At 43.1% G+C, this 57,671-nt stretch carries 53 protein-coding genes and 1 riboswitch (1 of these 54 only partly in view); of the genes, 4 read left to right on the top strand and 49 right to left on the bottom strand.

What is annotated here, in order from left to right; genetic code table 11:
• The 8 genes from dltD to LFUMFP_RS02875 form a co-directional block, all read right to left on the bottom strand.
• Positions 1–717 carry the 5' portion of a D-alanyl-lipoteichoic acid biosynthesis protein DltD gene (dltD, locus tag LFUMFP_RS02910; RefSeq protein WP_025083966.1) on the bottom strand. 552 nt of this gene lie to the left of the window's left edge, so the window shows 717 of its 1,269 coding nt (coding positions 1–717); the start codon lies at positions 715–717; its stop codon lies beyond the left edge, outside the window.
• A 1-nt stretch (position 718) separates the two neighbouring features.
• Entirely contained in the window at positions 719–955 is a 237-nt protein-coding gene (dltC, locus tag LFUMFP_RS02905) for a D-alanine--poly(phosphoribitol) ligase subunit DltC (RefSeq protein ID WP_035439317.1), read from the bottom strand.
• 30 nt (positions 956–985) lie between these two features.
• Positions 986–2,194, bottom strand: coding sequence for a D-alanyl-lipoteichoic acid biosynthesis protein DltB (gene dltB, locus LFUMFP_RS02900; protein WP_025083968.1), 1,209 nt, complete (start codon positions 2,192–2,194; stop codon positions 986–988).
• The gene (dltA, locus tag LFUMFP_RS02895; protein WP_025083969.1) at positions 2,187–3,713 is read right to left on the bottom strand and encodes a D-alanine--poly(phosphoribitol) ligase subunit DltA; all 1,527 of its coding nucleotides are present in this window, start codon (positions 3,711–3,713) and stop codon (positions 2,187–2,189) included. The genes dltB and dltA overlap by 8 nt, the downstream gene beginning before the upstream one ends.
• A gap of 23 nt (positions 3,714–3,736) precedes the next feature.
• Complete coding sequence (locus tag LFUMFP_RS02890) at positions 3,737–3,886, bottom strand: teichoic acid D-Ala incorporation-associated protein DltX (RefSeq protein WP_025083970.1); 150 nt, start codon at positions 3,884–3,886, stop codon at positions 3,737–3,739.
• A gap of 167 nt (positions 3,887–4,053) precedes the next feature.
• Positions 4,054–4,365: a thioredoxin gene (gene trxA / locus LFUMFP_RS02885; protein WP_025083425.1), complete on the bottom strand. Its 312-nt coding sequence runs from the start codon at positions 4,363–4,365 to the stop codon at positions 4,054–4,056.
• 101 nt (positions 4,366–4,466) lie between these two features.
• Positions 4,467–6,830, bottom strand: a complete 2,364-nt coding sequence (locus LFUMFP_RS02880; RefSeq protein ID WP_056950799.1) for an endonuclease MutS2 — start codon at positions 6,828–6,830, stop codon at positions 4,467–4,469.
• 52 nt (positions 6,831–6,882) lie between these two features.
• Entirely contained in the window at positions 6,883–7,422 is a 540-nt protein-coding gene (locus LFUMFP_RS02875) for a CvpA family protein (RefSeq protein ID WP_025083426.1), read from the bottom strand.
• Positions 7,423–7,572: 150 nt separating this feature from the next.
• Here LFUMFP_RS02875 and rnhC point away from each other — a divergent pair, with 150 nt between their 5' ends.
• Positions 7,573–8,496, top strand: a complete 924-nt coding sequence (gene rnhC / locus LFUMFP_RS02870; RefSeq protein ID WP_056950797.1) for a ribonuclease HIII — start codon at positions 7,573–7,575, stop codon at positions 8,494–8,496.
• An 875-nt stretch (positions 8,497–9,371) separates the two neighbouring features.
• On the opposite strand, the gene LFUMFP_RS02865 is transcribed toward rnhC, so the two are convergent.
• The 28 genes from LFUMFP_RS02865 to groES form a co-directional block, all read right to left on the bottom strand.
• Positions 9,372–9,683: a DUF1292 domain-containing protein gene (locus LFUMFP_RS02865; protein ID WP_025083427.1), complete on the bottom strand. Its 312-nt coding sequence runs from the start codon at positions 9,681–9,683 to the stop codon at positions 9,372–9,374.
• A gap of 55 nt (positions 9,684–9,738) precedes the next feature.
• Positions 9,739–10,176: a Holliday junction resolvase RuvX gene (gene ruvX / locus LFUMFP_RS02860; protein WP_025083428.1), complete on the bottom strand. Its 438-nt coding sequence runs from the start codon at positions 10,174–10,176 to the stop codon at positions 9,739–9,741.
• Positions 10,176–10,436, bottom strand: coding sequence for an IreB family regulatory phosphoprotein (locus LFUMFP_RS02855; RefSeq protein WP_025083429.1), 261 nt, complete (start codon positions 10,434–10,436; stop codon positions 10,176–10,178). Before LFUMFP_RS02855 ends, ruvX begins: the two co-directional genes overlap by 1 nt.
• A 279-nt stretch (positions 10,437–10,715) precedes the next feature.
• Positions 10,716–13,355, bottom strand: a complete 2,640-nt coding sequence (alaS, locus tag LFUMFP_RS02850) for an alanine--tRNA ligase (protein ID WP_106483021.1) — start codon at positions 13,353–13,355, stop codon at positions 10,716–10,718.
• Positions 13,356–13,602: 247 nt separating this feature from the next.
• Positions 13,603–14,586: a hypothetical protein gene (locus tag LFUMFP_RS02845; protein ID WP_106483020.1), complete on the bottom strand. Its 984-nt coding sequence runs from the start codon at positions 14,584–14,586 to the stop codon at positions 13,603–13,605.
• 25 nt (positions 14,587–14,611) lie between these two features.
• On the bottom strand, positions 14,612–15,970 hold the full coding sequence (locus LFUMFP_RS02840; protein ID WP_025083432.1) for a DEAD/DEAH box helicase: 1,359 nt from the start codon (positions 15,968–15,970) through the stop codon (positions 14,612–14,614).
• 27 nt (positions 15,971–15,997) lie between these two features.
• Entirely contained in the window at positions 15,998–16,954 is a 957-nt protein-coding gene (locus tag LFUMFP_RS02835) for a DHH family phosphoesterase (RefSeq protein WP_106483019.1), read from the bottom strand.
• Between the two features lie 2 nt (positions 16,955–16,956).
• The gene (locus LFUMFP_RS02830) at positions 16,957–18,279 is read right to left on the bottom strand and encodes a DRTGG domain-containing protein (protein ID WP_106483018.1); all 1,323 of its coding nucleotides are present in this window, start codon (positions 18,277–18,279) and stop codon (positions 16,957–16,959) included.
• A gap of 88 nt (positions 18,280–18,367) precedes the next feature.
• Entirely contained in the window at positions 18,368–19,498 is a 1,131-nt protein-coding gene (gene dinB / locus LFUMFP_RS02825) for a DNA polymerase IV (protein WP_106483017.1), read from the bottom strand.
• Between the two features lie 61 nt (positions 19,499–19,559).
• Positions 19,560–21,053: a glucose-6-phosphate dehydrogenase gene (gene zwf, locus LFUMFP_RS02820; RefSeq protein WP_025083434.1), complete on the bottom strand. Its 1,494-nt coding sequence runs from the start codon at positions 21,051–21,053 to the stop codon at positions 19,560–19,562.
• Between the two features lie 30 nt (positions 21,054–21,083).
• Entirely contained in the window at positions 21,084–21,731 is a 648-nt protein-coding gene (locus tag LFUMFP_RS02815) for a metal-dependent transcriptional regulator (protein WP_025083435.1), read from the bottom strand.
• A 531-nt stretch (positions 21,732–22,262) separates the two neighbouring features.
• The gene (gene adhE, locus LFUMFP_RS02810) at positions 22,263–24,857 is read right to left on the bottom strand and encodes a bifunctional acetaldehyde-CoA/alcohol dehydrogenase (RefSeq protein ID WP_056950785.1); all 2,595 of its coding nucleotides are present in this window, start codon (positions 24,855–24,857) and stop codon (positions 22,263–22,265) included.
• A 400-nt stretch (positions 24,858–25,257) separates the two neighbouring features.
• Positions 25,258–25,644, bottom strand: a complete 387-nt coding sequence (gene yajC / locus LFUMFP_RS02805; RefSeq protein ID WP_025083436.1) for a preprotein translocase subunit YajC — start codon at positions 25,642–25,644, stop codon at positions 25,258–25,260.
• A 72-nt stretch (positions 25,645–25,716) separates the two neighbouring features.
• A complete protein-coding gene (gene tgt, locus LFUMFP_RS02800; RefSeq protein WP_056950782.1) occupies positions 25,717–26,859 on the bottom strand; it encodes a tRNA guanosine(34) transglycosylase Tgt in 1,143 nt (380 codons plus the stop codon).
• A 460-nt stretch (positions 26,860–27,319) separates the two neighbouring features.
• Positions 27,320–27,835: a GNAT family N-acetyltransferase gene (locus tag LFUMFP_RS02795; RefSeq protein ID WP_106483016.1), complete on the bottom strand. Its 516-nt coding sequence runs from the start codon at positions 27,833–27,835 to the stop codon at positions 27,320–27,322.
• A 23-nt stretch (positions 27,836–27,858) separates the two neighbouring features.
• Entirely contained in the window at positions 27,859–28,890 is a 1,032-nt protein-coding gene (gene queA / locus LFUMFP_RS02790; protein ID WP_056950779.1) for a tRNA preQ1(34) S-adenosylmethionine ribosyltransferase-isomerase QueA, read from the bottom strand.
• A gap of 14 nt (positions 28,891–28,904) precedes the next feature.
• On the bottom strand, positions 28,905–29,912 hold the full coding sequence (gene ruvB / locus LFUMFP_RS02785) for a Holliday junction branch migration DNA helicase RuvB (protein ID WP_025083438.1): 1,008 nt from the start codon (positions 29,910–29,912) through the stop codon (positions 28,905–28,907).
• A 13-nt stretch (positions 29,913–29,925) separates the two neighbouring features.
• Positions 29,926–30,537, bottom strand: coding sequence for a Holliday junction branch migration protein RuvA (gene ruvA / locus LFUMFP_RS02780; protein WP_056950774.1), 612 nt, complete (start codon positions 30,535–30,537; stop codon positions 29,926–29,928).
• A gap of 83 nt (positions 30,538–30,620) precedes the next feature.
• Positions 30,621–31,184: an LOG family protein gene (locus tag LFUMFP_RS02775; RefSeq protein ID WP_025083439.1), complete on the bottom strand. Its 564-nt coding sequence runs from the start codon at positions 31,182–31,184 to the stop codon at positions 30,621–30,623.
• A gap of 12 nt (positions 31,185–31,196) precedes the next feature.
• Positions 31,197–31,736 carry a Maf family protein gene (locus tag LFUMFP_RS02770; RefSeq protein WP_025083440.1) on the bottom strand — a complete coding sequence of 180 codons (540 nt, stop codon included), beginning with the start codon at positions 31,734–31,736 and terminating at the stop codon, positions 31,197–31,199.
• Positions 31,736–33,667, bottom strand: coding sequence for a DNA mismatch repair endonuclease MutL (gene mutL / locus LFUMFP_RS02765; protein WP_025083441.1), 1,932 nt, complete (start codon positions 33,665–33,667; stop codon positions 31,736–31,738). Before mutL ends, LFUMFP_RS02770 begins: the two co-directional genes overlap by 1 nt.
• 458 nt (positions 33,668–34,125) lie before the next feature.
• On the bottom strand, positions 34,126–36,744 hold the full coding sequence (gene mutS, locus LFUMFP_RS02760; protein ID WP_025083442.1) for a DNA mismatch repair protein MutS: 2,619 nt from the start codon (positions 36,742–36,744) through the stop codon (positions 34,126–34,128).
• 15 nt (positions 36,745–36,759) lie between these two features.
• Positions 36,760–37,128: a YlbF family regulator gene (locus LFUMFP_RS02755; protein WP_082603736.1), complete on the bottom strand. Its 369-nt coding sequence runs from the start codon at positions 37,126–37,128 to the stop codon at positions 36,760–36,762.
• A gap of 11 nt (positions 37,129–37,139) precedes the next feature.
• Entirely contained in the window at positions 37,140–37,946 is an 807-nt protein-coding gene (locus tag LFUMFP_RS02750; RefSeq protein WP_025083443.1) for a TIGR00282 family metallophosphoesterase, read from the bottom strand.
• Between the two features lie 257 nt (positions 37,947–38,203).
• Positions 38,204–40,033 carry a potassium transporter KimA gene (locus tag LFUMFP_RS02745; RefSeq protein WP_025083444.1) on the bottom strand — a complete coding sequence of 610 codons (1,830 nt, stop codon included), beginning with the start codon at positions 40,031–40,033 and terminating at the stop codon, positions 38,204–38,206.
• Positions 40,034–40,245: 212 nt separating this feature from the next.
• The gene (locus tag LFUMFP_RS02740; RefSeq protein WP_025083445.1) at positions 40,246–41,271 is read right to left on the bottom strand and encodes a C40 family peptidase; all 1,026 of its coding nucleotides are present in this window, start codon (positions 41,269–41,271) and stop codon (positions 40,246–40,248) included.
• A 681-nt stretch (positions 41,272–41,952) separates the two neighbouring features.
• Positions 41,953–43,581 (bottom strand): chaperonin GroEL, encoded by a 1,629-nt coding sequence (gene groL / locus LFUMFP_RS02735; RefSeq protein WP_056950772.1) that lies wholly within the window; start codon positions 43,579–43,581, stop codon positions 41,953–41,955.
• A 46-nt stretch (positions 43,582–43,627) separates the two neighbouring features.
• Positions 43,628–43,912, bottom strand: coding sequence for a co-chaperone GroES (groES, locus tag LFUMFP_RS02730; protein ID WP_025083447.1), 285 nt, complete (start codon positions 43,910–43,912; stop codon positions 43,628–43,630).
• Between the two features lie 170 nt (positions 43,913–44,082).
• Here groES and LFUMFP_RS02725 point away from each other — a divergent pair, with 170 nt between their 5' ends.
• Positions 44,083–44,715: a CPBP family intramembrane glutamic endopeptidase gene (locus tag LFUMFP_RS02725; RefSeq protein ID WP_025083448.1), complete on the top strand. Its 633-nt coding sequence runs from the start codon at positions 44,083–44,085 to the stop codon at positions 44,713–44,715.
• Positions 44,716–44,780: 65 nt separating this feature from the next.
• On the opposite strand, the gene LFUMFP_RS02720 is transcribed toward LFUMFP_RS02725, so the two are convergent.
• Positions 44,781–45,431, bottom strand: coding sequence for a redox-sensing transcriptional repressor Rex (locus LFUMFP_RS02720; RefSeq protein ID WP_025083449.1), 651 nt, complete (start codon positions 45,429–45,431; stop codon positions 44,781–44,783).
• Positions 45,432–45,627: 196 nt separating this feature from the next.
• Between LFUMFP_RS02720 and LFUMFP_RS02715 the strand changes: the two genes are divergently transcribed.
• Positions 45,628–47,568 carry an ABC-F family ATP-binding cassette domain-containing protein gene (locus LFUMFP_RS02715; RefSeq protein WP_106483015.1) on the top strand — a complete coding sequence of 647 codons (1,941 nt, stop codon included), beginning with the start codon at positions 45,628–45,630 and terminating at the stop codon, positions 47,566–47,568.
• Between the two features lie 91 nt (positions 47,569–47,659).
• Here LFUMFP_RS02715 and LFUMFP_RS02710 read toward each other — a convergent pair whose 3' ends face one another.
• From LFUMFP_RS02710 to LFUMFP_RS02690, 5 genes are all read right to left on the bottom strand, one after another.
• Entirely contained in the window at positions 47,660–47,977 is a 318-nt protein-coding gene (locus LFUMFP_RS02710; protein ID WP_025083451.1) for a PTS sugar transporter subunit IIB, read from the bottom strand.
• A 230-nt stretch (positions 47,978–48,207) separates the two neighbouring features.
• Entirely contained in the window at positions 48,208–49,242 is a 1,035-nt protein-coding gene (tsaD, locus tag LFUMFP_RS02705) for a tRNA (adenosine(37)-N6)-threonylcarbamoyltransferase complex transferase subunit TsaD (RefSeq protein WP_106483014.1), read from the bottom strand.
• Positions 49,243–49,248: 6 nt separating this feature from the next.
• Entirely contained in the window at positions 49,249–49,800 is a 552-nt protein-coding gene (rimI, locus tag LFUMFP_RS02700) for a ribosomal protein S18-alanine N-acetyltransferase (RefSeq protein WP_025082737.1), read from the bottom strand.
• Positions 49,784–50,509: a tRNA (adenosine(37)-N6)-threonylcarbamoyltransferase complex dimerization subunit type 1 TsaB gene (tsaB, locus tag LFUMFP_RS02695; RefSeq protein ID WP_025082736.1), complete on the bottom strand. Its 726-nt coding sequence runs from the start codon at positions 50,507–50,509 to the stop codon at positions 49,784–49,786. Before tsaB ends, rimI begins: the two co-directional genes overlap by 17 nt.
• Positions 50,510–50,657: 148 nt before the next feature.
• Positions 50,658–51,188 (bottom strand): folate family ECF transporter S component, encoded by a 531-nt coding sequence (locus tag LFUMFP_RS02690; protein ID WP_025082735.1) that lies wholly within the window; start codon positions 51,186–51,188, stop codon positions 50,658–50,660.
• A gap of 40 nt (positions 51,189–51,228) precedes the next feature.
• A riboswitch (THF riboswitch) is annotated at positions 51,229–51,327 on the bottom strand.
• Between the two features lie 147 nt (positions 51,328–51,474).
• Between LFUMFP_RS02690 and LFUMFP_RS02685 the strand changes: the two genes are divergently transcribed.
• Positions 51,475–52,449 carry an asparaginase gene (locus tag LFUMFP_RS02685; protein WP_106483013.1) on the top strand — a complete coding sequence of 325 codons (975 nt, stop codon included), beginning with the start codon at positions 51,475–51,477 and terminating at the stop codon, positions 52,447–52,449.
• A gap of 48 nt (positions 52,450–52,497) precedes the next feature.
• Here LFUMFP_RS02685 and LFUMFP_RS02680 read toward each other — a convergent pair whose 3' ends face one another.
• From LFUMFP_RS02680 to tmk, 7 genes are all read right to left on the bottom strand, one after another.
• Positions 52,498–53,244, bottom strand: coding sequence for an acyl-[acyl-carrier-protein] thioesterase (locus tag LFUMFP_RS02680; RefSeq protein WP_025082733.1), 747 nt, complete (start codon positions 53,242–53,244; stop codon positions 52,498–52,500).
• 9 nt (positions 53,245–53,253) lie between these two features.
• Positions 53,254–54,132 (bottom strand): 16S rRNA (cytidine(1402)-2'-O)-methyltransferase, encoded by an 879-nt coding sequence (gene rsmI / locus LFUMFP_RS02675; protein WP_025082732.1) that lies wholly within the window; start codon positions 54,130–54,132, stop codon positions 53,254–53,256.
• 69 nt (positions 54,133–54,201) lie between these two features.
• Entirely contained in the window at positions 54,202–54,549 is a 348-nt protein-coding gene (locus LFUMFP_RS02670; protein ID WP_025082731.1) for a DNA replication initiation control protein YabA, read from the bottom strand.
• A 26-nt stretch (positions 54,550–54,575) separates the two neighbouring features.
• Positions 54,576–55,364 (bottom strand): PSP1 domain-containing protein, encoded by a 789-nt coding sequence (locus LFUMFP_RS02665; RefSeq protein WP_081779519.1) that lies wholly within the window; start codon positions 55,362–55,364, stop codon positions 54,576–54,578.
• Positions 55,365–55,381: 17 nt separating this feature from the next.
• Positions 55,382–56,368, bottom strand: coding sequence for a DNA polymerase III subunit delta' (holB, locus tag LFUMFP_RS02660; RefSeq protein WP_025082730.1), 987 nt, complete (start codon positions 56,366–56,368; stop codon positions 55,382–55,384).
• A gap of 3 nt (positions 56,369–56,371) precedes the next feature.
• Positions 56,372–56,701: a cyclic di-AMP receptor DarA gene (locus tag LFUMFP_RS02655; protein WP_025082729.1), complete on the bottom strand. Its 330-nt coding sequence runs from the start codon at positions 56,699–56,701 to the stop codon at positions 56,372–56,374.
• Positions 56,702–56,715: 14 nt separating this feature from the next.
• On the bottom strand, positions 56,716–57,360 hold the full coding sequence (tmk, locus tag LFUMFP_RS02650; protein WP_025082728.1) for a dTMP kinase: 645 nt from the start codon (positions 57,358–57,360) through the stop codon (positions 56,716–56,718).
• Positions 57,361–57,671: the final 311 nt, after the last annotated feature.

The raw sequence follows: 57,671 nt of genomic DNA, 5'->3' as shown, positions 1-57,671 counted from the left end.
TGCCGGTAATTTTTGAATGCCCTTTTGGACAAATTTTTCCCGACCGTGAATGAATAATTGACTAAATAATTGATCTTGATGTTGGAGTGCTGGTCGTTTAACGTTAGCGATGTAGACTTTTTGGGGTTGCGTTAATGGTAAACCCAACGCCTTATTCTTCAACGCATCCCGCACAACGCCACTCGTGGTGTCACTCGTTAATTGTAAGATTCGTGTCGCCGTATAACGTGTGGCCGCCGTGTTCTTGGCGTGCAACAAGAAATACGATGTTTGCAACGGTGAATAGAAGAAATCGAACATATTGGCTTTGACCCCTTTAGGGACAAACCATTGTGGCGAAACAATCACCACGGCTTTCTTACCATTCAAATGATTGCCGCTGGCTTGGAGTGATAAGAAATGCGTTAAGGATTGCGTACCCGGCGCGCCAATTAAAAAGGGCTTGTTCTGCCAATTATATTTAGTAGCCATGACTGACGGATGCAAAGGATCCATCCGCGATAATTCTGATGAACCAATCACCGGAATATAATTCGCATCAAAAGCGGCATCCTTAATCGCTTCACCTTTAATCACGTTGGCCGACATCGAAGTCGCCGCCGTTGATAACGTTTTGGCACTTGGACGGCCAAAACGCAATGGTGATAATAATAAAACCATTAAACCTAACGCAGCAACCAGTACTGGTCCAAATATGTGCCATAACTTTTTAAACATGTTATTGAAGTTCCTTTACTTTAGCGATAATTTTATTGGGTGTTGCCCATTCAGTCCGTTCAAATTCAGAAACTGGGACTTCGATGTCTAATTGACCTTGTAATTCCAACAACATTTGGACCGTTGCCATTGAATCGAGTATGCCAGTTTCAAATAAATCTAAATCCATCGTGTCTTTTAAATCGTCATTACCCGTTAAGTCCGTTAAAATGTCTAATACTGTGTTTTCGATATCCATGATGATTACCCCTTTTATATTAAATTAGTTTTAGTGGAACCAGAGTTTGTCTAAGAATCCTGAGAAAATCAAGAAACTAAAGCAAACGGTATTGAACGTTGCGAAAATCGCTAGGTAGTTGGTCCAACGATTGCTGATAATCTGATCTTTGTGCTTCTTCTTAAACCGTAACCAGACATCGGTTAAAATGATCCAGATGGCGTGGAATAGCCCGTAAGCGATGTAATACCACGTTAAGCCGTGCCAGAAGCCCATCAATAGGAATAGGGTTAAGTAACCGAGATTAGCGATTAACACGCGATTCTTGGTGACCTTATGTTTCATCAAGAAGAAGACTAAGCGCATGTAGATGTAATCGCGGAACCAGAATGATAACGTCATGTGCCAACGATTCCAGAATTCCTTAATGTTCGGTGATGCAAATGGTTTGTTAAAGTTAATTGGCGTTTCGACGCCCATGATGTAACTGGTCCCGATGGCGAATAAACTATAACCCGCAAAATCAAAGAAGAGATACAGACTGTAGACGTACATATAACCCACAACGCCCCACGAAAGATCTAAGAAGCCTCCGCGACTAGCCATTGCTAAATGCGCCAATCTTGGTAAAAGTAGTGTGCCAAAGAAATAGCCTAAGATAAACTTATACACAAACCCGAGCATTAAATTGTGGACGGCTTTACCGAGCATTTCAATATAGTGATCCCGATCTGGAATCTTCAGATAGTCTTTCTTAAAGCGCCGGTAACGATCAATCGGACCGGATGAAATCGTTGGAAAGAATAGCATGAATTGTAAGAACAACCAAGGTTCGAACTTTTTGATACTGCCATCCCGCGTTTCCATAATCATCCCAACCGCTTTAAAGGTCAGATAACTAATCCCCAAGAAGCCAATGATTGAATTACTGCCCGGATTGAGGAACGGCACAAACTTAACAATCACTAACGGCATAATCGCCAATACGACGGCTAAGTTAAAGAGTAACGTGCTGTTTTTCTTCTGGCGATAAACGGTGTATCCCCAGATCAATGCCCCTTCGAACAAGACATAACCAATCAGTGCATAACCTTGTTCAATCTTATCTCCGTCAAAAATTAAGATTAAAAAGATTAATGAAACAAGTGTTTCGTAGAAGTGCCACCGTTTACCATTCAAAAAACCAATGATCAACGGGATTAAAGCTGCTCCTAAAATTAAGAAATAAGTCGGATTCGCGTACGGTTGTAAATTAGGCATTGCCGTTAACCTCGGTGATCAAAGCTTTCCGATCAACCTTACCATTGACGGATAATGGTAATTGCGTTTGATAAACAAACCGTTGGGGAATCATGTAATCCATTGTGTTTTCAGCTAAGGCTGCTTTTAACGTCTTCGTTAAAGTCGCATCCCCAGTTTGATCCGCATTTGGCACGACATACGCAATCAATTGCGTGACTTGATGTGCTTTGTTGTAACGCGGCACTGTGCAAGCTTGTTTGACTTGTGGGAGTTGTCCCAGATGATGATCAATTTCTTCCAGTTCAATCCGGTATCCGTGCATTTTAACTTGGAAGTCGGTCCGGCCTTTGTAGAAGATTAGACCTGATTGATCTTGCGTGACCAAATCGCCGGAATGGTAGAAGCGTTGGCCGTCTTTTTCAAAGAAAGCCGCTGTCGTCTTGTCTGAGTTGTTTAAATACCCTTTCGAGACACTTGGCCCACTGATTAACAATTCACCAGGTTGGTCAGCTGCGACGACTTGGTTTTGTTCATCAACCACTAACGTCTTCGTATCAGACTTAGTGTAACCAATTGGTAACCGATCATATTGCGCCAAGAGGTCCGCCGTGATTTCGATGCTGGTCATTGCGACCGTCGCTTCTGTGGGGCCATAGGTATTAAAAATCTTCGTTTCTGGGAATCGTTCTAATAACTTCAGCGCGGTTTGGTGCGTCAACTCTTCACCACAGAAGACGAATTGCGTTAATTCTGGATAGTGTTGACTATCGAAAGTCGGTGCTAATAAACAAATCTCAACAAACGATGGTGTTGACACCCATTCGTTGACTTTCAAAGTCGGTAAGACTTCAAATAATTGCTTAAAGTTATTGGTGACTTCTTTTTCAAGAATGACTAAGGTTGCGCCTGAGCACAAACCGGGGTATAAATCCATGACCGATAAATCAAACGAATACGGCGCTTGAATTAACACTCGGCTATTATCAGCGACTCCGAAAGTCGGGTTCGCCCATTGAACGAAGCTCAAAAGGTTGTTTTCACTGATTTGAACCCCTTTTGGTAAGCCAGTTGTGCCCGATGTAAAGATGATGTAGAAATTGGCATCCCCGCTGACCTGTTGGCTCTGATCGTAATCAGTGGCACCAGTCGCGATGGTCTCGGCTAAGGTTGTTGCCGAATAAACCGGCCCCTTAACGGTCAATTGGGCTTCTGGGACCCAAGATAAAACGGCGGCTGGTTGCGCGACCGATTCAATCTGTTGAATCCGTTCGGCATCCGAATGCTGTTCAACAGGAATATAAGCGTGCCCGGCTTTAACGGCCCCTAAGAAAGTCGCGACCATCTCGAATTGTTGTCCGCCAAAGACAATCACGGGTGCCCCCGCTGGTAATGCTTGGGCTTGGATGAAATGCGCAATGCGATCAGATGCGGTTTTTAAATCCGCATACGTGTGTTGTTCTGCGCCATATTGATAAGCCACGGTTTGTGGTTGATTAATTGCAATTGTGTCGATTCGTTCAATAATATGTGCCCTCATCATTTAAGGCCTCCTTGATCAGACTAAAATTCGTTATAGATAAATTTAGGACTACCGATACCGCTATAGTCGTATAAATAGAGTAGGATTAAAAGAATCACAAAATAAATGATTGTCCTACCGATAAAATTGACAATTGGCTGCTGCCAAAAATTAAGAAGTTTTTGTCCCATTTTCACCATTTCCTTCTCTAATTGTGCTGTTTTCATTACTATTACTATGTAGATAAAGTTACCACAACCCATTATCAACAACCACTAACAGTTTTGTCACACGAATGTAATATAGCAAAAAAGCAGCCTTTTCAAAATGAATTCATTTCGAAAAGGCTGCTTTAAAATTAATCGATATATTGTGCTAAAGTTTGGTTCAATTGTTCTTTATTATGGAAGCCGGTAATTGTTTCAACGACTTTGCCATCTTTTTTAACAATCAACGTTGGAATGGCCATAATGCCAAACTTAGCGGGTGTTTCTGGATTAGCGTCAACATCCATCTTAACAAATTTTACTTTGTCGTTGGTTTGCGCTAATTCTTCGATGACTGGGGATTGCATCCGACAAGGACCACACCAAGTTGCCCAAAAGTCAGTTAAAACAACCCCTTCATTTGTTTCAGCTTCAAAATTCTTATCTGTTAATGCTTCAACCATACGATCACCTCATTTAGATTGTTCAAAACCTATTATCACATAATGCTAGTCTACACGTTGTAGTTCTGAATAACAACTAATGTGCTTACAAAAAATCAGCATTATTTGAAAGTGACAATCGTGGCCCCGTTGCCGCCCGCATTAGACGGTGCATATTCGTATTTTTTAACTTGACGGTTGCCCTGTAGATACTCTTGAACACCTTGACGAATCGCACCCGTCCCTTTACCATGAACAATCGTCACTTGTTGATAATTGGCTAACAAAGCGGCATCGATGTATTGATCAACTTCACCCATTGCTTCTTCATACCGTTTGCCTCGTAGGTCAAGTTGCGCTTTAATGTGGCGCATACCGCCACTATTGACGGTTGTGACTTGGCGTTGTGGCCGTTGATCTTCGACCACTTTTTGTTTCTCAATATCGGCACTGTCAATCTTCATCTTAATGATGCCCATTTGGACTTCCCAATTGTGCGCATCAATTTGACGCAATAGTGTCCCGCGTTGGCCGTATGACGTAACTAAGACTTCATCGCCTTCTTTGAGCGTCTGTTGGCGTTTAGCGCGTTGTAAGACCTTATTTTTCTTCAAGGCTGTTTCTTGATGCAACTCATTCAAGGTTGTTTTAGCATCAATCAATTGGTTTTCTTTGATTTGTGCGCCCTGATTCAACTGCATCTGGCGTAAATTAGTAATCACCTTATCGGCCTTTTCCTCAGCCTTTTCCACAATTTGGTTGGCTTTTTCTTTAGCCTTCGTCATTTCGGTTTCCCGATCTTCAAAGAACTGTTGATAAGCGGTGCTTAACTGTTGGTGTAAATCGGTCGCTTCAGTGACTTCATACCGCAATGCTTGGTACTCCGTTTCAGCGGCTTTACGTTGATTTTCCAAATCGGTAATCATGTTATTCAAATCTTGGCTGTCATCAGTCATCAACTGTTTGGCCTGATTGACGATACTTTCTGGCAACCCAAGACGCGTTGAAATATCAAACGCGTTACTGCGGCCTGGTACCCCGATTAACAACCGGTAAGTTGGTTGCAAGGTCGCCACGTCGAATTCCATACTCGCATTGATGGTTTGAGGCCGATTATACCCGTAAATTTTTAATTCTGGATAATGGGTTGAAGCGACCACATTGGCCCCGACAATCCCGATTTGATCCAAGATGGCAATCGCTAAAGCGGCCCCTTCTTGCGGATCAGTGCCGGCCCCCAATTCATCCAATAGGACTAAACTATGGTCATCAATTTGATCCAGAATCTGAATAATATTTTCCATGTGTGCCGAGAAGGTACTCAAGTTTTGTTCAATCGATTGTTCATCACCGATATCGGCAAAGATATCCGAGAAAACCCCGACTTGGCTTTCTTCTCGCGCCGGGATAAATAAGCCGGACTGCGCCATAATTTGGAGTAGGCCTAACGTTTTTAACGTGATGGTTTTCCCACCGGTATTCGGACCCGTTACCACAATCGCTTGATAATCCGCTCCAATGGTAATGTCATTAGCCACAATTTTCTCCGCAGCAATTAGTGGATGGCGTGCTTGTTTTAAATCAACGTGGTTCTCAAGATTAATCAACGGTTCAGTCGCTTTGAGCGTTTTGGCTAATTGCGCTTTGGCGTTGACGAAATCCAGTTCACCTAATAATTCAGCATTGGCCAAAATTTGGTGCCGTTCTGGCATAATCGCTTCGGATAATTCAGCTAAAATCCGTTCAATTTCTTGTTGTTCTTCAATCTGTACTTGACGTAGACGGTTATTTAAATCCATAATCGCTTGTGGTTCCATAAATAACGTCTGACCACTGGCACTTTGATCATGGACAACCCCACCAAATTGACCGCGGTATTCTTGTTTAACCGGGATCACGTAGCGGTCGTTACGAATCGTCACAATCGGATCACTCAAATACTTCGCCTTGCTGCCGTGCGTATAGCTATCCATCCGACTGCGAATTTGACCTTCCAATTGTTTCAAGCCAGACCGCAAGCCCCGTAACTTCGTCGAAGCGGTATCTAAGACCGCACCATCATCAGCGACTGAACTCCGGATGCGTTCCGTCAACTGCGGTAGTGTGACTAATTGATCGACCAATTCGGGCAGTGCCTGTAAGGGCATTTCACTTTTAGCGAGCTCTTCAAAAAAGCGGACCGTTGCGGAGGTTGCGCGCAAGACCCGACCCAGTTGGGCCAGTTCGCGACCATTTAACATCGCGCCAATTTCGATTCGTTTTAAATGGGGCCGCACGTTTTCCAGTTGAGGTAGCGGGATGCCACCCTTTAACCGTTCAATATCGACACCGTCTTTGGTTTGATTCAACATGACTTGAATCAATTCGGCATCATTGATTGGCGCGAGTTGCGCCACTTTTTCCTGACCAAAAGCGGTCAAAACGTGTTCCTGTAACATTTTTTTGATTTGCTGATATTCTAATGTTTTTAATATTTTTTGATTCATTCTAATCCAACTCCTTTAAAAAAAGTCTGACCTTAATCGTCAGACTCGTTTACTAACCAGCGACCCACCACTGCGTAATCTGTGAGGTTAAAATCGGGGTCTTTAAGACCATCGTTTTAGCCACCCACGAGTGGGCTAATGTATTTTGCAAGCCGTCGATTGGGACCAATGCTAACACGTATAAGAATAGAAAAATACCAATGTAAACGACCACTAAACTCAATAAACCACCCAACAATTTGTTAAACTGTTTTAATAGCGGTAAATAGGTCAACGAGTTGGCTAATAATCCGACTAAGCGAACCAATAAGCCACCGATAAACATCACGATTAAAAAGGCAACCCCGACGTAAAAAGCTTTATCCAACGATAATCCCGTGCTCTTTTGGAAAAAGGCAAAGTAACTATCTTCCGTTGCAGAAGGGTACGGCACTAACAAACTGAGCTGAGGACCCAGTGTATGACTAAGTGTTTGGGCAATCCAAAAGACGATAAAATACCCGACCGTGTAGACCATTTGTAATACAAAGCCCCGGCGAACCCCCGTATAAACGGCATATAACATCATTAAAATAATTATTAAACTTAACATATGATCCCCTTAAAGACATTCATCATTTTTAATTACCGACTATCTAGCACAATAAAAATTTGCTAGTTCAACTGAACTATTTTATCATGAAATAAGCAAAAGTGACAATCTTACCCATTTATCTGTCATTATTCAGACCTGGAGGCCATTATGCAAGCTGTGATTCAAGTGAGTCCCACCCAATTAAAAGCAATTCAAGCACAATATCCGACTAATCGTCAATTACCCCCTGGTGCAGTTTTTGCCCACAAGGCTGGCAGTCTCAGTGTGACCGGCTATCGTTCCGGCAAAGTCCTTTTTCAAGGGACTGGTGCCCAACAAGCCGCTCAACAGTGGGGCTCAGTTGCCCCGGCTAAATCAGGGACAACCACCCCAAAAACTAAAAAGGCCAAAGGCGATCAACTCCCACCCGATTTTGCCAGTTGGGCCGTGCTCGGTTCTGATGAAGTCGGCAACGGTAGTTATTTCGGTCCCCTAACAATTGCCGCGGTTTACGTCAGTCAAGCCAACCTCGATTTCGTCAGAGGTTTAGGCGTCGCCGATTCTAAAACATTAACCGATCAGCAAATTGATCGAATGGCCATCCAGATGATAGACCGCCTGCCCCACCACATCGTCAATATTATGCCGGCCAAATACAACGAAGTTCACGAGAAGATGAACATCGAAAAAATGAAGGCGATCAGCCATAATTTTGCCTTATTAAAAGTTTTAAAACAGATTCAACCAGACAAACCAGCCGGGATTTTGATTGATCAATTTGAACCACGCGATATTTATTATCGCTACTTGCAAAAAGAACCCCTAGTCGTCCGCGAAAATGTTTATTTCTCAACCAAAGCGGAACAATTCCATCTCGCGGTTGCGGCAGCATCAATCATCGCGCGCCACCGCGCCAACGTTGCGATGCAAGAACTCTCACAATTAGCTGGCCGGACAATCCCGGTCGGTAGCCATAAAGTCGTGGACCAAATCGCCGCCGATTTACTCGCCAAAGGTGGCCTCGACTATTTAGGCCAATTCGCCAAGTTGCATTTCAGCAACACACAAAAAGCACAAGGACTATTAAAATGAGTGCTAACTCAGCCGGTTAACTTCTGAGTATAGCCTAGAATTGTGAATTATGACTGATTTTAGTCATGATTTGCGATTCGTAGCTAAACGGAAGAAGTTGGCTGAGAAGCACGTTATGGCAGAAGTGCTGGAACCCACGGCTTGATTCCGAGCATTAGCCTAGTTTCGTGAATAAAGGCCGCCTTTTGGACTTTGTTTACGAAACGTAGCTAAGCACAAGAATCAGTGGGTGCAAGCACGTTATCGTATGAGTGCTGACTCGAGCGGTTAATCTTCGAGCATAACCTAGAAATGCCAATTATGGTCGAACTTAACCATGATTGGCATTTCGTAGTTAAGCGGAGAAGATTGCTCGAGAAGCACGTTATGATCTGAGTGCTGACTCGGCCGGGAACTTCTGAGTATAGCCTAGAATTGTGAATTATGACTGGTTTTAGTCATGATTTGCGATTCGTAGCTAAACGGAAGAAGTTGGCTGAGAAGCACGTTATGACAGAAGTGCTGGAACCCACGCTTTGATTCCGAGCATTAGCTTAGCGAATAATAAAAATAGCACTTTAACCAATTCTGGTTAAAGTGCTATTTTTATTAATGCTCAGTTGCTTACCGTAACTCACAGCACTCTATCCAAAACGTGTTCAATCCCCACAGCTCTCTGTGCTTAGCGACGTCTAGCAAACAAAGACCAAAAAACGATCTTTATTCACTAGACTAGGCTAATGCTCGAAAGCTCCCGTGGGGTTGAACACTCTATCCAAAATGTGCTTCTCAAGCAAGCCTCTCCGCCTAGCGACGAAAAAGAGTGAATGCCCAAAATTCAGGTCATTCACTCTTTTTCTAGGCTATACTCAGAAGCTACCCGGGTTGGCAGCACTCTATTGCATGTTGTCGTCTGCTAAGAATGTGTTTAAGACTTCTTCCACCATTTCCCATTCTTCATCGTCTTCGATTGGGAATAAGTCGCCTTGACTGGCATCGCCTTCAACGTCTGAAGTGAATGCAAAAGCTTGGATATCAACTTCTTCATCATCTTGTGCGCTTGCTGGGTATAGTAACACGTATGACTTACCGTAGTCTTCTGAATCAAACGTGAAGAGGACTTGGTATAATTCTTCGTTACCTTGATCATCAATTAATGTAATTTCTTGTTCTGCATCTTGGTGGATGTTCTTATTTTCGTCAGTCATTCATCAAAACTCCCTAGTGATTATATTTAAATGCGTCTCGTGGACCATTTAGTGTTTACAATTTCGTTAAGCGACCATGCGCATCCAAATAATTTTGTAAAATCATGACAGCTGCGAGCTTATCAATGACTTTTTTGCGCTTCTTGCGAGAGGTATCGGCTTGTTCAACTAACATGCGTTCGGCTTGAACCGTCGTCAATCGTTCATCAATAAAGTCAACCGGTATTTCTGGAAAAAGTTGTTGGAGCATTTCGCCGTACTCTTGGGCTTTAATCGCCCGCGGACCAATTGAATTATTCATGTTCTTGGGTAAACCCAAAACAAAGCCGGTGACTTGGTGTTCTTTGACCAGTTCTTTAACCCGGTCTAACCCAAACTCAGCTTCATCTTCGTTAATTCGAATAATTTCAACGCCCTGTGCTGTCCAACCGAACAAATCACTGACGGCAATTCCCACCGTACGTGAACCAACATCAAATCCCATTAACCGCATTATTTCGTGTTTCCTTTATCAAGATAATTTTTGACGAGTTCTTCAATAATCTCATCACGTTCATGTTTGCGAATCAAATTACGCGCATCGTTATAGCGTGGAATGTAAGCTGGATCCCCTGATAACAGGTATCCAACAATCTGGTTAATTGGATTGTAGCCCTTTTCTTCTAAAGTCTGATAAACCGTTTCTAATGTTTCATGAACATTTTTCGGGCTATTCTTACCGAAATCAAAATGGACTGTCTTATCTAGATTCATCTCTCAACACCTCAACTTTTCGCTACTTATACAACCATATTCTACTCGAAAATAGCCTAAAGTACAACCAACACGATTATCCTGTAACAACTTTGTAAAGAGTTACTATCACATAGCTGTGACAAAATGCGATTATCAAGTCAGAAAAATGGCCTATCCTGTTTTAGGAATAGACCATTTTTCGATTTGAACGGAAATTGATGCGTTATGGCGCGCGTTGAAGCACAACCGTCATTTAATTTAGATTCCTTTAAAATAATGCTGGCCTCAATTTTTGACCTATTTCATTAAAAATTCTTGCGCAGCTGTCAATGCGGCTGGAATCCCGACTGGGTTCTTACCACCGGCTTGGGCCATATCTGGCCGACCACCGCCACCGCCACCAACAAGGGGTGCAATGTGTTTGATTAAATCGCCCGCTTTGATGCCGGCTTTAATTGCAGCTGGTGCAACAGCGACGATTAAGCTGACCTTATCGCCAGCAACCGTTGCTAACACTAAGACGTCTGAGATAGCTTTTTGTTGCCATTGATCGGCCAATTGACGGAGTTCATTCATCCCCGCCACTTTAGCGTCAGCAGCCACTAAGCGCCATTGACCCGCTTCAACTACGTTTTCAAAGACGTTACCGGCTTGTTGTTGTGCAAACTTCGCTTTTAATTGTTCATTTTCTTTTTGTTCTGCTTTTAAATCACTTTGTAATTGTTGAATTTTCTTTGGTAAATCTTTGACTTGAGCGACCTTTAATTCGCCAGCTAATTGATTAAGTAACGCTTGTTTGTCGTTGAGATAAGCAAAAGCGGCTTTCGACGTCACAGCTTCAATCCGTCGGGTGCCAGCACCAATCCCAGATTCACTTGTAATCTTGAAGAGGCCTAAATCAGACGTATTGCGGGCATGCGTCCCACCACAAAGTTCCATTGAATAGTCACCGATTTTAACCACGCGCACGGTCTTACCATATTTTTCGGTAAAGAGGGCAATCGCCCCCATCGCTTCAGCGGATTCGATATCCGTTTCAACCGTATTAACGGGCAGTGCTGCCCAAATTTGGTTGTTGACGATTTGTTCGACTTCAGCCAATTGTTCAGTGGTTACTTGACCCAAGTTAGTAAAATCAAACCGTAAATAGTCAGGTTCCACTAATGAACCAGCTTGATGCGTGTGTTCGCCCAAGACGTCGCGTAAAGCTTGATCCAATAAATGAGTGGCCGTATGATTCTTGATGACCCCACCCCGAAAAGTTGGATCAACCACTAGCGTATAATGGACGCCACTTAACATTTCATCTAGGACTGTGACGGTATGCAATGGTTGGCCGTTTGGTGCGTATTGCACATCAGTCACTTTAGCGACCACTTGGCCTGCCAAGTTTTTAACAATCCCTTGGTCCGCGACTTGCCCACCCATTTCGGCATAAAATGGCGTTTGGTCAAAAATAAGTTGGGCTTGACCTTCACTAATCATCGTTTGTTTCGCGTTGTCTTGAATAATGACGGCCAATTTACTGTCGGTTGTCAATTCAGTGTAGCCCGTAAATTCACTAGCGACCTTAATGTCCAATAGCAATTCGTTTTGAGTCCCCATTGATTGTTCGTCACTACGGGCATTCCGCGCCCGGGCTTTTTGTTGCGCCATTTCGGCTTCAAAACCGGCTTGGTCAATCGTTAGACCTTCATCTTGCGCATATTCAGTCGTTAATTCGATTGGGAAACCAAACGTATCAAATAATTTAAACGCTGCGGCACCCGTAATTTCAGTTTGACCAGCGGCTTTAACGGCCACAATCGTTTCGTTCAATAACCGCAACCCATCATTTAACGTTTCGCGGAAACGATCTTCTTCTGAACGAATGACTTTTTCGATAAAGTCTTTTTGCGCTAAAACATCAGGATAATAGCTAACCATGATGTCACCCACGATTGGCACTAATTGATACATAAACGCATCGTTAATGCCTAACTTCTTCCCATTCAAAATCGCCCGCCGGATTAAGCGTCGTAACACATAACCGCGACCTTCGTTAGATGGCATCGCACCGTCACCAATCGCAAACGTCACTGCGCGTGCGTGATCGGCAATAATTTTGAACGCAATATCGTCAGCTGTGTTTTTGCCGTATTGTTTATGGTCACTCAATTTTGCCGTGGCTTCGATCAGTGGCATAAATAGATCTGTTTCAAAGTTCGTTGGGGCTTCTTGGATGACTGAAACCAGGCGTTCAAGACCCATCCCCGTATCAATATTTTTATGGGGTTGTTCAACATATTCACCATTTGGTAAATGATTGAATTCTGAGAAGACAATGTTCCAGACTTCCAAGTAACGTTCGTTCTCGCCGCCAGGATAGTTCTCTGGGTCGTCTTCAGCCACATTGTTGAATGATTGGCCACGATCGTAAAAGATTTCTGAGTCGGGACCACAGGGGCCTTCACCGATATCCCAGAAATTGTCTTCAACTTCGATGACGTGATCCGCCGACAACCCGACTTTTTCAATCCAAATTCGGTGCGCTTCTTGATCTTTAGGGTAAACCGTCACGTATAATTTAGCGGGCTCTAAACCAATCCACTTATCGCTCGTTAAGAATTCCCAAGCCCAAGGAATCGCGTCTTCTTTAAAGTAATCACCGACTGAGAAATTACCTAACATTTCAAAGAAAGTATGGTGACGCGCAGTCTTCCCAACATTTTCAATATCGTTAGTCCGGATACTCTTTTGGGCGTTAGTAATCCGTGGATTTTCGGGTACCACGCGGCCATCAAAATACTTTTTAAGCGTTGCGACCCCTGAATTAATCCACAATAACGTTGGATCATCGTCCGGAATTAATGGTGCACTCGGTTCAACATCATGGCCTTTTTCTTTAAAGAACTCTAAAAACATTTGACGCACTTGGGCGCTCGTTAATTTTTTCATCTAAATTCTCCTTCAAAATAATAAAACACCGCTGCAAATTCAAGGACGCATAAGCGCGGTACCACCTTGATTGCAACGATGTTAGTCGTTAACCTCTTTATGAGTTTATTGAATTGTTGACGGTTGGGGAGCACGCTCATCGACGCCGTTGCTTTCTCTCAATGAATCCAAAGCATCCCTGTCTACATTGCTGATGAGGTATATCCCAACACTTCCAAAGTATAAAAAATAATCGCGAAATTGTCAACTACTCGAGCACGATTGGAATCGTCCGTCGATATTGACGAGGCACTTGTACGTCTTCAATGACCTGCGTTGCCAGCCCCGATTCATAAAATGGCGACGTCGGCAACACCTGTTCCAGTTGGTACCGGCCACCGGTGACACACGGGCCACCCTTATAGACTAACGGATCATTGGTCAATTCGTAGCGTCGTTGCCCATCAAAATCAAGACCAAATGACTGGTGCATCAATTGATTGGCGGTTGGTAAATGATTCCCCGCAACCCACAGACTAGTTGTGCCCGCACCTTTGAGCCATTCATATTGATCCGGACTCACAAAATCGAATCCTTGTTGGTGTAACGTCTGTTTAAGCGCTAATTCTGACAAATTAATCTTTTCAAACACTTGATAGGCTTGGTGCTGCATTAATGGTTTAACAATTAAATGACGACTTTCAAAATAGGCCGACTGGCTTTCCCGTTGCCGGTAAAGCAGATTTTGCAGTTCGGCTTGATACTGCCGATAAAACAGTTGATTCCCGCTAAACTGGCCATTGACCAAGGTATAAACGCCTTGCGCTAACCAGTCAATCGGTTGGGCAGCTTGTGCGACCAATAACGCGGGCATGTTAACCGTCCGGTTGTCTGAAGTCAGTTCATTCACGTAATCAGAAACCGCGTCTTGGTTCGTTAACACAATCCCCTCATCGGCTTTAAGCGGTCGATTCGATTGCGCAAACCATTCGTTAGGCGTTAGTTTCGTCGCCCCGGCTGACCAACCCAATTGGACAGCGGGTTGCCCTGGAATAAACAAAAACTGTTCGCCCAACAACCAGACACTATAGGTCTTCAAAACCGTCTGTTGATAGTCAACTTTCACCGGTTCAATCCAATCGACCGCCACTAGCGGACTAACAAAATAGCGTAAAACTTGGCCAAAATTAGCCCGCCGATCGGCTTCTGATAATTGTTGCCATTGACTTAATTGCAAATCGAATTCATGCATTTATGCCACCCCAATCATAATTTGACTAGCGTTTATTACGAGCTTTGGTTTCCCGTTTTTTCTCACGGAGTTCAACCCGTTGTTCAACCCGCCGTTTTTGACGCGCGTCTTTTTGGATTGCTTCTTTAATCTTTTTCTTATAACCTGGTTTACGTTTTAGTTTGGCCTTTTTGACCATCCCTTTTAAACCAACGTCTAATTCATGGGTGCTAGCCGTCCGTTTCTTCCGACGATTACGATCGTAAGAAGTGACTAATTCGCCATCTTTTAATACTTTCGGTGTAAACTTGATGCCCATATTTTCAATCTGCGCAACGGCATTTTCATCTTCTGGACCGTATAATGTGATGGCTGTTCCGGCTAAACCGTTCCGGCCCGTCCGACCCACTCGATGAATAAAGAATTCTAAATCTTCGGTTGGAATTTCAGCATTAATGACCATGCTGACCCCTTCGATATCAATCCCACGGGCTGCTAAATCAGTCGCCACGACGTATTGATAATCTAAATTATGAACTTCTTTCATAACGCGCTTACGTTGACGTGGTGGTAAATCGCCATGAATCTTAGCAACTTTCAAGCCTTGTGATTGTAAGTAATGGTGAATATCATCAACACGACTCTTCGTATTAGCAAAGATCAACACTAAGAATGGATGGCCCATCGTAATCAACGTGTAGATTGTTTGATTAACGGCCTTGCCCTTAGTTGGCAATAACCAGTTTTCAATCGTGGGGCTAATCACAGATTCGTTCTTAACTTCTTCGATCACCGGATTGTGCATGTATTTTTGTAAAAATGGTTGTAGCTTGTCAGGAATCGTCGCTGAAAAGACCATCATTTGTAGGTCTTCTGGTAAACGACTAGCAATTTGATCGACGGGTTTCAAGAAGCCCATATCAAGCGTCATATCCGCTTCATCGACCACTAGAATCTTAGCCGTGTAAATCTTTAAGGCTTTACTTTCGATTAAATCTAAAATCCGACCAGGCGTCCCAATAATAATTTGGGGTTGGTGTTGTTTTAGTTTTTCGATTTGGCGGTGTTTATCGGTCCCACCGACATAGCGACCAATCCGAATTTCAACTGAACTATGTTTGGCAATTTGTTCAGCCGCCGTGTAAATTTGGTACGCTAATTCACGACTAGGCGCTGTGATGACGGCTTGTACTTCATCTTTTTCAGCGACAATTTTGTTGAAGATTGGTAATAAGAAGGCGTGGGTTTTACCACTCCCAGTTTGTGATTGACCAATCACACTTTTACCAGCATTGATGACGGGCATGACGCGCCGTTGAACCGCTGTTGGTTTGGTGAAATGAATTTCATCTAAAGCTTCAATAATTTCTGGCTTTAAATTAAATTGGATAAATTGATTTTCCATAAAATCCTACTTTCTATTTTAACCGCGCTACTGGGCTGCTTGGTACGCATCCGCAAGCGCTGATAATTCTGCAATAATCTGTTCAATTTCAGCTTGATCCGCTGCATTGGCGCCACTGGCCATTGGATGACCCCCGCCAGCATGTTGTTTCGCTAATTCGTTAATGACCGGTCCTTTTGACCGGAAATGAACGCGATAAGCGCCGTCGTCTTGTTCGACAAACGTCACCCAAGTTAAGACCCCCCGTAACCGGCCGGGTGTCCCGACAATCGAATGGACCTGTTGGGCTGACACGTGTAGCCGTGCTTGAGTCGCTTGGCTAACAACGAGATAGGCAACATGGTGTTGATTGACCTGTAATTGGTCAAACAAGTACCCTTGCAACTTGGCCTGTTCCAACGTGATTTCATTCATGCGTTGATTAATCTTAGCATGTTGGATATCAAACGTCATCATTTGAGCGGCACAATTCATCGTATGCGGACTGGTTGAATCAAACATAAACCGCCCCGTATCACCGACCATACCGGCGTACAGAACACGAGCGGCAGCATCGTTGAATTGCAAACGACCCTGACTATCATTGACGATGTCGATGATAATTTCGGAAGTACTTGAAGCGTCGGGTAAGACCCAATTCAAATCACCATACGGATCATCGTTTGGATGGTGGTCAATCTTAATCAGGTACGCGCCATCTTGATAATGATCGTCACTAATTCGTGGTGAATTGGCTGCATCGGTCGTAATCACTAAAGCCCCTTGATAGGTCGCTTCATCGATACTTTGAACGTTTGCCAGCCAAGCCAAATCGCCGGTATCACTACCCACTTGATAGACTTTTTTAGTTGGAAAACTATTCCGAATGACTTCCGCCAATCCAACTTGTGACCCAATCGCATCGGGATCCGGATGAACATGCCGATGAATAATAATCGTGTCATAGGCTTCAATTTTGGCAATAATTTGTTCTGGAATTGTCATGGTTAACCTCTTTCTAAAATCTGACAAGTCACAATCGCTTTAGCAACCATAACATGGTTCGCATAAATGTCCACATCTACTTTAGCTGAACGACGACCAATGTCTAATAATCGGGGCAAAATTTTGATTTGACTTTCAATTTGAATTAAACGTAAATAATGTAAATTAACCTGTTCAATCATCGAGTGGCGTTTATACTGAGTCTGCAACATCCGTTGACAGGCAGCCGAGACGGTTTCGCTCAAAACACCAAACGAAATCGTTCCTAAATTATTAGTCATTTGTGGACTGACTTCAAACTGGTACGCCGCCGAATAAAATTCGGAATCAAGATCATCTGGTTGGATTAATTCGACAATCTGATCGTAAAAGGTTTCAGCTACTTGCGGTTGGCGTTGCGCCGTCTGCATATTGGCCATCACGTCTTGACGGGTGATAATCCCTTCTAATTCAAGGTTATCAGCCACTACCGGCATCATTTCTAAACTATTCCAAGTCATTGAATGACCGACACTGGCGACGCTCATATACTTCTTAACACTCGACGGGTTCTTCGTCATAACCTTATCCAGCTGCATCGTCGTTGGTTTGTCCAAGATATCCTTAATCGTGACAATCCCAACCAATCGGCCGTGTTCGTTAACCACTGGAAAACGCGACATGTTGACGGCCGCACTTAACTGCTTATAATCACCCACGGTTTCGGTCGCCAGTAACGAATAAGTATCCGCCAAGGGATGGTAGATGTCAGCAACTGTCGTGATTTCCTTTTTAATTAATTGATCGGTCAAAGCCCGATTAATTAACGTGCCGACGGTATAAGTATCATACGTTGTCAGTAGAATCGGTAAGGCCAATTCATCGGCCAACGCGACGACCTCCGGCGATGTTTGTAACCCACCGGTAATCAACACGGCCGCGCCATTTTCAAGCGCTAGTCGTTGAACGTCCTCGCGATCACCAACAATCATCAACGATTTAGGGGTGATATACCGTTTCATCGCCTCAAGTTGCATCGCACCAATCACAAATTTATCCAATAATTTATTCAGGCCGGCTTTACCACCTAACACTTCACCATCAATCACTTGCACGATTTCAGCGAAGGTCAGATTTTCAATCTTGCCTTTTAATTTCTGTTCAATCCGAATGGTGCCGACTCGTTCAATCGTGCTGACTAAGCCGCTATTTTCAGCCGCCTTAATCGCCCGATAAGCCGTACCTTCACTAACATCCAGCGTTTTGGCAATTGAGCGCACCGAGATCTTATCCCCAATTGGTAAATTATCGATGTACGTTAAGATCTGATCATGTTTAGTTGTCACTCAAAAGCCACCGCCTTTCAATTATTTAATAATCGGCATACTTATCTATAGTATATCGGTTTTCATCGCTAAAAACAAAGTAAACTCGTCAATCATTTTCCCAATCATAAAGTGGCAGCGTGATATTTTCAAAAGTTTGCGGTGCCAAGTTTGTGACGGTAATCCCTAACAGACGAATCCCGACTTCAGCGTGCCCGATGCTCGACCAAATTTGCCAAGCGATAGTTTCCAATTCTTGTGCACTACCGACGTATTCACCTAACGTTTTACGTTTCGTAATCGTTTCAAACTGGCGATTACGAACCTTAACGACCACCGTTTGGCCGTGCTTTTGATTTTTACGCATGCGGACGGCGACTTCTGCGGCAATCATTTTCAATTGGGCTTGAACCTGTTCTTCACTAATCAAAGGTTGCCCATAAGTGTGTTCGTTGCCAATCGATTTACGTTCACGTTGGTATTCAACAGGCCGATTATCAACGCCACGCACATGCCGATAAAGCCCATAACCAAGTTTGCCGAAGTTTTGCATCAACATCATTTCAGATTGTGCCAATAAATCAGCGCCCGTTTCGATGCCCAACTCTTGCATTTTGACGGCCGTTTTTTGACCAACCCCGCGAAATTTTTCAATCGGTAACCGCGTTAGAAACGGAATCGCTTGTTCCGGTAAGACTATTGTTCGACCCGCCGGTTTACGGTAATCAGACGCCATCTTCGCCAGAAATTTATTATAGGAAATCCCGGCAGAACTCACCAGTTGGGTTTCTTCCAGAATGGCCTTTTGCAAATAAGCGACCACTTCAATCGTATGCGTAAAACCTAACTTGTTCTCAGTGACATCCAGATACGCTTCATCGAACGCAATCGGTTCAATTTTATCGGTAACCGTGTGAAATATTTCATGAATTTGTTCTGAGACGGACCGGTATAACGGAAAATCAGGCGTTTTGAACACCGCCTGATGTTTTGGAATCAACTCGGCGGCCTTTTGCGCGCTCATCGCCGAATGGACACCGTATTGACGCGCGACATAATTGGCAGTCGTCACGACCCCTTTGCCTCCCGTATCACTTGGATTACGGGCGATAATCAATGGCTGCCGGCGTAATTCCGGATGTTCACGTTCCTCAATCGACGCATAAAAAGCGTCCATATCGATATGCACAATCTTGCGACTCGTATCATTGCGCAATGGTATTTTAAATAATTCCGCCATAGTGGTCCCTCCTCTCAAAAAGAAAAGCCTACGCTTCACACGCAGGCTCGATAAAATTCACTTATTTAGATTGCGTTGGATCAAAAATCCATTCCGCACCAGTTGATTGGACTAGCTCAGTCGCTTCTTTGGGGCCCATTGAACCGATTGGATAAGTTGGTAAAGCCGTTTGATCAGCATCCCAAACTTTCCGAATCGCATCAACGAACTGCCATGAAGCCGCTAATTCACGCCAGTGCGTAAAGTTAGTCCCGTCGCCATTCAAAGCTTCCAAAATTAAACGTTCGTAAGCTTCTGGACTGTCGGCTAACATTTGTTGATTATATTGATAAGCCAATTGGCCAGGGACTAATTCAAAGCCTTGTCCCACTTTTTTACCGTTTAACGTTAACGCAAAACCTTGTTCAGGTTCGACAAAAATCGTTAAAACATCGGGTGCGACTGCTGATTGATCATTTTTATCAGGTGCAAAAATATTAACACCCGTCTTTTTGAAGACGATATTAATTTGCGTTTCTTTACGCGCTAATCGTTTCCCGGTCCGGACGTAGAATGGCACACCACACCAACGTTCGTTGTCAATCAGGACTTTACCAGCGACAAATGTTTCGGTTTGCGACGCCGGTGCGACGTTCGTTTCTTGCCGATACCCTGGTTGCGTTTGACCCTCAACCGGCGTTTCGCCATATTGGGCCCGGACAAAATTAGTTTTAATTTCGGCCGGTGTGTAAGGCTGAATACTCTTGAATAGCCGGGTCTTTTCCCGTTGGACATCTTCCGCTGAGAAACTAACTGGCATTTCCATTGCTAGCATCCCAATCACTTGCATAATATGATTTTGCATCATATCGCGCAAAGCACCGGATGTTTCATAATAACCAGCCCGATCTTCAACACCCACTGATTCAGCAAGGGTAATTTGGACGTTATCGATAAATTGCTTGTTCCAAACGGCCCCCAATAACCCATTGCCAAAACGGAGCGCCATAATATTTTGAATCATTTCTTTACCCAAATAATGATCGATGCGGTAAATTTGATCTTCTTCAAAAGTTTGCGTTAATTCATCATTTAAAATTTTAGCACTATCGTAATCACGGCCAAATGGTTTTTCAATGATCAGGCGGTTAAAACCATCCGCCGTCAACAACGCTTCTGACCCTAAATGGCTCGCAATGGTTCCAAAGAATCGTGGTGACATCGCCATGTAATAAATTCGATTTTGTTGCAGTTGATATTGGTCATCCAATTTAGCGGCTAATTGTTTCAACGTTTCGTAATGTTGGGCATCGGTCACATCGTGTGATTGATAGTAGAAATGGCTCGCAAAGGTCTTTTTAACCGTTTCATCAGCCTCGAAACCGGCTAGCGAAGTCATAATAATCTCATGATAATGTTCGTCACTCCAAGGTCGACGTGCCGTTCCAATGACTGCAAAATGTTCTTTTAAATAACCCTTTTGGTAGAGATTAAATAAAGCCGGATACAATTTACGTTGCGCTAAATCTCCTGAACCACCAAAAATAATAAATAATGCTGCTAAATCCGTACGCATATTGCCACCACTTTCACTCGTTAATTAAGTTTATCTCACAAAAATATGTTGGGCTGCTTTAATCCCAACTTGAATGTCATTTTTAGTTGTTTCATCGTACAACGTCAATGGGCTTTCAAACAAGCCAACTTTTTTCAAAGTCACAGTGTCGCCAACCGATAAACCAATTTCAATCGTATATTGCAACAGTTCGTTATCGTCTAGAACCCGTTCTAAAACGGCTGTCTCGCCCAATTCCATCGCCACTAGCGCACGATTACTTTGTTTTTCAAACTCGCCACGTGCATTGGGAATAATGCCGCCATGCGGACAACGCGTTGGATGCCCTAAGAAATCCGCTAGCCGTTCAGCTAAACCAGGATTTGTCACATGTTCCAATTGTTCCGCCTCTGGATGAACATTATTAAATTGATAATCCAATTTGTCCACTAAAAAGACTTCCCACAACCGATGATTGCGCACTAATAAAGCCGCTTCTACAGCGCCTTCTTTCGTTAATTGAATGCCTTGATAGGACGTATGGGTCACGTAGTTTTCCTTGACCAACTTATTGACCATCTCAGTCACAGAAGCCGCCGAAACGCTCAACCCCGCCAATATTTCTTTATTCGTTACTTTTTTAGTGTCGCCACCCAATTCAAAAATGATTTTTAAATAATCTTCTTTATTTGGTGTCATAACAATCCCGATCCTTGTTTAATTTGACGACAAACTTTTCTTAGTCATCCTTTAACCAAATGAATGTCTACTTTCTATTATGCCTTATTTTGCAGAATATTAACACTCTCAAGTGTCAAATTTATCGAACAAAATCACGAACTACTTAAACTACTGATGAACCGAAATAATCAAAACCACGTTTCTCAAGTAGCCTTTTCCGGTTAACGATAAAACAGGAATCATGAGCAAGAGACCGCTCATCATTCCAACAACTTCTGCTTAATTTAAATAGCGTATCATGACTGAAAATCGTCATAATACGCTATTTTTGTTAATGCTCAGAATCTACCGTGCGGCGTCGCACTCTGCCTTGAAACGTGTTTTTAGGTTAATCCTCAAAGCCTGACCAACTTGAGTCAGCGCTCTGTTCTGAAACGCGCTTCTCAGCCAGCTTCTTCCGTCTAGCTACAAATGGCGCATAATGACTAAAATCAGTCATTATGCGCCATTTTAGGCTATACTCAGAAGCTAATCGGCTGAGTCAGCGCTCTAAAATTCTGCTTCCAATATTGCCTTTAATTCCTTGATTAATGGTTCTTTTGGATTCGTTACCGTACAGTTATCTTCATACGCTAATTCAGCTAAACCGTCGACGTGTTTGTCGAAATCAGCTTTCTTAATCCCATTTTCGTGTAGGCTCATTTGAATACCGACACTTTCAGCTAGTTTCGTAACAGCTTGTGCATAAGCTTCGACCAATTCGGCCGTTGTATTGCCTTTCAAGCCAAGATAACGCGCGATTTCAGCATAATCTTCATCGGCTCTGAAATAGCTATACTTAGCCCATAGTGCCCGTTTGGTTGGTGTTTTCGCGTTATAACGAATCACGTGTGGCATCGTGATGGCAATCATCAAACCGTGAGGCAAGTTGAATGCGCCACCTAATTTATGTGCGATCGAATGGTTAATGCCTAACAAAGCGTTGGCAAATGCCATCCCGGCCATCGTTGAAGCATCGTGCATGTTCCCTTTGGCTTCAATGTCGCCAGCGTAACTATTTTGTAAGTTATCAAAAACTAATTTAATCGCTTGTAAGCTAAGACCCTTCGTGTAATTAGAGGCCATCGTTGACACGTAACTTTCAGTCGCATGACATAAGACATCAATCCCAGTATTGGCAACAACGCGTGGTGGGACACTTTCAACAAATTGACTATCAACAATCGCAACATCTGGCGTCAACGCATAATCAGCCAATGGGTATTTAATGTGCGTTTCACTATCCGTAATGACGGCGAATGGTGTCACTTCAGAACCCGTCCCGGAAGTTGTTGGCACACAGATTAATTTCGTTTTGTTCAATTTAGGGAACTTGTAAGTCCGTTTCCGGATGTCCAAGAATTTTTGTTTAGCGCCAAAGAAATTAGCATCGGCTGAATCGTAGAATAACCACATGCCTTTAGCCGCATCCATGACGGACCCCCCACCAATTGCCACAATTGCGTCTGGTTCAAAGCTGCGCATTGCTTCGGCACCTTTATAAACGGTGTTGGTTGATGGATCAGGTTCAACGTCTGAGAAGACTTGCATTTGGACTTCGTTCGCCCGTTTAGCGAGGACTTCTTCAACAATTCGAACGTAACCGAGGTTAACCATGCCTTGATCAGCAACGATAAAGACTTTGTTTAAGCCGTCCATTTTTTCAAGATAGTTAATTGAATTCTTTTCAAAATAAATTTTACTTGGTAATTTAACCCATTGCATATTATTCCGCCGTTTCGTTAACGTCTTAACGTTCAATAAATCAATCGTTGACACGTTATGTGAGATTGAATTATGGCCGTATGATCCGCAGCCTAAAGTTAATGATGGAATCATTTCGTTATACAAATCACCAATGCCCCCTTGTGCGGATGGTGTGTTAACCAAAATCCGACAAGCTTTCATGCGTTTGGCAAATTGTAGTGGTAATTCTTGGTCAGTCGTATGCAATGACGCCGTATGACCTAAACCACCTAAATCTAACATTGCTTCACACAAGTCCAAACCGTCTTCACGGTCTTTCGCTTTAATCATCGCCAAAACGGGTGATAATTTTTCATGAGACAATGGATATTGATGGCCAACACCCTTAATTTCAGCAATTAAAACGGGTGTATCTTCCGGAATATCAAGACCAGCCATCTTGGCAATCTTAGCCGCTGATTGACCAACGATTGGTGGACGAACCGCATTTTTAGCAGGATCAATGATGGCTTCGTTCAAGGCTGGCAGTTCACTTGATTTCGCGAAGTAAACGCCTTGCGCTTTAAATTCTTTTTTAACGTCATCATAAATCTTAGCATCAACAATCACTGCTTGTTCTGACGCACAGATCATCCCGTTATCAAATGATTTCGATAAAATCAAATCATTAACGGCTTGTTTGATGTTTGCTGATTCTTCGATGTAGGCTGGCGCATTACCGGCCCCGACGCCTAATGCTGGTTTCCCAGTTGAATAAGCGGCTTTAACCATGCCAGGTCCACCAGTTGCTAGAACCGTCGCAATACCAACGTGATTCATCAACGTTTGCGTTGCTTCAATACTAGGTTGTTCAATATAAAGTAAGGCATCCGCTGGTAAGCCAGCTTTAACGGCTTCTTCTTTAATGACTTCTAAAGCGCGAACAGAACATTTTTGTGCGTTTGGATGGAATGCAAAAATAATTGGATTCCGCGTTTTAATCGCAATTTCTGATTTAAAAATCGTTGTTGACGTTGGGTTGGTGACTGGTGTTACCCCCGCAATGACGCCGACGGGTTCCGCAATCTTCGTAATCCCGTGTTCAGGATCTTCTTCAATCACACCAACTGTTTTATTATCTTTAATCGCATGCCAAATTTCTTCGGTAGCAAACATATTTTTGATGGCTTTATCTTCATAAATTCCACGGCCAGTTTCTTCGACAGCCATCTTAGCAAGTTCCATATGATGGTCTAAGCCCGCAATTGCCATTTGGTGCACGATATGATCAATCTTTGCTTGATCGAATGTTTCTAGAATTGCCAATGCTTTATGAGCGCGTTCAACTAAATCAGTCACCATTTTATCAATATTTGATTGTGTTTTAACAACTTCTTTAACTGTTTCTTTCTTGACCATCTGTTTGCCTCCGCTAATTTAAAAATTATTGTGATTTATTTAACAAAGAAATTGTACCGCACATTTGAATCGTTGTAAACACTTTTTTGTGATTTTTTTAACAGAATATAAAACGATTCCATTTCAGTTATACCGTTTTTAAATTAAATATCAGCACTACATTGTGGATTAAATCACTTGCCATTAGGCTTAACGGCCTTTTTGAAGCATCAAAAAAAGAGGCTATACTCAGAAGCTAACCGGTTGAATCAGGCACTTCAATTTTTAACGTGCTTTTGAATTGCAACAACTTCCGCTTAACTAAAAATCCCCCAATTATCTTAAAATCAAGATAACTGGGGGATTTTCTGTTAATGCTCAGTTACTACCCGCAACTCAACACACTTACTGTTTTAATAATCTATTTTGTGTCGTCTTTTGAATCATCAGTTGTCACGTCTTCAGTTGTTGCTTCAGTAATTTTTTCTTCAACAACGGGTGTTTCAGTCGTTGCTTCTGGTGTCACGTTACGAACAGCGCTTAAATTAAACTTCAAGTAAACGCCATCGCAATCTAAGACAACGGTTTTAGCGTCAGTGTTCACTGAATCAATCACACCGTGTAAACCACCAATTGTAATGACGGCATCGCCTTTTTTCATTTGGTTAACCATTTCTTGATGTTTTTGTTGTTGTTTCTTTTGTGGACGCATAACCATGAAATACATCATCGCCATCATCAAAATTAAAATAATAAAGAAACTTGAACCGCCAAAAGCACCACCGGCACCTAATACTAAACTTGTCATCAAAAATACCCCTTTTCATTATTAACTATCTTTAACTGTAGCAAAATTAACGGCTAACTTCCAGTTTATTCGCTAGAAATTACGACCATTGTCATTGTTATAACCATATTCTTCAAAAAAGGCCGCGCGGAACTCTAATAAATTATCCTGTTCAATCGCATCTTGAACCTGGTGCATCAAATTAATCAAGAAATACAGATTGTGATAACTCGTTAAATGAATCCCAAATGTTTCATTTGCTTTAATCAAATGGCGAATGTAAGCCCGCGTATAATTTTTACAAACATAGCAATTACATTTTGGATCTAATGGTCTGAAATCTTCAGAATACTTCGCATTTTTAACGACTAAGCGGCCTTGCGACGTCATCGTTGTCCCGTTTCTTGCAATCCGGGTTGGTAAAACGCAATCGAACATATCGATTCCACGAATGACGCCATCAATTAAAGCATCTGGCGAACCAACCCCCATTAAATAACGTGGTTTTTCTTCTGGCAACATTGGCGTCGTGAAATCGAGAACTCGATTCATTTCACCCTTTGATTCACCAACCGATAGACCACCGATCGAATAACCGGGGAAATCCATCCCCACTAAATCACGGGCACTTTGCTTACGTAAATCTTCAAAACCAGCGCCTTGGACAATCCCAAATAAGCCTTGTGTTGCAGGATTTTGATGGGCAATTAAACCCCGTTCTGCCCAACGCGATGTCCGTTCAACGGATTTTTTGACGTAATCATAACTTTCGAAGAACGGTGGACATTCATCAAAACTCATCATGATGTCCGCACCCAATGCGTTTTCAACTTGAATCGCTTTTTCAGGGGATAAAAATAGTTTTTCACCACTGAGGTGACTTCTGAAAGCCACGCCATCTTCACTGATATCACGTAACTTCGCCAATGAAAAGACTTGGAAACCGCCGGAATCAGTTAAAACACCGCGGTCCCAATTCATAAATTTATGCAAACCGCCCGCTTTTTCGACGATGTCTTCACCAGGTCGTAACCACAAGTGATAAGTATTCGATAAAATAATGCCGGCGCCCATTTCTTTCAAATCTTCGGGAGCCATTGTTTTAACGCTGGCTTGCGTCCCGACTGGCATAAACATTGGTGTTTTGAAAGTCCCATGCGGGGTGATGATTTCACCTAACCGAGCACCTGTGTGTTTTTCTTTTTTGATTAAACGATATTTAATCGCTGGTTCCATTTAATCGACTCCAATTCTAGTATTTATTCTTGCTTCATTTTAGCAGACTTCCCCGATTAAGCAAGAAAAGCCGATAAGCAAATAACTTGGTTCCCCTAATTGGAGATGTTATATTAAGGTTATCGAAGGGAGGTAGAAAATCAAGTGAACTTCTCGTAGTATGGACCCAACTTATCGTTGGGGTTTGTTAGTCATTTACTCGTCGTTGAAGCTTGTAGAGTTCGTCCTCCGAAATGCTCATCCATTAAATAAGACTGAACCATTTTAGAAGTGTGTGTCTCAAAAACAAAAAGTTCCCTAGATCTTTACAAGTTGTTGATTCACAAATCTTGATTTTCCCCTTCTGTACTGCAAAGCCACCAGGTTCTGACGAGAAGACCTGGTGGCTTGGTCGTGTCATAAAAGCAAAGAGAGTAATGTGTGACCCCCTACTGGTCAGCATTGCTCTCTTTGCTTTTGTTTATTTTAATATCATTTGATAGGCATAACGTTTAGGGGAAGGATCATTCGCAATCAGAATGTCCCCACAATACGTAAACCCAGCCTTTTGAATCACGTGTTGCATCGTTAAGTTGTCCGGATGTGTATCAATTCTGAGGTCCTTAGCACCACGTAGACTAGCCGCCGTGATTAACAACGTCATGAATTGACTGGCCAAATGCTGGCCGTGTAACCGACTAGTTAATGCCACCCGATGAATTGAATAATAGAGTGAGTCCACCGTCTGCCACTGACCGTTAGTGATGGCTTCATAGCCAGCGTCTTCAGTTTCAACGATTGACGCAACCCCAACGATTTGTCCCTCAATGATTAAAACAATACATAGTTCTTGTCGAATTTCATTTTCAAATTGGCTCTGACTCGGTTCTTCAGCTTGCCATTGATTGATATCATGCTGCTTTAAAGTGGCTCTAGCCTCTTCAATAATCGCTAGTATTGCGGGTAAATCGTTAAAATGCGCTTTTCGTAAATACATTGAACGTCCTCCCTAAAAGGCAATTACTTGATAAACATCGCATCGCCAAAGCTAAAGAACCGATACTTTTCGTCGACCGCATGTTTGTAAGCATTTAAAATATGTTCACGACCGGTAAAGGAAGCCACTAACATCACTAAAGTTGATTTTGGTAAATGGAAATTCGTGATGAAACCATCAACCACTTTCCATTGATAACCGGGTTTAATAAAGATTTCGGTCCAACCACTATCCGCTTTTAATTCACCATTAAACTTCGTCGCAATCGTTTCAAGGGTCCGAATACTGGTCGTCCCAGTCGCAATCACTCGGCCACCATTTTGATGAACTTCATTTAACGTCGCGGCAGCTTCTTCGGTTAATCGGTAGAATTCACTGTGCATTTTGTGATCTTCAACATTGTCTTCAGAAACGGGTCTAAACGTCCCGAGTCCAACATGTAAGGTTAAATAAACTAATTTAATCCCTTTGTCTTGGACTTTTTGTAATAATTCTTCCGTCCAATGGAAGCCAGCAGTTGGCGCCGCTGCTGAACCGGGTTCTTTAGCGTAGACTGTTTGGTACATTTCTGGATCATCTAATTTTTCTTTGATATAAGGTGGCAACGGCATTTCGCCTAATTCTTCAAGAATTTGCATGAAAATCCCATCATATTGGAATTCAATCATCCGACCGCCATGTTCTAATTCTTTCGTTACGACTGCTTTTAATTGACCGTCACCAAAAACCACTTCAGTGCCAACTTTGGCCCGCTTAGCGGGTTTCATCAAGACTTCCCATTCATCGTCGTGCGTGTTATTTAACAACAGCACTTCTTCATGACCACCAGTATCGGGTTTAACACCGTATAAACGGGCAGGCAAGACGCGGGTGTTGTTCATTACAACGGCATCGCCGGGATTTAATTCATCAATCACATCGTAGAAAACTTTATCTTCTAACGCGCCAGTCTTACTATCCATCACTAACATGCGTGATGCGGCCCGTTCAGTCATCGGTGTTTGGGCAATTAATTCTTCGGGTAATACATAATCAAAATCTTCTGTAGAAACCATGGGGAGCCTTCTTTCTAATTTTCTGGATAAGGTAAACCTAAATGCGTGTAGGCGGCCAATGTGACCACCCGGCCACGCGGTGTTCGTTTTAAAAAACCAATTTGTAACAGATAGGGTTCATAAACTTCTTCAACGGTTTCAATTTCTTCACCGATATTGGCCGCGATGGTTTTTAACCCAACTGGCCCACCTTGATAATAGTCAATCATCATTTTTAAAATCTTACGATCGATACTATCAAGGCCGCGGATATCAATCTGCAATTGTTTGAGCGCGTGATCAGCAATCGGTTGATCAATCGCCGCTTGATCGGCAACTTGCGCGTAATCCCGAATCCGTTTTAATAACCGGTTGGCAATCCGTGGCGTCCCCCGAGAACGGCGCGCAATTTCTAACGCGCCGTCCGGGACAATCGCCATATTAAAGACACCGGCTGACCGTTCAACGATGTCGACTAAATCGGCTTCCTCGTAGTAGGCCATGTGTTCGACAATCCCAAACCGATCACGCAACGGCGCGGACAATAAGCCCGCGCGGGTCGTTGCACCAATCAACGTAAACGGTGGCAACGGAAAATGAACCGGATGTGCCGTTGGTCCTTGACCAACGATGATGTCGATGTAGAAATCTTCCATCGCGGAATACAATAATTCTTCCACAATTTTAGGTAAGCGGTGAATTTCATCAATAAATAAGACATCACCCGGTTGTAACTCATTCAAAATGGCCACTAAATCACCGGGGCGTTCAATTGCGGGCCCACTGGTCGTGCGAATTTGGACTTGTAATTCATTGGCAATCACCATCGCTAAAGTTGTTTTACCCAGACCTGGTGGCCCATATAACAACACATGATCCAGTGACTCTTCCCGTTTTTTGGCGGCCGCAATATAAACCGTTAATTCATTTTTAACCCGGTCTTGACCGATGTATTGCGCGAGGACTTGTGGCCGCAACGTTTTTTCAATACTTGCTTCCGCAAAATCAGTATTCTCAGCGGAAACAATTCGTTCTTCTGCCATTTAAAGTCCTCCTTTATTTTTTCATCAATAACCGTAACCCTTCACGTAAATACTGATCAGTCGTTTGCGCACTGAAATCCGTCAATATTTTAGTGATACTTTTAACTTCGCGGGCCGAATAACCGAGCGCCGTTAACGCTTCTAGTGCATCGGTTAATTCAGGTGAAGCACCCGGTACCCCTAAATCAATCACGGTTTGCCCGGTTAATTTCTCGGTTTGTTCCAAATCACCTAATTTATTTTTTAAATCAAGAACAATTTGTTGTGCCGTCTTCTTACCCACGCCTGGGAACTTCGTTAAATAACTAATGTCGTCATTCATGATGGCTTGAATCAATCCAGAATGATCACTGTTGGCTAAAATCGCTAAGCCACTCTTGGGCCCAATACCAGACACACTGATTAGCTTCTGAAAAATCTGTTTTTCATCTAAATCATAGAAACCAAACAGCGTGATATCCGTATCGCGCACAGCTTGGTAGACGTAGATTTGCACAATTTCATCGTTGGATTCGGTGTAGCGATAAGGATTGGCGACCTGTAATTGATACCCGACGCCTTGAACCTCCAAGACCACGTAATACGGATTGACGGCCGTCACGAGCCCTTTTAAATATTCATACATACTTTTACCTACTTTATGAGAACGTATATTTGCTTTTTAAATTGTAACACAAAAGCGCGCCGGTGTTGCACTCAATTACCGGTTTAGTACTGGCGCACTTTTGGTGGCTGATACTCTGTGATGAAGGTCGCCATCTCGGTCAAATCCGTGGTAAATAAATACTTGTCAAAATCAACTTGGGTTAAAAAGCCCTCACTGACCATCTTTGCCAAAAATTGTTGCAATAAATCGTAATAACCGGCCACGTTATAGAAGATACACGGCCCATCTTGTTGCCCAATTCGCGCCCACGAAATCACTTCGCTCATTTCTTCCAACGTTCCCGGACCGCCCGGCAATGCGATAAAAACCTCAGCGAGTTCAATCATGCGATGCTTGCGCGTCGCCATATCGTCTACAATTAGCGTTTCAGTTAACCCCGTATGCATCAATTCACGTTGGTTCAAAAAGGCCGGCATAATGCCGGTCACTTGGCCCCCTTGTTGTAAGACGGCATCGGCAATCGTGCCCATTAACCCAACCTGACCACCGCCATAGATTAGACGATCACCTCGTTGGACTAACCACGTTCCTAACGTTTTGGCTGCTTCAGCATAGATCGGTTTGTTCCCCATGCTAGCACCACAATAAACTGCCACATTGACCATTGGTTCATCCCCCTACAACATTCTAGCAATCGTACTAATTGGTAAACCGACAACATTGTAAAAATCGCCGTTAATTTTTTCAACTAATAAGTTACCGGCTCCTTGAATCCCGTATGCGCCAGCCTTGTCCTGATACTCGTTCTGATCTAAATAGGTTTCAATCATCTGATCGCTTAACGACCAAAAAGTCACATCGGTCTTCACCACTGTTTGTTGAACCTGACCATCCTTCGTTAACCAAACACCCGTATAGGCTTGGTGCGTCTGTCCACTTAGTTGTCGTAAAACGGCGGCTGCATCTTGGCGATCTTGTGGTTTACCGTAAATCGTCTCTTGAAAACTAACCACCGTATCGGCACTTAAAACCGTGGCCGTTGGATTTTGAGCCGCGACTTGTTCCCCTTTACGCCGTGCTAGTGTTTGCACGTAGTCGGCGGGTTTAGTAAACGGTGTTTCGCGTTCATTAATTTGAGCCGGAATCGTGATAAATTCTGGCACAATTTGTTTCAATAATTCTTTTCGTCTTGGTGATTGCGATGCTAAAATAAACATTATTCACCCTCCCAACTATGATGCGGTTCTTGAATGCGTTTAAACATTTTTTCTAAATCTTTTTGCGTGTAGTGAATTAAAACCGGGCGACCGTGTGGACAGTTAAACGGATTTTCGGCTTGCGCTAAGTCAACCAACAACGCTTTGGCTTGCGCGTCATCTAAATGGTGGTGCGCTTTAATCGCTTGTTTACAGCTCATCATGATCGCTGTTTTTTCACGGAACTGAGCGATCTTAATCTGACCGTCTTTTAAAAGATCATCAATCATATTGCGAATCGTGACTTCTTCTTGACCCGCTTCAATCCAAGTCGGATGACTATGGACTACAAAACTATTCTGACCGAACGATTCTAATTGAATACCGACCTGCGCTAATAAATCAGCTTTAGCCTGAATCTTAACCGCGTCACTATTCGGGTATTCCAACACTAAGGGCACCAATAAATTCTGGACGTCCGAGCTGACTTGCCCAATCGCTTCACGATAATATTCATATTTAATCCGTTCTTGCGCTGCGTGTTGGTCAACAATGTAAAAACCGTCTTCGCCTTCCGCTAACAGGAACGTATCATGCAGTTGCCCAATGAAGCGTAGTGTCGGAAAACGGGGTAAATCAGCCGTTGTGGTCTCAGTTGTGGGGTCATCCCCAAACGGAGTCCCAACCGCTTCAGCCGTATACTTCTGATCCCAATCAGCTAATTGCGCCGGATGTTCAAAAATCGGCATCTGACTATTCGCTAGTTTATCGGTGACCGGTAAAGCGACGGCAGTTTCCGCAATTTCAGCGGCAGTCGTGGTCGTGGTCGCGGTCTCTGTCTCAACTATTTTCTCAGTCGGATCAACCGGTAGCCGCGTTTTAGAGGCTTGGTTGAGATTTAATTGTAGTTGATCGATATCCACCGTTGACGTTTGTTTCAGATTCTTGACCGCATCTGGAATCAAATTTTCGGTACTCAATCGTTTGCGAATCGCCCGTTCAATCAAGGTCATCAAAGCCGGTTCTTTACTTAACCGGACTTCCTGCTTAGTCGGATGAACGTTGACGTCGATTAACAACGGATCCATCTTAATATTTAAGACCGCGACGGGATACCGGCCCACCATTAATTTCGAACCATACCCTTTAATAATCGCTTTATTTAATTGGTAATTCTTAATGTAGCGCCCGTTAATCAGGATTGATAAATAATTGCGGGTGGCACGCGTTAATTCAGGTAATGAGACATAACCCGTCAATTTAAAATCTAAATCATGATCACTGATGGGCAACAATTTTTTAGCCATTGAAACGCCGTAAATGCCAGCAATCGTTTGTTGTAAATCGTTATTGCCGGCCGTTTTTAATAATAGATGGTCATCGTTGGTTAACGTGAACGCAATTTGCGGATGACTCATCGCCAAGCGATTGACAATATCAATCACGTTGGCTAATTCAGTTTGAAAAGTCTTAATGTATTTCAAGCGTGCTGGTGTATTAAAAAATAAATCGCGCACAGTCACCGCTGTCCCCGGTCGAATCGGGTTCGTCTTTTGACTCTCCAAGACGCCACCTTTGAAATGGGCAAACGTCCCTAACGAATCCGCCGTAGCCGTTTCAATCGTTAAATCCGAAACGGAAGCAATACTGGCTAACGCTTCACCCCGAAAACCGAGTGATTGAATTTTAAACAAATCTTGACGCGTTGCAATCTTACTAGTCGCATGCCGTTTAAACGCCGTCGGGACGTCTTCCGGTTCAATCCCGTCACCATTATCGATGACTTGAATTAACTGCAAGCCAGCTTGTTCAATCACCACGTCAATCTGAGTACTATTGGCGTCAATCGCATTTTCGGCCAATTCTTTGACGACCGATGCTGGCCGTTCAATCACTTCACCAGCGGCAATTTGATTACTTAATATTTCGGATAGTTCATGAATTTTGGCCATCAACAGGTCCTCCTTTGGGGGATTCAATACGCACAATTTTGTACTAATGCTCAGTTATTACCCGCAACTCTAAACAATTCGATTTTTAACGTGCTTCTAAGCCAGTTGCTTGCGTCTAGCTACAAATCGAAAATTATGGCTAAGACCGGCCATAATTCTCAATTTTAGGCTATACTCAGCGACTACCCGGCTTAGTCAGCACTTCGATTTTTTAACGTGCTTCTTGAGTAGCCTTTTCCGGTTAACAATAAAAACTCAATCATGGTTATAAACCCAACCATAATTAATTTTCTACCGTTAATCCTCAAAGCCTGACCAACTCAATCAGCACTTCTATCTTTAACGTGCTTTTCCAGACACACTCTTGTGCTTAGCTGCGTTTCGCAAACTAAGTCCATAAACCGGACTTAATTCACGAAACTAGGCTAATGCTCAGAGTCTATCGTCTGAAAAAGCACTCATTTAATTTCTTTTTGCCACTTATATAATTGGTTTAGGGCTTCTAGTGGGGTGGCGCTCATTAGGTCGAACTCTTTGATTTCGGCCTTTAGTTTTTCAGCGACTGGGTCTGTTTTGACCGTCACCGTTTCCGGTTCGAATAACGCCATTTGTTCGTCGACTTCATTCATTTCTGGCGTTGCGACTTCAACTGGCATCGGTTCAACCGCAGTCGGTGCCGTAATCGTCACGGTTGGTTTTTGTTCCAGTTGGCCCAAAATTAAATCCGCCCGTTTCAATAAATCATCAGGCATCCCCGCTAATTTAGCAACGTGAATTCCGTATGATTTATCGGCTGGTCCGGCTAACATTTTGTGTAAGAAGACCAATTCACCGTTTTCTTCAACCGCCCCAACGTGGACATTCTTCAAAGCGGCTAGCGTGTCTGCCAGCGCGGTCAATTCGTGATAATGGGTCGAAAATAAAGTTTTGGCGTGCACGTGATCGTGAATGTGTTCAATAATCGCTTGTGCTAAGGCCATCCCGTCATAAGTAGCGGTCCCCCGTCCAATTTCATCAAACAGAATTAAACTGTTCGGTGTCGCACTCATAATCGCGCGGTTAGCTTCCATCATTTCGACCATGAACGTACTTTGACCTGAAATTAAATCATCGGCCGCACCAATTCGCGTAAAAATTTGATCAAAAATCGGTAGGTTGGCGGATTTAGCGGGCACAAAACAACCCATCTGCGCCATAATCACCGTCAACGCTAATTGGCGCATATAAGTACTTTTACCAGACATATTGGGGCCCGTAATCAACAGAATATCAGTCCCTAATCTCATTTGAACATCATTCGGGATGTACTTCTGGCGACCCAGTACTTTTTCAACGACCGGATGTCGGCCTTCAACCAAATCAATTTCACGATTGTCCGTTTTAAAAGTGGGCTGAACATAATGGTAGTTTTCACTGACCACCGCGAAACTCTGTAAGACGTCCAAGGCCGCGACACCTTTAGCCAATTTTTGCAGCCGTTCAATTTGCGTTTTAACTTGTTCGCGAACTTGCGTAAACAATTCGTATTCCAACGCAGTTGACCGTTCTTCCGCTTCAAGAATTAATTGCTCTTTGGCCTTTAATTCTGGCGTAATAAACCGTTCGGCGTTGGCTAACGTTTGTTTCCGTTCATAGCGCCCTTCTGGCAACGCCGCTAAATTAGCGCGTGTGACTTCGATGTAATAACCAAAAACCCGGTTAAAACCGATCTTTAAGGTATGAATACCGGTTGCTTCCCGTTCTTTGGCTTCGAGTTGGGCCAACCATTGTTTACCGTTAGACATCGCGTCGCGATAATCATCCAGCGTTTGATTGTAGCCATTTTGAATCAAGCCACCATCGGTAATCGAAATCGGCGGTTCCGGCATGATGGCCGTTTCAATCAATTGACGGACATCATCGACCGGATCGAGTTGCGTTAAGGCTTGGTCAAAAGCGTGATCGTCATTAATCGTCGCTAACGTCGCTTTAATCGTTGGAATCTGTTCGAGAGAAGTCTTCAATTGAATCAAATCGCGCCCGTTAACACTCCCAAAAGCCACGCGTCCCGCTAATCGTTCTAAATCATAAACCTTGGTTAAACTATCTTGTAGATTAGTTCGTTCGAAATAGTGGTTTAAAAAATTAGCGACTTGATTTTGCCGATTTTGAATCGCTTTTGCATCCAATAAGGGCCGTTCCAACCACTGTTTTAATAACCGACCACCCATTGCGGTTTTGGTTTCATCCAATAACCACAATAAAGTGCCGCTCTTGTGCCCGGTACGTAAAGAAGCCGTTAATTCGAGATTCATCTTTGCCGAATGATCTAATTTCAAATATTGAGAGAGTTCATATTCCTGTGCCCGTTGTAAATGGCCTAGATGCCGTTTTTGCGTCGCCGCTAAATAACCCACCAATTGCTTGATGACTGCCAATTCGAGTGGTTGCGCAATGTTTTGCGAGACAAAACTAATCTCAGCCGTATCGTTAGTGTCGCCTTGATATGAAACCAAGATTTGTTGTTGGACAAATGCTTGGACGACTTCAGTCGGCATTGATTGGTTTAAAACGACTTCCTTAGTTTGCAAACTCAACATTTCGTTTAATAACAAATCTAAACTATCGATTAAACTGACCTTAATCTCACCAGTCGATAAATCAGTGTATGCAAAACCGTATTGGCCTTGTTCGGCAACCACGGCGGTTAAGTAGTTATTCTGTTTCGAATGCCCCGCTTTTTCGTCCATCATGGTCCCCGGTGTCACCAGTTGGATGACTTCGCGTTTAACCATCCCTTTAGCGGTCTTCGGGTCTTCCATCTGTTCACAAATGGCGACTTTGTACCCTTGATCGACTAAGATATCGATGTAATTCTGCGCGGCATGGTGCGGGACGCCACACATCGGAATCGGGTCTTCAGCACTTTTATTACGGGCCGTTAACGTTAATTCTAACAATTGCGAGGCTTTAACCGCATCTTCATTGAATAATTCGTAAAAATCGCCTAGACGATAAAATAAAAAGGCATCCGGATATTGATCCTTCACTTTTTGATATTGCGCCATCATTGGCGTTGATTTTGTTTTTTGTGGCATGTTTCAAAATCCCCTTTACTCGTCTAAACCATCAATTTGTGATTGTAAATAAGTCGTCATATATTCCAACGTCGCATTGGCTTCGTATAACGCCGCTCGGTATTCTTGCACGAGTGGATTATCCGCCAACTGCTGGTTTAACTGATCTGCTACTTGATTATCAACCCGTGCAGCGTTGGGCTTATTATAATGGACAGCTTGGACAGCCTCTTTTTGAGCGGCTTCAATATCGGTTTGCAACTGCGCAATTTCAGGATGTTGCTTAACCGTCTGTTCAATGGCTTGAAACCGTTGAACCGTTTGATTGGCCTGAATCAGCGTTGTCAAACGGTCTAATTCAGCGACAATTGCGGGTTCTAGTGCTAACATTTTTTCTTCTGTCATGACTGAGCTCCTTAAAAATGATTGCCAAACGGATGATCTGGGGAGATTTGAATCGGTTTGATTGATTTAGCCCGGCCGGTTTGATCATCAATTTCAATCAGACAACCGTTTAATTGACCCGGTCCTTCTGTGACGAGTTCAAACCGTTCTGGTCGTTGCGTCATAAAACGGTTGATAATCTTTTCGCGTTTAACACCTAAAATCCCGTTATAGGGGCCCGTCATCCCGGCATCGGTTAAGACGGCTGTGCCTTCTGGTAAGACACGTGCATCGTTGGTTTGAACGTGCGTGTGTGTGCCGACTAACGCCGAAATCCGTCCGTCTAAATACCAAGCTAACGCTAATTTTTCACTCGTGGTTTCAGCATGGAAATCGACAAAAATACAATCGGTCTCTTTGCTGACTTCGGCCACCATTTCATCCAACATACTGAACGGATCTTCGAGTAATTCATTCATCAAAGCGCGGCCTTGCAAATTAATAACGGCGAGTTTCGCTTGGTTGACTTTAATCATCGTCATCCCTTGGCCGGGTGTCCCTTTAGGAAAGTTTGCTGGTCGGACTAATTTCTTAGCATCATCGATAAAATCGAGGATATCGCGTTTATTCCAAGTATGGTTGCCCATCGTAATCGCATCGGCACCAGCTTGTAATAGATTCTTATAATCCTTTTGGGTCATCCCTTTCCCATCGGCAATATTTTCACCATTGATAATCGTGACTTGTGGTTTATATTCTTGTTTCAATAATGGCAAATAATCGTTAATCATCTTTTGGCCCATTGCACCAACTGTGTCCCCAATAAATAAAATTCGCATGTTGCGCCCCTTTAATCTGTCTTCAAACTTCGTTAGCTTCTATTGTAGCAATTTTTAACGCGAATAAAAAGTTTTGTCGCCATTCAAAAAATAAGCTGTCAATCATGCTGTTCTTAAATTAAATAACCATTTTTATTTGACGCGCACCAGAACTCATCAATTTCCGTTCAAATCAAAAACTCCGATTATCCTTAGTTCAGGATAATCGGAGTTTCCAACTTGATACTCAATTGATAACCGAGTTCTGTCACAGCTTTTTAATGTTTTAAGTGATAACTATACGTCGCAATAATGATGTTTTCACGACTCGCAAATGCGTTTCTCAAACGTAAACTTGATTGGTTATGCAAAATGTTTTGCCAAGGTTTCTTCGGCACAAATTGAGGGACCAACACCGTCGTTGTGAAATTACGTTTTTGGGCATTTTTGCTGACGATATCAACGAACCGAATAATTGGTTTTTGAATTGAACGGTAAGATGAATGGACATCAACAAAGCGGACGTTCGGGAAATCGGCTTTAAATTCAGTTTGTGTTTCCCGTTCCTTAGTCGGATTTTCATCCGTCGAAACGTGCATTGCAATCACGTAATCCCCAATCGATTGCGCATAATCCAACGCACCCCGTGTCACTTGTGTCACGTTGCTGACTAACACAATCACAGTTGACCCATCGTAATCATGTAGTTCAGCTTCTTTGGCACTGACCCGTAATTGGATGGCCACTTTTTTATAGTGATCGTGAATCTTATAGAAAATCAGTAACATGATTGGCATGATGATGAAGAATGGCCAGATATCAGGCAACCGGTAAACGAAGAGAATGATCAAAATGACAAACGAAATTAACGCACCAACAAAGTTCGCAATTGACTTGCTGAACCAGTGTTTTGGTCGTTCTGACCACCATTTACGCAACATGCCCACTTGTGACAAGGTAAATGGTAGAAAGACCCCGACCGCGTACAGAGGAATCAAGCGTGAGGTATCACCGTTAAAGATGAAAATCAACGCCATTGATCCGATGGCCAACGTGATAATCCCGTTAGAATAACCTAGCCGATCACCACGATCCATGTACATATGTGGCATGTATTTATCTTTCGCCAAATTATAAGCTAACACTGGGAAGGCCGAAAAACCGGTATTGGCCGCAACGGCTAAGATAAAGGCCGTCGCAAATTGAACGATGTAATAGAAGAACCCTTTACCGAAAGTCTGTAAGGCCACTTGTGAAAGCACCGTTACTCTCGCCATTGGGACAATCCCGTACCAATAGTTTAAGAATGTAATCCCGGCAAAGAAGAACCCTAAAATCGCAGCCATGATGCCCAATGTTGCAGCAGCGTTGACTGCTCGTGGTTTTTTAAAGAATGGTACGGCGTTACTAATCGCTTCAACCCCGGTTAATGACGACGAACCTGATGAAAAGGCTCTAAAGATTAACGCCATCGAAATCCCGGGAACAACCGCCCCAACGGTTGACGCGGCGTGGAATGGAATCGCACCTGAAAAGATTTTATAACAGCCGACAATCACCATAATCGTCATCATCACAACGAATAAGTAGACCGGCACCATCAAGAAGGACGCTGATTCGCGCATCCCCCGTAAGTTCATCGCCATTAAAATGATGACAATAATCAATGAAATGCCAACTTGATGGCCGTATAACGGTGGAATTGCCGACGTAATCGCTTCGGCCCCCGCTGAAATACTAACCGCTACAGTCAACATATAATCGACTAACAATGATCCCCCAGCGATTAACCCGGCATTTTTACCTAAGTTTTCACTAGAAACGACGTACGCACCACCACCACCTGGATAGGCGTGGATGACTTGTCGATAAGATAAGGTTAACGCTAAAAGTAAAATTAAAACAAATGCAGCAATCGGAATAGAATACCAAATTGCGGCCGCCGATAAGGTTGTCAGAACGACCACAATCTGTTCAGGTCCATAGGCGACTGATGATAAAGCGTCTGAAGATAATAATGCTAAGGCCTTGAAACGCCCTAATTTTTGATCACCTTCATCAGAAGTTTTTAACGGTTTCCCGATAAAAAAACGTTTTAACTGTTGCATAACTAGCTAGCTCCTCTAAGTCGTATTTCTTAACATAAAAAGCCCTCGTGTGATAATCGCATGTTACCATTTCACACGGTGACTTTTGAAAATAAAGTGTTCTAAAAAATAATAATAGCCGTTTATTCAAACACAAGGTATTCTACTACAATTATTTTAAAATTACTACCAAAATTTGTAATCCAATCATAACGTCTTAGTGGATTCTCATCTTATAGTCGGCGTGCAAAATCTGGTACATAATCCGTCAACTTGGTCACACGGACATGATCTCCTGGTTGGGGCGCTTGAATAAAGTAACCATTGCCAATATAAATCGCGACATGGTGGGCGGTCCCGACGCCACCCCAGAAGAGTAAATCGGTGGGCTGTAAATCCTTCAAAGCAACGTCCTTCCCCAATTTACTCTGTTCTTGTGAGGTCCGTGGTAATTGTTGGCCATTTAGTGCAAAGACGTATTGCACTAAGCCGGAGCAATCGAACCCTTTTGGCGATGTCCCACCCCAGACGTAAGGGACCCCGATATATTTCAGGGTCGTTTTAACAATCGCGTTATTGCTGATGGCCGGATTACCGGTGGCTGCTTTTAAACCGACCTTATTGGCCGCCTCCGCCGCTGCTGCTTGAGCCGCTAACTCTGTCTTATACTTTGCTTGTAATTGCTTGAGTTGCGTATTAGCCGTTGTTTTCTGCTGATTGAGCGATGTTAGCGTTTCGGTATTGGTTTTAGCTAACTCATTCAGTTTGGTTTGCTGACTTTCTAAGGTTTGTTTCTGTTTTGTGACCTGCTTGGCGAGGTCTTCTGTTTCCGTCGCATTTGAGACTTTAGCATCCATTAACCGGTCCATAATCGCGCCTTTTTGGAATAAATCCCCAAGGTTGCGACTGTCTAATAAACTATCAAGCATCGCCAAATTAAAACTACTATCCTTAGCTTGCAGTTGTTGTAAGTTGCCTTCGATTAACTTAACTTGGGCCGTATAAGCGGCATTCGTTTGATCTAACGTCCCTTGCGTTGCTGTTATTTGCGTTTGTTTGGCTGTCATTTGGTTTTTCAATTGCTCAGCTGTCACGGTTAAATTACTAATATTATTATTGAGTTTAGATAAATCGGTCTGCGCCGTTTTGATTGCGGCTTGTGTCTCAACTGGTGTTGCATTGACTGTTTCCGAATGACTGATTAAGACGACCCCAGCCATTAACACCATTGTGATGACACTCATTATTTTTTTAATCATTCTAGTATCACTCCCCACGCTCATTATACTCAATATCCAAATAATTAACAGGGTGTACGACTTATTGTCCCTCACTTATGATATACGTTAAAATGATTCATATTTTTCGTTTGATTATAAAAATAAGGTGGTGACTAAGTTATACTCGGAAGCTACCCGTGAGTTCTAGCACTCTGATTCTAAAACGTGCTTCTCGAATAGCCTTTTCCGGTTAACTAGAAAACAGGCATCATGGGTTAAAAACACCCACAATGCCTGTTTTCAGATTAATCCTCAAAGCCTAACCCATTCGAGTCAGCACTCTCTCCAAAACGTGCTTTTGGTTGCAACAACTTCCGCTTAATCTAAAATAGCGTATCATGACTTAAAATCGTCATAATACGCTATTTTTATTAATGCTCAGTTGCTAACCGCAACTAAAAGCACTCTGATTAAAACGTGCAAGTGCTCACAGCTTCTTGTGCTTAGCTACGTTTCGCAAACAAAGTCCACAAATCGGACTTTATTCACGGAACTAGGCTAATGCTCGGAAGCTACCCGTGAGCCCTAGCACTCTCTCCAAAACGTGCCTCCTCAGCCAACTTCTTCCGTCTAGCTACAAATAAAAGCTTATGACCAATGTTCAGGCCATAAGCTTTTATTTTAGGCTATACTCAGAAGCTAAACGGCTGAGTCAGCACTCTACATCATTCCGCCCATTGCTGATGGGTCCATGCCACCGGCTGGTGCTGCCGGGTGGTCTTCTGGTTTGTCAGCGACGACTGCTTCAGTTGTTAACATCAATGCGGCAACGCTGGCTGCATTTTGTAACGCTGAACGTGTGACCTTAGTTGGGTCTAAAATCCCAGCGTCAATCATATTTTCCCAGTTACCGTTGGCGGCGTTATAGCCGATTTCAGTGTCTTGAGATTTCACTTTTTCAACAATCACTGAACCTTCAAGGCCCGCATTGGTTGCAATTTGACGAACAGGTTCTTCAAGTGAACGTAATACGATATTAATCCCGGTTTGAACGTCGCCTTCTTCTTCTAAGGCTGCGACACTGCTCATCACGTCGATTAAAGCAGTCCCACCACCGGCAACGTAACCTTCTTCAACGGCTGCGCGCGTTGCGTTTAAGGCGTCTTCAATCCGGTATTTACGTTCTTTCAATTCGGTTTCAGTAGCAGCCCCAACTTTGATGACTGCGACGCCGCCAGCTAATTTAGCTAAACGTTCTTGTAATTTTTCACGATCAAAATCAGAAGTGGTTTCAGCCACTTGTTTCTTGATGTTTTCAACTCGTTCAGCGATGGCTGCTTTACTACCAGCACCTTCAACGATAGTTGTATTATCTTTTGTAATTGTCACTTTACCAGCTGTCCCTAATTGATCGATGGTTGTTTCTTTTAATTCGAGGCCTAAATCACTGGTAATAACAGTCGCACCCGTTAAAGTTGCGATATCTTCAAGTTGTTCCTTACGACGATCGCCAAAACCAGGCGCTTTAACCGCAACAACGTTGAACGTCCCACGAATCTTGTTTAAAACAAGGGTTGGTAAAGCTTCACCATCAACATCGTCAGCGATGATTAATAGCGCTTTGCCTTCTTGAACGATTGATTGTAATAATGGTAAAACATCTTGAATGTTAGAAATCTTCTTATCCGTAATTAAGATGTATGGGTTGTCGAGATCGGCTTCCATCTTGTCGTTATCAGTCACCATGTATTGTGATAAATAACCACGATCGAATTGCATCCCTTCAACGACGCTTAATTCCGTATCAATCCCTTTTGATTCTTCAACCGTAATCACACCGTCGTTACCGACTTTTTCCATCGCATCGGCAATTAACTGTCCCGTTTCTTTATTATCAGATGAGACGGCAGCGACTTGCGCAATAGCCTCTTTACTTTCAACTGGATGTGAAATTTCGTGTAATTTTTTAACCGCTGTTTTAGTGGCTAGTTCAATCCCACGACGAATGCCAACAGGATTAGCACCGGCAGTCACGTTCTTCATGCCTTCGCGAATAATCGCTTGGGCTAAAACAGTGGCCGTGGTTGTGCCGTCACCAGCGATATCGTTAGTTTTAGAAGCAACTTCTGCAACTAACTTAGCGCCCATGTTTTCGAAATGATCTTCCAATTCGATGGCTTTAGCGATTGTGACACCATCATTGGTAATTTCAGGTGAACCGTACGCTTTTTCCAAAACGACGTTGCGGCCTTTAGGTCCTAAAGTTGTTTTAACGGTATTTGCTAATTGATCAACACCCGCTAACATTTTTGAGCGAGCATCTTCTGAAAATTTAAGTTCTTTTGCCATAATTCTTTCACCTCATTAAATATTTTTGTATCGATTTATATTTGATTTATTCAACAATTGCCATGATATCTTTAGCGTGCAAGACTAAATATGAAGCGCCGGCATAGTCCACTTCTGAACCGGCATATTTGTCATAAAGGACTTCATCGTCCACTTTAACGGATAATGGAATTCGTTGGCCGTCATTAGTGAGCGTTCCTTCACCTACTGCAACAACTTTACCAGTTTGTGGTTTTTGCTTCGCATTGCTAGCTAACACAATGCCACCAACGGTTTGTTCTTCTTCGTCTTTAACTGCGATAATCACGCGATCTTCTAATGGTTTTAACACTTAAAATCCCTCCATCAATTTTTCTTTTTTAGCACTCGATTAACACAAGTGCTAATTACATTTTTTATCATAGCATTTTCTCAGAACATTGCAAGTATTTTGCTGGCACTTTGCATTTCGAGTGCTAATACGCTAAACTATTGTCACATCAACCTTTGAGGAGATACTCAATGACTTTATACAAACAAAATTTTAGAATTATTTTAACTTATTTAATCGTGCTCGTCTTACCGAGTGCTTGTGCGCAACTTTTCAAGCTAACACCGCAAATTTTCTTGTTGACGACTATCTTTGATTTACTAGGGGCGCTTGGCTTATTAGTCTTCAATCGACGCCGGACGGCTAATTCATTGGAATATCATCCCGCCCCCCTTAAAACGATTATCATGTGGGGCATCAGCGGCATTTTATTAACCTTACTCGTTCAAGTCTTGGCCGGGATTGTGGACCATCTGATTTTCAAGAATTCGGCTAACTCGTTAAACACGATTACGTTAATGACTGCTATGCGCCAACAACCTTGGCTCATTTTAGCCGTCACGATTGCCGCACCTGTGATGGAAGAAATTGTTTTTCGCGGGGCCATCTTCGGCGGTTTGTCCGGTACGATTAACCCGCTTTGGGCCGCTTTAATTTCTAGCTTGCTATTTAGTTTACTGCACCAAGACGGTCATCTGATTATTTACGCGGCCATTGGTTTGTTTCTGTGCTGGCTCTACCGTAAGACCGGCTCGCTATACACGACGATTATCAGTCACGCTGGTATGAATCTGCTCGTAACGTTAACGTATCTATTGCGTTAAAAAAATAGCGTCTAAGCAAGCTACCTAATGCTGGATAACTTGTTTAAACGCTATTTTAAAGTCGCTTATTGTTCTGTTTTGGTTTCGTCGTTATAATTATCTAAGAAATAAATTAACGTTTGCAATTCTTTGGCTAAATCGACGTTTTGAATCCGAATACCCGTTGGCACTGAAATTCGAATTGGGGTAAAGTTCATAATCCCTTTGATCCCAGCTTCAACTAAATCGTCCGTTACTTTTTGAGCGACATCGATTGGCACCGTTAGAATCACGATTTCAATTTGTTGGTTTTTTAATTCTTCAACCATTTCAGCCATTGGGTAAACTGGTACGCCCGTTTGAATCGTGCCGATTAATTCTTCTTTAACGTCAAAAGCGGCGCTGATCCGAATATTATTGGTTTGACGGAAATTATAATTTAGTAAAGCGTGCCCTAAATTACCAACCCCAATCAAAGCAACGTTTGTTAAACGGTCTTGATTCAAAGTCTTTTTAAAGAAATTTAACAATGATTCTACATCATAACCATAACCACGTTTACCTAGCGCCCCGAAATATGAAAAATCGCGACGAATCGTTGCACTATCCACTTTAACTGCTTCAGATAGTTCGGTAGATGAAATTTTTGCCGTGCCTGCATTATTCAAAAAATTCAAATAGCGATAATATAAAGGTAAACGTTTCGCTGTGGCTCTTGGAATTTTATTTTCAGCCATTTTGGAACCTCCGTTTATTTTTGCTTGTGAAATTTAGCGTTGTACGCTATTGAAATCATACTGAATTTTCTTGTGAAAAGCAATTAATTTACAATTTCACCAGTCAAACCTTTAAATCTGTTATGATAAGTAAAGTTGCCCCACTAATTTCTTAAAATGAAGCCCTTTAAACCACCATACGAAAGGAATTTTTATCGTGATATTACTACAAGTTCAACAAGTTGCTCGCCATTTCGGTGGCGATTATTTATTCAAAAATGCTCAATTAGAAGTCCAAGACCACGCCCGAGTCGCTTTAGTCGGCCCGAACGGTGCTGGTAAATCAACACTCCTTAAAATGATTGCCGGTATCACCACGCCCGATGACGGTCAAATTATTCTGGGTAAAAATGTGCAAGTCGGCTACCTCGCCCAAGACAGTGGTCTCAGTTCAGAACGGACAATTTACGCTGAAATGTTAACCATCTTTGAACCGTTACGTCAAATGGAACAACAAATGCACACGTTGGAAGCGGCCATTGCTGATTCGAGTACTGACCATACAAATGCTGACTACGCTGATTTGTTGAAACGTTACGATCAAATTCAACACGATTTCACAGAAGCTAACGGTTATGGTTACGAAGCCGAAATTCGTGGTGTGCTCCACGGTTTCCAATTTCCAGAAGAAACGTTTGAAAAACCAATCAGTACGCTTTCTGGTGGCGAACGCTCCCGTCTCGCACTTGCTAAGTTATTGTTAGCAAAAAAAGACGTCTTAATCTTGGACGAACCCACCAACCATTTGGATATCGAAACCTTAACTTGGTTAGAAAATTATCTACAAACTTACCCCGGCGCCTTACTAACGGTTTCACATGACCGTTACTTCCTCGATAAAATTACCAAAGAAGTTTACGATATGAGCCGCCATACATTAACGCATTACACCGGCAATTACAGTCATTTCTTAACCTTAAAGGCCGATAACCTAACGTTAGAATGGAAGGCCTTCGAAAAACAACAAGCCGAAATTGAAAAATTACAAACGTTCGTCGACAAAAATATTGTCCGCGCTAGCTCGACCAAACAAGCTCAGAGTCGGCGTAAACAACTCGAAAAAATGGATAAACTGGATCGACCGCAAAATGATGCCGCTAAAATCCATTTCCATTTTGAAACGGAACAACCGAGTGGTAATGAAGTTTTAAAAGTCACTGAGGCAGCGGTTGGCTACGAACCCGACAAAATTATGGTTGAACCGATTAATTTCGAAGTTAACCGCCAAGAACGACTAGCGATTATTGGCCCCAACGGGATTGGTAAATCGACCCTCCTCAAAAGTGTGCTCCACAAAATTCCGTTTATCAAAGGTCAAGAAAAATTAGGCAGTAACGTGTCGGTCGGTTATTACGATCAAGAACAGCGAAACCTACACGCTAACAAAACTGTCTTAGAAGAATTGTGGGACGATCACCGGACTACGCCCGAAAAAGAAATTCGAACGTTACTCGGAAGCTTCCTATTCAGTGGCGACGACGTTTTAAAAGTCGTTTCACAATTAAGTGGTGGTGAAAAAGCCCGCCTACTATTGACTAAATTGGCGATGAATCACGATAACTTCCTGATCATGGATGAACCGACTAACCATTTAGATATTGATAGTAAGGAAGTCCTCGAAACAGCCTTACGTGACTTTAATGGCACCGTCCTGTTCGTTTCCCATGACCGCTATTTCATCAACCAAGTCGCGACCGGCATTATTGAATTATCCGATACCGGCAGCAAACGGTATTTGGGCGATTACGATTATTATCTGGCCAAAAAAGCGGAGGAAGAAGCGTTCGCCGCCGCTGATACGCCAACAACCACCACTCAAGCAATCGTCACTGCACAAGACGGTTACAAGGCTAGCAAAGAAACCCAACGCGCCCAACGCAAATTGGCCCGTTTAGTGGAACAGCTTGAAAATCAAATGGGCGAGTTAGAACAACAAGCCGCCGACATCCAAGAAGAAATGGCCCAAAGTGAGACGATTACTAAACCATTGGTCCTTCAAGAATTACAACAAAAACTCGAAACGGTTCAAGCCCAATTAGCCCAAACTGAAACTGAATGGGAAGAACAAGCCCTTGCACTTGAAGGTTTGTCTGACTAAAAAAGCGCGAACACAAAAATGGTTGAGCCCAGACATTGGGTTCAACCATTTTAATTTATGATTAACTGTGTGAGGTCACAGCTAATTAAGCTTATTTGATTAAAGCTAATCCTTGTTTCAAGACAGTTGCGCCGTCCATCATACCGTAAGATTTCATATCAATGACTTCAACGCCGATGCCTTTAGGAGCCAATTTTTCTTTGAATTGACCTTCCATGAAACGAACTTGAGGTCCTAATAAGACGCAGCTAATGTTTTTAGATTCTAATTGATTGTCTGCATCTGATGCACCAGTTGCAAAGATTTCAACTTCAATACCTTGTTCTTCAGCTGCTTTTTGCATTTTTGTCACTAATAAACTCGTTGACATCCCTGCTGCACAACATAACATGATTGTTTTTTCTGCCATAATAAAATTACCCCTTAAGTTTTAGTTTCGAATTGATAGAAAGAACGCAACTTCTTAAAAGCGTTTTCAATTTCTATATTTTTAGTATAAGCGCTTTCTTTATTTTTGTCAAATAATTGTTATTTAAAATATAAACAGCCCTAATCCTAAGCAGTACACGGATTATTCAATAAAATCATCCGTTATTTTATTAGCTGAAAATAAAAAAGATTGCCCTTCAGCAATCTTTTTCACAATTCTTCTTGGTATGGAAAATCTAATCCCGGAATCGCATTTAAGGTTAAATCGGCTAACGTGCCTTTGCGCAATGCAATGTGTGCAGCCGCCCCAATCATTGCGCCGTTATCCCCACACAATCGTAGCGGTGGCATGATTAATTGCAATTCGGGCATCTGGGCTTGAATCGCACTGGTTAATGCTTCACGTAACCCTTGATTGGCCGCAACACCACCGGCAACGACCAATTGTTTGACTTGCAATTTTTGAGCCGCCTTCAATGTTTTAGTCACCAAGACTTCAATCACACTAGCTTGAAAACTAGCTGCCAAATCCGCCTTGTCCAATTGTTCGCCAATTTGATCCGCGTGATGCACCGTATTGATAAAGGCACTCTTTAACCCGCTGAAACTAAAATCGAGATTGGGTTCTTTAAGCATGGCGCGTGGAAAATTAAACGTATCTTGGCCCAAATGTGCGAGACGGTCAATTTCTTTGCCGGCAGGATAAGGTACGCCTAACACCCGACCAATTTTATCGTACGCTTCACCCGCCGCATCATCACGTGTATCCCCAATGATTTCGAATTCACCGGCTGCGGGCATATAAACCAACTCTGTATGGCCGCCCGAGACGAGTAACGCAAGTAATGGGTATGCTAGTGGTGCGACAAAGCGCGCCGCATAAATATGCCCCGCCATATGGTTGACTGGCACTAATGGTAAGTGATGGGCGTAAGCAATCGCCTTAGCGGCCGTCACGCCGATTAATAACGCACCCACCAGACCAGGTCCATAAGTGACGGCGACCGCGGTTAAATCACTATACGTCACGTTTGCTTCAGCCAACGCTTGTTCCGTACAACGTGTAATTTGTTCCACATGATGGCGACTAGCCACTTCTGGCACCACGCCCCCAAAACGTTGATGACTCTTAATTTGCGTTGCGATAATATTACTTAAAATATGGTGGCCATTTTCAATGACTGCCACACTGGTTTCATCACAGCTAGATTCAAATGCTAAGATCAATTCTCTTTTTTCCGCCATTTTAAATTACCCCTGCTGACTTAATAAACGACACATACTGAATGCATCCTCTTTTTCTTGAATATAATAATTACGCCGCGTCCGAACGACCTTAAAACCCATCCGTTGATAGACCGATTGGGCGCCTTCATTACTAGCCCGCACTTCTAACGTAATTTTTTGACTCGGATAGTCACGCGCAAGTTGCACCATCTTATGGACTAAGAAGTGGCCAATCCCACGCCGTTGATAACTCGGCCGAACCGCAATGTTGGTGATGTGCGCTTCATTCGCTGAAAACCAAGCACCAATAAACGCGACCACTTCAGAGCCTTGACACAATACTAAATAAATTGACGTTCGCCGTTTATTCAATTCACTGGCAAACGCCCACCGGTCCCACGGGGTTTTCCCCGCATAGACGGCGCGTTCAATCTCAATTAATGCTGGAATATCACTTTGTTCCGCCCGCGCTAAATAAAAGGATTGCGCATCGATTTCAACTTGCTCCGTGGTATACGGCAATTCCCGTTTCAACCAAACTCGTGGTTGTAAATAAACTTTAAACTTGTTCCACATAGGCTTGAGATCCTTGATCGACATGGGTCTTAGCCCAATTAACTTCTGCTTCAGTTTTTCGTAAATAGTGGGGTCCAAATCCGTGAATATCACTGACGGGTGTCGCGGTTAACCCTAACTGGCCTAAAACAGCGGCGTGGGGTAAATTCTGATTCGCACCAACAAAATGCGCCTGACTCCCCAAAGTCGTTTGAATGATTGCTTTAAAAACCGCAACATCATTACCGACGAAGTAGACCGGTTCTTTTAATAATGCCAATTGTGCCAACAAATCGCTTAATGCCACGTGTTGATCAGTAACCACATTTTGGAGTCTGCCCTGTTGCCATTGATAAACACCCGCAAAGACGTTCTCGCGGCGCGCATCAAACAACGGCACGATTAAATCGGTCCGATCCGTGACATTGCCTGCCAATAACGCCAAGCTGGACAATCCGACGAGTTCTTTTTGTAACGTCCACGCTAACGATTTAGCGGTTGTGACCGCAATCCGCAAGCCGGTGTAAGAACCGGGACCTTGCGCCACAACAAACCGATCAATAGTTTCAATCGGCGTCTTGGTTTGTTTTAATAATTGATCAATCATTGGTAACAACGTTTGACTGTGGGTTTGGCGAATATTGACCGTCATTTCGCCTAATATTTGTTGGTCTTCTAACAGTGCCACACTCACTGCTTGGTTAGCGGTATCCATTGCCAATAACTTCATCGTGTCATCCTTCTTCTGCTTATAATCCTTGTAATTTTAGCATAAATCGCGGATTAAATCGACTCGTGCCTGGCCACTACGCCATTAAAAAAGCCCCACCAAAGTTAATTGATAAGGCTGATACGTTATCTTAAACAAATTTTGTGACTTACAATCGTTCTTTGAGTCGGACAACTGGTTCGAAATGCATGACAGCATACAATATAATCGGATGAACGATTAACGTCACAATTTCACCGATTGCACGCGCCCCTAAGTGGTATGTGATTGGTGTGTGACTTAAAATCGCCACCCACCATGAATTGAGAAATAGATTAACGAATAACACCACGGTCAACACCGCTAGAATCACACGTAACCACGTAATCTTTTGTCGATAGAAATAACAACCGTAGATAAAGGCGCCTAAAAACGCCGATAACGTGAATCCTGGAAAATAGCCACCAGGCACGCCGATCATTAAACTATTGATTAAATCGCCAACAACGGCGGCTAATCCGGCCCATAACGGCCCAAACCACCAACCCATTAAGGCGGTCACGATAAAGCCAAAACTAATTCTGAAAATCACTAGTGGAATTGCAAACCGGGCTAATACCAGTTGCAAAGCCACTAAAATCGCTAGTAAAACAACGCGTCTGGTGTCTAGCTTGCCACCTAAAGTCTGACTATTGAACATAAAAAAAGCATCTCCTTTTTGGAGTTGCCACAAATAATTCTGCGGCGAATGCGGGACCAAAACCGCAAGCATTGCTGCTTTTCGTCTGATGTTCACATTCCGTTCCATCAGCACTTAACGCTTTAGTCCCTACCCCGAATCTTTTAGAACGCATTAAATGTACCATGTTTTTTAATTTGGCACAATTGAAGTGGCTTAATTCTCATCATCTCGTCATTCTTTTGCGTTCAATATTTGCTATACTGAAGGGGCAAACAAGTTCGAATCAGAAAGGTGACTGATTTTAATGAAAAAAATTCTCGTATTACACACTGGTGGCACAATCGCGATGTCTGCTGATCAAGATGGCGCGGTTGCCCCAACTAGCCAAAATCCAATGGCCGGTTTCGAAAAATTATTTGATAACCAACTCACTATTATCAGCGAAGAATTCGCAAACCTCCCCTCACCACACATTACGCCAACTGTGATGTTGTCCCTCCAAAAACGAATCCAACAAGCCGAAACTGAAGGAATCGATGGCATCGTGGTCACTCATGGTACCGACACACTAGAAGAAACGGCCTATTTCTTAGACTTAACCTTACCGAATTCAATTCCGGTCGTGGTTACCGGTGCAATGCGTTCTTCCAATGAAATCGGTTCTGACGGCTTACATAATCTGATTAGTGCCGTTTGGACGGCCGCTTCCGATGATGCCCACGATAAAGGGGTGCTGGTTGTGATGAACGATGAAATCCACACGGCTCGTTACGTGACCAAAACACATACAACAAACGTCGCCACTTTTAGAACACCCACTTTTGGACCATTAGGATTTGTCAGCAAACACGCTGCCAACTTCTTCCAAGAACTCATTCGTTCTGAAATCTGTGATATTGATCATTTAGTTGAACCCGTTTTCTTATTGAAAGCTTACGCTGGCATGGACGCTACCTTATTCGACGGACTTAACCAACCAACAACGAAAGGCATCGTGATTGAAGCGCTAGGGGCCGGTAATTTACCACCCGCTACCTTACCCGCGGTCCAACGCTTGTTAGATCAAAATATCCCAGTTGTTTTAGTCTCTCGCTGTTTTAACGGCGTGGCTGAAGATGTTTATGATTATGAAGGCGGTGGGATTCAACTTAAAAAGATGGGCGTTACTTTCTGCCAAGGTTTAAACGGTCCGAAAGCCCGGCTCAAATTACAAGTTGGCCTCAGCGCCGGTAAAACGGGCTCTGATTTAACGAATTTTGTCAGTAACGCTGTCTCATAGAACACAAAAAAACTTATCCCGAATTTTCAGGATAAGTTTTTTTGTGTTTTAACGTGGTTGCCACGTAATCATCGCTTCAGCAGCGCTTAAATCGTCAACGGCCACTTTATGCCGCGTCGTAATCGCCGCTTCTTCGGTCACCTGTTGGACCAAACTTTGCGTCATTTGGCCGTATTGAATCTCATGCCCGTAACGAATATCAACGCTCGCCACTCGGTGATCCATCAAGAAATCGTAATCAAGCGCATCTAACATCCATTCGAAATAATGGACATTATTGACGTGTTGATTGCCATCGATATCAAAATAGCGGACCCGGTAGGCTTTCGACGTTGCTAAAGCGTGATCGACTTTTTGAATCCGGGGGAATCGTTTACTGCCCTTCATTTCGGTCGATTCAAACGGTGCCATAATTTCAGGTACCACCGCCACCATTTTACGGGTTTCATAGGACATCATCACAAAAATACTTTGCACGGCGACACATTGATTGCCCGCTTCATCGTAAAGCCAGAAATTACGATAACAGAAATATTTATTGTAACTTTCCGCTTCCGTCACGATTTTAACCGTTTCATCAACCCGCGGCATCCGGGTAATATCGAGATGGTATTGAGTCACGACCCAGCCCAGATTCAAGCTGTGCATCGTTGCTTCACCGACGTTTAAGTTAATTAATTGATGTTCCGACGCCAATATTAAAATATTAACAAGTGACGCTAATGTTAATTCGCCTTTAATATCCGTTTCAAAATACGGAATTTTATATGTTTCTGAATATTGCTTGCCTGACATTCGAACCCTCTATTCTGTTAATTCGTGATAATCATTATAGACCACTTGTTTCTTTAAATTATTGGCTTTGGCAACCGTCTTGATCGCCATATTGGGACTCGCCCCCTGTTGAATCTGCGCTTCTACTTGTTCGGCTAACGATAACGTCACCGTTTCTTGAACGGCCGTCATCGCTTGTGGGTCTGGATTACCGGCAACGATAATCACAAATTCACCCCGTACTTCAGTTGTGGTTGCCCAATCGAGGACTTCTTGTAATGTCCCGCGAATAAATTCTTCAAACTTCTTGGTGATTTCACGACACAGTGTGACTTGCCGCTCGGGTTCAAAATCAACAATTAACGCTTGGAGCGTCTTCTTCAACCGGTGTGGTGCTTCATAAAAAATCGTGGTTTCGGGTTTTAGCGCTAATTGCGTGACGGTTTCCGTTAACTCTTTTCCCTTACGCGGCAAGAAACCAAAGAACGTAAACGGCTGTGGGAGCACGCCTGAAGCGATTAAACCGGTTAACCCGGCGTTGGCGCCTGGTAGTGGCACAACCGCGATATTGGCCTCAATACAGGCCTTAACGAGCTCATGGCCCGGATCACTAATAGATGGCATTCCCGCATCACTGACTTGGGCAATATCATCGCCATTTTCCAATTTAACAAGCAACTCATCAATCCGTTGTTGCGTATTGTGTTCATGGAAACTAATTTGTTTCGTTTCAATTTCAAAATGATTCAATAATTTTTGCGTATTGCGCGTATCTTCAGCCGCAATCAATTGGACAGCTTTCAACGTTTCAACCGCCCGATACGTCATATCCCCTAAATTACCAATCGGGGTTGGCACTAAGTATAATTTACCGGTTGTGGTTGTTTTAAAACTCGATTGTGTTTGCATTTTGTTATCCCTTCAACGTTCTAATAGAAAAACAGGCCAAAAAACGTGCTGTCTTTTGCCCTGTCACTATTAATCACTCGTTCGTTCACCATAAATCACATCGTTACAAAAAGCGCATGGTTCGTTGTTCTCGCGTCGTGACCCGTAAAAATAGGGACAGATGTGAAAACCTTCTTCATACAAATTCTGTAGATTTTGCTTCGATTTAGACAACCCGTGCGTACTTTCCTTAGCAGCGGCCGTCGTCGGTTGCAATTCTTGTAAATGTTCGCGCAAGTGTTTATTCTCAATCTCTAATTCAACATTCTCTTCAAGAACTTGAGAGAGCACTTCCTTCATTTCCGTAATGCCATCAAACGTTAACTTGGCCTGTTGTTCAATCGTCAATAAGCGTTCATATAAGTCGGTTTTACTCAACGTCGATACCCTCCCATTAATGGCTACTAAGCTAATTTTTGTACTTCAGTCGCGGCGTAAACCGTTGCGACCTGATGACTATCCAACCTAATCTTAAGCATCTGGCTCAATAAATTCAAGCCAACGACCTTACCAATACCGTCCGCGGTTTGGACCCGCGCGCCAATATCAGGTAGGGCCTTTTTATACGCCACATAAGTCTCATCTTCATATTGTAGACAACACATTAACCGACCGCACAATCCGGAAATCTTGACCGGATTTAACGATAAGCTTTGATTTTTAGCCATCTTAATCGAAACTGGAATAAAATCACCTAAAAAAGTGTGGCAACATAATTGGCGTCCACACGGTCCAATACCACCTAATATCTTGGCTTCATCCCGGACACCGACTTGGCGTAGTTCAATTCTAGTTTTAAATTGGCGCGCCAGTTCGCGGACCAATTCTCGAAAATCAACCCGTTTGGCCGCCGTGAAATTAAAAATCAGTTTATGCCGGTCTAACGTATAGAAAGTTGAAATTAATTTCATCTCTAATTGCGCATCAGCAATTGCTTTTTTCGCAAATCGTAACGCCGGTTCAGCCAGTGATTGGTTGGCCTGTTGCCGTTCTAAATCAGTTTTGGTCACTGAACGAATAATGGTTGGTTGGTTATTATTATTTTCCGTTTCAGTCAATTCCTGTTTAATCGTCGCAATTTCTTGATGTTCCGCAGTTTGAACAACCACCTGGGCCCCAACAACATAACTTGCCGCCGCAACGACAATCCCCATTTGATTGTTCGTTATAAAACTGACTTGATAACTTTTCATTCCTAATCAATCCCCCATTATCCGATTAGCTTTAACGTTAGACTTTCTAAAACATTTTGACAACTAATATTTTGCGTCAACGCGCGTTGTGCCGTTAGAACCGCCTGAACTTGGCTCACTAGCTGAGTCACCGTCATATTCTGACTAATTGACTGTAGTTGTGGCCGTGACGATTCGAAGCACAATTCGTCCGTTAACCCGTAGCGTATATTCAACAAATCTTGGAACCATAAGCCGATTAAGGTTAACCCGCGCGTTTGTTGTTGCCGATCGGCTAACAACGGTAGTAGTTGTGTCTGGACTAAAACAAAACTCTCTAAATCTTGTTGCGCTACTTTTTGCGCCCAATTGGTTAATTTACTCGTGGTTTGTGTTAACCAATCATCCGTTAACATTTCTTGTGCTTCGGCTAAATCACTCGTTAGATGCGCTAACAATTGCGCGGTAGCTGGTAAAATCCCCGCGGCCTCGAATTGCTTTTTGACCATCGCCAGCGGTAACGCCGGTAAATCAATCACTTGTAATCGCGATAAAATAGTTGGTAAAATTAAATTTTTATTTTGTGTACATAATAAGGCGTAGACGTTGGGTGCCGGCTCTTCTAAGAACTTCAATAAGCTATTAGCGGCACTGGCGGTCAAGGTTTCAGCCGCTTCAATGACAAAAATCCGTTGACTAGATTCCATCCCGCTTTTAGCCACTTCGCTTTTAAGATAGCGAATATCAGCAACTTTAATACTTTGACCTTCCGGTTGAATCACAACCACATCCGGGTGATTACCGGTGATGATCCGTTGACATTCAGCACATTGGCGACAAGGTTGCCCCGCTTCGGTCAGCGTCCGACAAAAGAGTCGTAACGCTAGCCATTGTGCTAATTGTACTTTACCAACACCCTCTGCACCCGCCAATAAATAGCCGTGTGCCAACTGACCGTGCGCAATCACTTGGGTCAATTGACTGACTAATTTGGGTTGCATTTGATTAATTGTTAACTCGGTCATCGCTTAGAAACGGTGGAACTGTTCAATCGGCATCACAAAGACGGTTGCGCCGCCCACTTGAACTTCGATTGGATAAGACATTGAGCTATCCATCGTCGCGTCCATATTGACCGGTGGTGTCATGAATTGTTCCCGTGCTTGGCACGTTTCTTCAATAATTTTTAAAGCTTCTGGCACCCGTTCATCTTCAATCCCAACAATAAAAGTGGTATTGCCAGATTTCAAGAAACCACCCGTTGTTGATAACTTAGTGGCCTGAATATTGGCATCAATTAATTCACTACTTAATAGATTGCTATCTTTATCTTGCACAATTGCGAGTAATAATTTCATCATAATACCTCCTATTATTCTTCAAAAAGGCTCGGATAATGTTGTTTTAAAACCGCCAAGCATTGCGCCACAACCGCTTCAAATGAAGCCGTTGCATCAATGGTTTGAATCCGTTTGGGTTCAGCCTGCGCAAGTTTTAAATAAGCTTGGCGGACTTTCTGATGGAAGGCTAATTTTTCTTGATCTAACCGGTCATATTGAGTTTGCCGGTGTTGCTTAATGCGGGCTATCCCGACTTCTGAAGGCACATCGAGATACAACGTTAAATCTGGTGTTAGCCCGTCGGTTGCAAATAAGTTCATTTGTGCGACCGCTGTTTCACCAATCGAACGGCCCGCGCCTTGGTAGGCGATCGAACTATCCACAAACCGATCACAAATCACAATTTGGTCTGCCGCTAGTGCCGGTTGAATCTTTTCAACGATGTGTTGCCGACGAGCCGCTGCGTATAACAAAGCCTCCGTCCGGTCATCCATCGCCGTATTGGCCACGTCTAAAATCACTTGACGAATCTTTTCTGAAATTGGATTGCCGCCTGGTTCACGCGTGACAACAATTTCTTTCGAACTCATTTCACGTAAAATCGGTACAACGGCTTCTAACACACTGGTTTTGCCAGCCCCATCAGGACCTTCAAACGTAATAAATTGACCTGCCACAAAACAACCTTCTTCATCAATAGTCTTATCTATATTTTACTTGATTGTGCCCACAAGGTAAAGGCAAGTCATCAATTGAATATTATTACGGCTTAAAAAATCCCTCAGTTATCTTAAACTCAAGATAACTGAGGGATTTTTTGTTAATGCTCAAAGCCTGACCGACTTGAATCAACACTCAGATCATAACGTGCCAACGCCCACTGATTCCTGTTCTTAGCGACGTTTCATAAACAAGTCCATAGACCGGACTTATTCACGAAACTAGGCTAATGCTCAGAAGCTACCGTGAGTTTCAGACACTTCGATCT

It is taken from the genome of Latilactobacillus fuchuensis (assembly GCF_900258455.1).
GTDB lineage: Bacteria > Bacillota > Bacilli > Lactobacillales > Lactobacillaceae > Latilactobacillus > Latilactobacillus fuchuensis.
Note: the sequence above shows the minus strand (reverse complement) of the source record. Positions and strands in the feature narration are given on the sequence as shown.

Excerpts from the sequence above, each read along its gene's own strand:
- dltC (WP_035439317.1), bottom strand. The coding sequence starts at position 955 with ATGGATATCGAAAACACAGTATTAGACATTTTAACGGACTTAACGGGT.
- dltB (WP_025083968.1), bottom strand. The coding sequence starts at position 2,194 with ATGCCTAATTTACAACCGTACGCGAATCCGACTTATTTCTTAATTTTA.
- dltA (WP_025083969.1), bottom strand. The coding sequence starts at position 3,713 with ATGAGGGCACATATTATTGAACGAATCGACACAATTGCAATTAATCAA.
- LFUMFP_RS02890 (WP_025083970.1), bottom strand. The coding sequence starts at position 3,886 with ATGGGACAAAAACTTCTTAATTTTTGGCAGCAGCCAATTGTCAATTTT.
- trxA (WP_025083425.1), bottom strand. The coding sequence starts at position 4,365 with ATGGTTGAAGCATTAACAGATAAGAATTTTGAAGCTGAAACAAATGAA.
- LFUMFP_RS02880 (WP_056950799.1), bottom strand. The coding sequence starts at position 6,830 with ATGAATCAAAAAATATTAAAAACATTAGAATATCAGCAAATCAAAAAA.
- LFUMFP_RS02875 (WP_025083426.1), bottom strand. The coding sequence starts at position 7,422 with ATGTTAAGTTTAATAATTATTTTAATGATGTTATATGCCGTTTATACG.
- rnhC (WP_056950797.1), top strand. The coding sequence starts at position 7,573 with ATGCAAGCTGTGATTCAAGTGAGTCCCACCCAATTAAAAGCAATTCAA.
- LFUMFP_RS02865 (WP_025083427.1), bottom strand. The coding sequence starts at position 9,683 with ATGACTGACGAAAATAAGAACATCCACCAAGATGCAGAACAAGAAATT.
- ruvX (WP_025083428.1), bottom strand. The coding sequence starts at position 10,176 with ATGCGGTTAATGGGATTTGATGTTGGTTCACGTACGGTGGGAATTGCC.
- LFUMFP_RS02855 (WP_025083429.1), bottom strand. The coding sequence starts at position 10,436 with ATGAATCTAGATAAGACAGTCCATTTTGATTTCGGTAAGAATAGCCCG.
- alaS (WP_106483021.1), bottom strand. The coding sequence starts at position 13,355 with ATGAAAAAATTAACGAGCGCCCAAGTGCGTCAAATGTTTTTAGAGTTC.
- LFUMFP_RS02845 (WP_106483020.1), bottom strand. The coding sequence starts at position 14,586 with ATGCATGAATTCGATTTGCAATTAAGTCAATGGCAACAATTATCAGAA.
- LFUMFP_RS02840 (WP_025083432.1), bottom strand. The coding sequence starts at position 15,970 with ATGGAAAATCAATTTATCCAATTTAATTTAAAGCCAGAAATTATTGAA.
- LFUMFP_RS02835 (WP_106483019.1), bottom strand. The coding sequence starts at position 16,954 with ATGACAATTCCAGAACAAATTATTGCCAAAATTGAAGCCTATGACACG.
- dinB (WP_106483017.1), bottom strand. The coding sequence starts at position 19,498 with ATGGCGGAATTATTTAAAATACCATTGCGCAATGATACGAGTCGCAAG.
- zwf (WP_025083434.1), bottom strand. The coding sequence starts at position 21,053 with ATGCGTACGGATTTAGCAGCATTATTTATTATTTTTGGTGGTTCAGGA.
- LFUMFP_RS02815 (WP_025083435.1), bottom strand. The coding sequence starts at position 21,731 with ATGACACCAAATAAAGAAGATTATTTAAAAATCATTTTTGAATTGGGT.
- adhE (WP_056950785.1), bottom strand. The coding sequence starts at position 24,857 with ATGGTCAAGAAAGAAACAGTTAAAGAAGTTGTTAAAACACAATCAAAT.
- yajC (WP_025083436.1), bottom strand. The coding sequence starts at position 25,644 with ATGACAAGTTTAGTATTAGGTGCCGGTGGTGCTTTTGGCGGTTCAAGT.
- tgt (WP_056950782.1), bottom strand. The coding sequence starts at position 26,859 with ATGGAACCAGCGATTAAATATCGTTTAATCAAAAAAGAAAAACACACA.
- LFUMFP_RS02795 (WP_106483016.1), bottom strand. The coding sequence starts at position 27,835 with ATGTATTTACGAAAAGCGCATTTTAACGATTTACCCGCAATACTAGCG.
- queA (WP_056950779.1), bottom strand. The coding sequence starts at position 28,890 with ATGGTTTCTACAGAAGATTTTGATTATGTATTACCCGAAGAATTAATT.
- ruvB (WP_025083438.1), bottom strand. The coding sequence starts at position 29,912 with ATGGCAGAAGAACGAATTGTTTCCGCTGAGAATACTGATTTTGCGGAA.
- ruvA (WP_056950774.1), bottom strand. The coding sequence starts at position 30,537 with ATGTATGAATATTTAAAAGGGCTCGTGACGGCCGTCAATCCGTATTAC.
- LFUMFP_RS02775 (WP_025083439.1), bottom strand. The coding sequence starts at position 31,184 with ATGGTCAATGTGGCAGTTTATTGTGGTGCTAGCATGGGGAACAAACCG.
- LFUMFP_RS02770 (WP_025083440.1), bottom strand. The coding sequence starts at position 31,736 with ATGTTTATTTTAGCATCGCAATCACCAAGACGAAAAGAATTATTGAAA.
- mutL (WP_025083441.1), bottom strand. The coding sequence starts at position 33,667 with ATGGCCAAAATTCATGAACTATCCGAAATATTAAGTAATCAAATTGCC.
- mutS (WP_025083442.1), bottom strand. The coding sequence starts at position 36,744 with ATGCCACAAAAAACAAAATCAACGCCAATGATGGCGCAATATCAAAAA.
- LFUMFP_RS02755 (WP_082603736.1), bottom strand. The coding sequence starts at position 37,128 with ATGACAGAAGAAAAAATGTTAGCACTAGAACCCGCAATTGTCGCTGAA.
- LFUMFP_RS02750 (WP_025083443.1), bottom strand. The coding sequence starts at position 37,946 with ATGCGAATTTTATTTATTGGGGACACAGTTGGTGCAATGGGCCAAAAG.
- LFUMFP_RS02745 (WP_025083444.1), bottom strand. The coding sequence starts at position 40,033 with ATGCAACAGTTAAAACGTTTTTTTATCGGGAAACCGTTAAAAACTTCT.
- LFUMFP_RS02740 (WP_025083445.1), bottom strand. The coding sequence starts at position 41,271 with ATGATTAAAAAAATAATGAGTGTCATCACAATGGTGTTAATGGCTGGG.
- groL (WP_056950772.1), bottom strand. The coding sequence starts at position 43,581 with ATGGCAAAAGAACTTAAATTTTCAGAAGATGCTCGCTCAAAAATGTTA.
- LFUMFP_RS02725 (WP_025083448.1), top strand. The coding sequence starts at position 44,083 with ATGACTTTATACAAACAAAATTTTAGAATTATTTTAACTTATTTAATC.
- LFUMFP_RS02720 (WP_025083449.1), bottom strand. The coding sequence starts at position 45,431 with ATGGCTGAAAATAAAATTCCAAGAGCCACAGCGAAACGTTTACCTTTA.
- LFUMFP_RS02710 (WP_025083451.1), bottom strand. The coding sequence starts at position 47,977 with ATGGCAGAAAAAACAATCATGTTATGTTGTGCAGCAGGGATGTCAACG.
- tsaD (WP_106483014.1), bottom strand. The coding sequence starts at position 49,242 with ATGGCGGAAAAAAGAGAATTGATCTTAGCATTTGAATCTAGCTGTGAT.
- rimI (WP_025082737.1), bottom strand. The coding sequence starts at position 49,800 with ATGTGGAACAAGTTTAAAGTTTATTTACAACCACGAGTTTGGTTGAAA.
- tsaB (WP_025082736.1), bottom strand. The coding sequence starts at position 50,509 with ATGAAGTTATTGGCAATGGATACCGCTAACCAAGCAGTGAGTGTGGCA.
- LFUMFP_RS02690 (WP_025082735.1), bottom strand. The coding sequence starts at position 51,188 with ATGTTCAATAGTCAGACTTTAGGTGGCAAGCTAGACACCAGACGCGTT.
- LFUMFP_RS02685 (WP_106483013.1), top strand. The coding sequence starts at position 51,475 with ATGAAAAAAATTCTCGTATTACACACTGGTGGCACAATCGCGATGTCT.
- LFUMFP_RS02680 (WP_025082733.1), bottom strand. The coding sequence starts at position 53,244 with ATGTCAGGCAAGCAATATTCAGAAACATATAAAATTCCGTATTTTGAA.
- rsmI (WP_025082732.1), bottom strand. The coding sequence starts at position 54,132 with ATGCAAACACAATCGAGTTTTAAAACAACCACAACCGGTAAATTATAC.
- LFUMFP_RS02665 (WP_081779519.1), bottom strand. The coding sequence starts at position 55,364 with ATGAAAAGTTATCAAGTCAGTTTTATAACGAACAATCAAATGGGGATT.
- holB (WP_025082730.1), bottom strand. The coding sequence starts at position 56,368 with ATGACCGAGTTAACAATTAATCAAATGCAACCCAAATTAGTCAGTCAA.
- LFUMFP_RS02655 (WP_025082729.1), bottom strand. The coding sequence starts at position 56,701 with ATGAAATTATTACTCGCAATTGTGCAAGATAAAGATAGCAATCTATTA.